The sequence below is a fragment of the Streptomyces sp. NPDC024632 genome (genome assembly GCF_055559175.1).
In genome coordinates this window covers 260,809-318,479 of the sequence record NZ_JBVHLD010000011.1, presented here as the reverse complement: position 1 = coordinate 318,479, position 57,671 = coordinate 260,809, and the positions used below count along the sequence as shown (strand labels likewise).

Genomic DNA, 57,671 nt, shown 5'->3' with positions numbered 1-57,671 from the left:
CGCGGCAGCACCTCGCCGCCCGTGCGGTACGCGAAGCGCACCTCGTCGAAGACGACCTCGCGGCCCGGCAGTTCGCCCGCCCGCTCCGGCAGCGGCACCGCGCGCTCGGGCGCGGGCTCCGGCACGGTCGGCCGCTGGGCCAGCAGCCCGGCGATCTTCTCCAGTGAAGCCGCCGCGGACTGATAGGAGTTGAGGAACATGCCGAGCCGGTCGATCGGGTCGTAGAGTCGCCGCAGATACAGCACGAAGGCGGCGAGCACACCGAGCGCCATCCCGCCGTCCGCCACCCGGTACGCGCCCCACATCACGATCGCGGCGATCGTGACGTTGGCGATCACGCGGGAGCCGACGACGTAACGCGCCATCTCCAGGATCGCGTCGCCGTTGGCCCGCTCATGGCGGTGGTTCAGTTCGAGGAACGCCTCGTCGTTCGGCTCCTCGCGGCGGAACGCCTTCACCGGGCGGATGCCGTTCATCGTCTCGGTGAACTTCACGATGACGGCCGCGATGGCCGTGGACCGCTTGCGGTAGGCGACCATCGAGCGCCGCTGGTACACGCGGATCGCCACGTACAGCGGGGCGTACGACACCAGGGCCGCCAGTCCCAGCTCCCAGTCGAGGAAGATCAGCAGCGCGGTGATGTAGACCGCCGACAGTACGACCTCGATCAGCTCGTCCAGGCCATCGTTGAGCAGTTCGCGGATCGACTCGACGTCCGAGGTGGAGCGGGAGATCAGCCGGCCCGAGGTGTAGCGCTCGTGGAAGTCCAGGCTGAGGGTCTGGGCGTGCCGGAAGATCCGGCCGCGCAGGTCGACCAGCACGTCCTGGCTGACGCGGGCGGCGACCCGGATGAAGAAGCGCTGGAGCGTGCCGGAGGCGATGCCGCAGCCCATGTAGCCGCAGGCGACCGCGATCAGCGCGCCGTGCCTGCCGTCGCGCACCGCCGGGATGGCGTGGTCGATGGCGTACGCCACCAGGAGCGGGCCCGCCTGCACGGCCGCCTGCTGGACCAGCAGCAGGATCGCGGCCAGCCAGACGCGGGCGCGGTGCGGGCCGAGGAGCGAGCGCAGGAGGGTGAACTGGGCGTTCTTCGGGGCGGGCAGGACGTCTTTGGCGAAGGGGTCGTCGGGCGGGAGCGGCGCGGCGGTGGGCTCGTCGAAGTCGTACTCCTCGATGGCGCCGGCTTCTGTCGCGTCCTCTTTCGCCGCCCTCTCTTTCGTCGAGCCCTGTTCTGTCGAGCCCTGTTCTGTCGCGGAGGTCATCGGGCGTCGCTCCTCTCCCGCGCGGCGGAAGCCTCGTCGGCCTCCCCGGTCCGTTCTTCGGCGCCGTGCTGCTCCGGCAGGTCCGGGTGCCCCTCGGCGTCCGGCTCTTCGTCGGCGCCCGACATCAGGTGGCGGTAGACCGCGCTGTCCCGCAGCAGTTCGGCGTGCGTGCCGACGGCCGTGATCCGGCCGTCCTCCAGCAGCGCCACCCGGTCCGCGAGCATCACCGTGGACGGGCGGTGCGCGACGACCAGCGCGGTCGTGTCGGCCAGCACCTCGCGCAGCGCGGCCTCGACCAGCGCCTCGGTGTGCACGTCGAGCGCCGACAGCGGGTCGTCCAGGACCAGGAACTGCGGGCGGCCGACCACCGCGCGGGCCAGCGCGAGCCGTTGCCGCTGCCCGCCGGAAAGGCTCAGTCCCTGCTCGCCGACCTGCGTGTCCAGGCCCTGCGGCAGCCGCTCCACGAAGCCGCACTGCGCGACGGCCAGGGCTCGTACGATGTCCGCCTCGTCGGCGCCCTCAGGGCCCGCGCCCATCGCCACGTTCTCCCGTACGGTCGCGGAGAACAGCGTCGGCTCCTCGAAGGCGACGGCGAGCAGTTCGCGCAGCCGCTTGACCGGCAGGTCGGCGATGTCCGCGCCGTCCAGGGTGATCCGGCCGCCGGTCGCCTGGTGCAGCCGGGGGAGCAGCGCGGTCAGCGTCGTCTTGCCGCTGCCGGTGGCACCGACCAGCGCCATCGTCTCGCCGGGGCCGATGTGCAGGTCGACGCCCTTGAGGAGGTCGGGGCCCGCGTCGGGGGCGTCGGGGTAACGGAAGCGGACGGCGTGCATGCGCAGGCCGTCGCTCGGCCGTCCGGCTCCGGTGCCGTCCGTCGCACTCGCGGCGCTTCCGTCGTTCTCGCTCCCGCTGGTGCTGCCGGTGCTGCCGGTGCTGCCGGTGCTGCCGGTCCTGCCGCTGCTGTCGGGTTCGGGGGTGTCCATCGCCTCGAAGTACCGGTCGGCGGCGGTGGCCGCCTCGTTGCTCATCGCGAGCAGGAAGCCGATCGACTCGACCGGCCAGCGCAGCGCGAGCGCGGTCGACAGGAACGCCACCAGGGTGCCCGCCGACAGCTTGCCGTCCGCGACCTGGAGCACACCGCACACCAGCGCGGCGCCGATCGCCACCTCGGGCAGCGTCATGATCACGGCCCAGATGTCCGAGAGGAGCCGCGCCTTGCGCATCTCGGTACGCCACAGCCCCCGGGTCTGCGCGCGGAAGGCCCGCGCCTGGCTGCGGTGCCGGCCGAACGCCTTGATGATCCGGATGCCCAGCACCGACTCCTCGACCAGCGTGGCCAGATCGCCCGCCTGGTCCTGAGCGCGGCGGGCGGCCAGCGCGTACCGCGTCTCGAAGACGGAACACATGATCATCAGCGGCACGGCGGGCGCCAGCAGCACCAGGCCGAGCAGCCAGGACTGCGCGAACAGGATCGCGAAGCCGATCAGCACGGTGACGGTGTTGACCACCAGGAAGACCAGCGGGAAGGCGAGGAACATCCGCAGGATCTGGAGGTCCATCGTCGCCCGCGAGAGCAACTGCCCCGACGCCCAGCGGTCGTGGAACTCCACCGGCAGCCGCTGGAGATGCCGGTACAGATCCGCCCGCATCGCCGCCTCGACCCCGGCCAGCGGCCGGGCCACCAGCCACCGCCTGATCCCGAACAGCAGCGCCTCCAGCAGCCCGAGCAGCAGGATCAGCCCGCCGCCCAGCCACACCCCGGCCGGATCGTGGTCCGAGACCGGGCCGTCCACCATCCACTTCAGCACCAGCGGAATCAGCAGCGCCACGCACGACGCGCCCGCGCCCACCACCGCGGACACCCCCAACCGCACCCGCACCGCCCGCACATAAGGCCAAAGGCGCAGCAGCGACCGAATCGCTGATCTCGAACGGACGGCGGGCGCGGGGTCAGTGGTCGTGGCAGACATCCCTCCCGACATTAGGCGCGACCACCGACACCGCTCACCCTGTTTTCCGCCGCGCCCACGCCCCTCCGATCTCTTCCCGCCATGAACTTTCCGGTCCTCAAGGAGTTTTGGGCCCCTCCGAGTGGAGAAGGGAACTGATCTACTTTGCCGTCTCATGAAAGTTTCCATGGCAACCCTTGGTCATTCCATTGCCCCTCCATGACTCAAGGCGCGTCAGGATCACCTCTCGGGCAACTCTTGTCCACTTGAACAACATCTGGGGTGGGGACGCGAGATGGGGTTTGTGGGGGGTAGGCGGCAGCATGCGCGCAGAGCGTGGCTGGCCGCAGTGGCACTGTGCGTGCAGCCGCTGGTCGCGATGGCCGGACACGCGGCGGTTGCGGACGGCAGGCCGACGGTGTCGGACTCATCGGTACAGGACTTGTCGCCGGAGGGGGCGGCGTCCAAACAGGCGATGGAATCGGGCAATCCGGTCGAAGTGGTGTCGGAGACGACGCCGACCGAGAAGGTCACGGCTCAGCCGGACGGCACGTTCAGGCTTGACGCGGACACCACGCCGGTCCGCGCTCGCCAGGGGAACGCGTGGGTGCCCCTCGACACCACGCTGGAGGTCCGGTCCGACCACTCGGTCCGCCCGAAGACCGCGGCTGTGGACATGACGTTCTCCGGCGGCGGCACCGGCCCGCTGGCGACCGTCACGGTGGACGGCAAGTCGTACGGCATCACCGCTCCGTGGACGCTCCCGGCGCCGACCCTGGCCGGGGCCACGGCCACTTACGCCTCCGTGCTGCCCGACGTGGACCTCGTGGTCTCCGCGGTCGCGGACGGATTCGCCGAGAACGTGGTCGTCAAGTCGCGCGCCGCCGCGCAGAATCCGCAGTTGGCGGCCCTCCGGTTTCCCGTCACGCTGAGCGGCCTGACGGTGAGAGCGTCGGCGTCGGGCGGCGCGGCACTGGTAGACGACACGGGACGCCCGGTGTTCACGACCGGAACGGCTCTGCAATGGGACAGCGCACCTCCTGTGCAGACGCCCGGGGTGACGCGGCAGGCGTCGCGTGGCGTCGCGTCCACGGGAACAGCCGTGGCAGACGCCACGAACGACCCCGCGCCGGGGTCCAAGACCGCGGTCATGGATGTCTCGATCGACGGGACGGCGATGACCCTGACTCCGGACCAGGGATTCCTGTCCGACAGCGACACTGTCTACCCGGTGGTGCTCGACCCCCAGACGACCGCCAACCACCTGGCCGGATGGACGTCGTTGTGGTCCAACGGAAGCATGGCCTCAACGTCGTTCTGGAACACGACGCACTCGCTCGGAGTGGGCTACGAGGCCTACGTCGACAACAAGAAGGTCAGGTCGCTCTACCAGTTCGACACGCACGGGGTGGCAGGCAAGAACATCCTCGAAGCCACCTTCACCGCCGAAGAAGTGTGGTCGGCCAACTGCACCCCCATGGAAATCCAACTGTGGCGGACGAGCTCGATCTCGTCATCGACGACCTGGAACAAACCGCCCACCTGGTACGCGCAAGTTGACGCCTTCGCCGCGGCCAAGGGCAGCTCGTCCGGCTGCCCCGGCGGCAACCTGGAGTTTGACGCCACCAAGGCGGTAGCCGCCACGGCGGGCCAGTCGCAGGGGACCACCACTCTTGGCCTGCGCGCCAGCGAGATCGATCCCCTCGCGTGGAAGCAGTTCGCGTCGCCCAAGGACACCAAGCCGACGTTGTCGGTCACCTTTGTCTCCGCCCCCACCGAGCCCACGGGCCTGAGGATGGCCGACCCGAGTGTGGGCTGCGCCGACGCAGCACACCCGGCGATCATTCGCACCGCGACGCCGAGGCTGTCGGCGGCTCCGAAGTCGTCGGACGGATCGCAGGCGACGCTGCGACCCAACTTCGTCGTGCAGACCGCGGCCGGTGTCCTGGCCGCCAAGGGAAGTCCTTCGACGTGGACGGCCTCAGGCACCGCGGGCAGTTGGACCGTGCCGACCGTGCCGCCGCTCCAAAACAACTCCACTTACCGCTACCAGGCGCGTTCGGAGTACCAGTACAACTGGCAAGGGCACGCCGGTTCCATGTACTCGCCGTGGACGAAGTACTGCTACTTCAGGATCGACACGACCGCGCCCCCGACGCCGACCATCACCCCCACCGCCCCGAGCGGGATCTATCTCGGGTGCGCGACTCCGTCCGCGCCCAAGGACTGTGCCGAGTACGGAGGCGTCGGGGTAGCCGGCGACTTCCTGATCACGGCGGGAGCGACTGATGTACTGACGTACAGGTACCAGTTGAACAACGGGCGGCTGGTGACGAAGACCTTCGCGACGCCTACCTCGACCTTCGCCGTGCGCCTGACCCCCGATGTGCGCGGAGTGAACACGCTCCAGGTGGAGACCGTCGACGCGGCGGGCAACTTCTCGGGCTCCGGGTCCTACAACTTCAAGGTCGCCGCCGGCGCACCTCCCGTGGACTCCTGGTCCTTCGACGAGGGCACGGGCACGACCGCGGCCGACTCCGCGGGCGGCCACACGGCGACGCTCGGTGGCGGCGCCACCTGGTCGAACCGGGCCCGCCTCGGCACGGCGCTGTTCACCAACGGCTCCACCGCGTACGCCACAGCGCCGAGCACCGGTCTCGACACCTCGCACTCGTTCACCGTGGCCGCCTGGGCCGATCTGGTGACCGGTACGCAGAACTCGGTGTTCGTCTCGCAGACCGGGACGAACGGAACCTCGTTCGCCCTGTACTACTCCGCCTCGTACAAGGCGTGGATCTTCAACCGGTACACCGACGACTCCGCGACACCCACGATCGTGCGGTCGGTGTCCACCGCGACACCGGTTCCCGGCGTGCTGACGCACCTGTTGGGTGTGTACGACGAGCAGGCGAAGACGATCCAGCTCTTCGTCAACGGCGTTCCCCAGGGCAGCCCCGTCTCCTTCACCACACCGTGGAAAGCCACTGGGCCGCTCCAGATCGGTCGCAGCCAGATCGGCAGTGTCTACTCCGACTACGCCTCCAGCCGGATCGACGAGGTCACCTTCTGGAATCGCATCCTGGCCGACGAGGAAGTGGCCGACCTCCAGTCCATGGCTGTCGGACCGACCGACTCCGCACGCCCGGCGCTGGTGGCGGACTGGGAATTGAACGAGACGTCGGGCACGACGGCCGCCGACGCCACCACGTACGCGAACACCGGAACACTGGGTGCGGGTGCCACCTGGCAGTACGACGACGCGATGGGCAATGTGCTGCGGCTCAGCGGCGCCGCCACCTCCAATGTGACGTCGTCCGGCGCGACGGTCGATTCGCAGGGCGACTTCACGATCTCCGCGTGGGCACGGCTGGACACGGATTCGCTGGCGAACACCTCGGTGGCGCACACCGTACGGATCGCCGGACAGTCCGGGACCCTGCGTGATTCCTGGGGCCTGTGGTACGTGCAGGCCGCCGGTCAGACCCAGGGGGCGTGGGCCTTCGGACGTACTTCAGCCGATACGACGACTGCCACGACGACGACAGCGCCTAAGGACATGGTGGCGGCGTCCCTCGTCGATCCGGGTGAGTGGACGATGCTCACCGGCATGTACGACGGGGCTCACCACCAGATGTACCTCTTCGTCAACGGAGTCCCTCAAGGCGTGACCGGAACCGACGAGAACTTGAACTCCATCGGCGACGGAACAGAGTTCACCGGTCCGTGGCAGGCCAAGGGCGATTTCTCCATCGGCAGGGGCCGCAACAGCGACGGCTCCTACGGCGGTGCCGTCACCGGCCTCATCAGCAGGGTTCGCGTGTGGACCGGCGTCACCGCGCCGGCCGACATCATGGCCATGATGTTGCGTGACACCGGCGCTTCGGACCCCGGCCAGTGAACCGCGCGCTGTGCGCGCCACCTCTCCATGCACCATCTCGTACCGATGAGGGAAGCGGAGTTCAGTGATGCGCGGCATTGGGGTGGGGACGGCCAAGAACAGGCATGGGCGTCAGCGGCGGCTATGGGTCGTGGCCGCGGTTGTCGGTGCGGTGACCGCCACCGGACTCGGTACGGCGCCGGCGGTGTGGGCGAACGAACACCACGGGCACCGGACGGTGTCGATACCGGAGTCGAAACCCGGCACCGCCGTGCCCTTCCACGCCTCGACGGCGGCGCGGAAGGATCCGGTGGTCGACGCGGCCAAGACCGCCGCGCGCCGGTCGGCGAAGCCGGTCGTATGGCCCACTGACGCCAACGCCACGGTCCGGCTCAAGCGGACGGCGGTGAAGCCCGGCAGTGCTGAATCCGGCACTGCCACGGTGAAGGTCGCACCGCACTCGGCCGCGACCGCCGCGGGCGTCGACGGAGCCCTGCTGTCCGTCACCCGCCCGTCGGGAGCGGTTGGCGCCCAGGTGTCGCTGGACTACTCCGGCTTCGCCGACGCCTACGGAGGCGACTTCGGCTCCCGCCTGACCCTGGTCGAGCTTCCGCCGTGTGCGCTGACCACGCCGGACAAGGCCGAATGCCGCACACGTACTCCGCTCGCGGCACACAACAGCATCTCCGCGCACACACTGTCCGTCTCGATGCCCGCCGCCTCGTCGTCGAACACGGCGCCGTACTCGTCCACCGTCACCGTGCTGGGCGCGACGGCGACCGCGAAGTCCGGCGCGGGCGCGTACACGGCGACCTCCCTGGCGCCCTCCGGGTCATGGAACGCGGGCGGGTCCAGCGGCGACTTCAGTTGGTCGTACGCGATGCAGGCACCTCCCTCCGCCGGGGGACCCGCACCCAGCGTGGCCCTCACGTACGACTCACAGAGCGTGGACGGGCGACTGCCGTCGACCAACAACCAGCCCTCATGGGTCGGAGAGGGCTTCGACCTGCCGACCTCGTACATCGAGCGCTCCTACGACTCGTGCGACGACGACGGGCAGGCGAAGAAGTACGACGAATGCTGGGCGAACGACAACGCCACGCTCGTCCTCAACGGCAAGTCGACGCCGCTGATCAAGGACAAGACCACCGGGCAGTGGCATCCGAAGCAGGACGACGGGGAACGCGTGGTGCGTTCGACCGGCGCGGTCAACGGCGACAACGACGGCGAGTACTGGACCGTCACCACCACCGACGGAAGCCAGTACGTCTTCGGGATGAACCACCTCCCCGGCTGGTCGACCGGCAAGGCGGAGACCAACTCCGCCTGGACCGTCCCGGTGTACGGCGACGACGCGGGCGAGCCGTGCCATGGGAGTGACTTCGCCTCGAGTTCCTGCACCCAGGCGTGGCGCTGGAACCTGGACTACGTCGTGGACACGCATCACAACGCGATGTCGTACTGGTACACCAAGGAGAACAACGCCTACGGCCAGAACGGCACGACCACCGCGACCGGCACGACCTACGTCCGCGGCGGATACCTGGCCCGTATCGACTACGGCATCACCGACACCACGGTCTTCGGGACCGCTGCCGACCAGGTGGTCTTCTCCACGCGCGAGCGCTGCCTGCCGACCGACACCGAGCCCTGCGGGACGCTGAGCCCGACCACGGCCAAGGACTGGCCGGACGTCCCTTTCGACCAGATCTGCAACCTCGGCACGGTCTGCAAGACCACGCCCTCGCCGACGTTCTTCTCCCGTCGGCGCCTGACCGGCGTCACCACCAAGATCTGGGACGCGAGCCTGACGCCGCCCGCCTACCGTGACGTGGACGCGTGGACGCTCGACCAGTCCTTCGCCGACCCCGGTGACGGCACGGCCGCCAGCCTGTGGCTGAACTCCATCACCAGGACCGGCAAGGACGGCACCGCGGTGGCGATGCCACCGGTCACGTTCGGCGGCATTCAGCTTGCCAACCGGGTCGACACCACGCATGACGACATCGCCGCGCTGATCAAGTGGCGAGTCCGCACCATCACCACCGAGACCGGATCTGTCATCACGGTCAACTACTCCGACCCGCAGTGCGTCGTCGGTTCCAACATGCCGTCCGCTCCGGACAGCAACACGAAACTCTGCTACCCGGTGTGGTGGACGCCGCCGTTGATGGCCAATCCACAGTTGGACTACTTCCACAAATACGTCGTTCAGCAGGTCAACGAATCAGACCCGACCGGTGGCGCACCGCTCAAGGTGACGGACTACACCTACAACGGCGACCCGGCCTGGCACTATGTCAGCGATGACGTGGTGGGACCCGACAAGCGCAAGACCTGGTCGGTCTGGCGCGGGTACGGCAGTGTCACCACCACGACGGGCAACGCCCAGTCGACGCGGAGCAAGACCGTCTCCACTTTCTTCCGGGGCATGGACGGAGACAAGAAGGCCGACGGTACGACCCGCAGCGTCAAGGTGACCGACTCCACCGGGACGCAGGTCACCGACTCCGATCAACTCGCCGGAAGCGTCCGCGAGTCGATCACGTACAACGGTTCCGCCGAGGTCTCCGGCACCATCACCGACCAGTGGATCCACCAGACGGCGACGGACGGAACCCGCACCGCGAACTTCGTGCGGTCTTCCGCCGTGCACAACCGCACCGACCGCAGCAGCGGCAGCCCACGTACAACGACGGTGAACACGACGTACGACCCGGACACCGGCGAAGTCACGCAGGTGAACGACCTGGGCGACGACGCGGTGAGCGGCGACGAACAGTGCACCCGCACGACATACGCCGACAACACCACGGCATGGCTCCGAGCGGCACCCGTCCGCGTCGAGACGGTCGCGGTGAGCTGCGGCACCACTCCCAGCCGGCCCGACGACGTGGTCTCCGACGTACGTACCCTCTACGACAACCTGGCGTACGGCACCGCGCCCACCAAGGGCGACGAGACCTCGACGCAGCGGCTCACGTCGTACAGCGGAAGCACCCCCGCCTACCAGACCGTCTCGACCAGCACCTACGACTCCCAGGGCCGGATCCTGTCGGTCACGGACGCAGGCGGGCACGTCACCGATACCTCGTACACGCCCTCCACCGGCGGCCCGTTGACCGGAACAGTGACGCGGGACGCCAAGTTGTACGAGACCACCACCACGTACGACCCGGCCCGCGCCGTGGCCACCGCCGTCGTCGACCCCAACAAGAAGCGCACTGACTACGCCTACGACGCATTGGGCCGCCTCACGGGGATCTGGCTCCCCACCCGCGTCAAGTCCGCCGGCCAGCAGCCGAATCTCTCCTACACCTATGCCTTGTCGCGGACCGCGGCCAGCTACGTCCGTACCGGCAAGATCCGCAATGACGGCGCGTCGTACGACTACACCTACGCCATCTACGACGCGATGCTGCGGCCGCGTCAGTCGCAGACGCCGGCTCCCGGTGGCGGGCGCGTCATCTCCGAGACCAAGTACGACTCGCGCGGACTGTCCATCGAGAACGACGCCGACTACAACGACGGCACGGACGCTTCCGGGACCCTGGTGAACATCACCTCGGTCGAGCCCGCCCAGACGCTGACCACGTACGACGGAGCCGGCCGCCCCACGGCCGCCGACTTCTACGCCAAGGGCACGAAGAAGTGGACGACCAGCACCGTTTACGGCGGTGACCGCACCACCGTCATACCGCCCAACGGCGGAGTCGTCACGACGACGCTGACGGACACCCTCGGCCGTACGACCGAGACGCGTCAGTACGACAACGGAACGGCCAGCGGTCCGTACACCTGGATCGACTACGGATACGACGCGAAGAGCCGACTGGTCAAGGTCACGGACAACGGCAACAACGTCTGGACGTACGGCTACGACCTGATGGGTCGCCAGGTCACGAGCACCGACCCGGACGCCGGGCTGACCAGGACCGCGTACAACGACCTGGACCAGATGATCGCGACAACCGACAGCCGCGGCAAGACGCTCAGTTACACATACGACGAACTCGGCCGCAAGGCCGGGATGTTCGACTCCGCCGTCGCGAACCAGAGCGCCGACAACCAACTCGCCAGGTGGACGTACGACACGATCCAGAAGGGCCAGCCGTCCGCTTCCACCCGCTTCGCCAAGGACACCGTCACGGGAGCGACCCTCTCGTACACCTCGCAGGTCACTTCGTACGACAGTCTCTACCGACCCACCCTGACCCGTACCGTCATCCCGTCCGCGACCGGTGAGGAGAAGCTGGCCGGCAACTATGTGGCGAGCGCCAGCTACAACCTGGACGGCACCCTCTACAGCACGTCCGACCCGGCGGCGGGTGGCATACCGGCGGAGTCGCTGATCTACGGCTACAACGAACTGGGCATGCCGAAGAACCTCAACGGCGCCAGCGGCTATGTGCAGAACACCCAGTACACCAAGATCAGCCAGATAGCCCAGATCACTCTCGGTCAGGCGTCCAACGGCACGGCCAAGTGGGTCCAGGAATCCAACACGTACGAGGACGGCACCGGCCGTCTCAATCGACAGTTGATCACCGACGACACGCACACCGCACCCGTCGACGACACGTACTACTCCTACGACGCCGCGGGCAACCCGACCGTCGTCGACTCGAGAGGCGACGCGCTCGACGACACCCAGTGCTACCGCTACGACGGCCACGACCGGCTGACCCAGGCGTGGACGGCCACCAGCGGATGCTCGTCCGACCCGGCCACTGGCGCCCTCGGCGGCCCGGCACCGTACTGGCAGTCCTACACCTATGACGTGCTGGGCAACCGCACGCAACTCGTCCAGCACGGCACCACCACCGGTGCCCCCGACACCACGACGACCTACGCCTACGGAGCCGAGGACGGCTCGCAGCCGCACACCCTGACCAGTTCGAAGACGACCGCGACCGGGCAGCCGGACAAGCAGAGCGCCTACGGCTACGACAACGGGGGCCACACCACCAACCGCACGGTGGACGGTGCTTCCGAGTCCCTGACGTGGGACGACGAGGGCCACCTGGCGCGGGCCGACGACTCCAACGGCTCCTCTGTCTCCTATCTGTACGACGCCGACGGCAACCGGCTGCTGTCCAGGGATTCCTCGGGCACCACGCTGTACCTCGGCGACACCGAGGTGAAGCTCGCCAAGGGCACCACCAGCACGACGGGAACCCGCTACTACGACTGGGCCGGCCAGACCGTCGCCGCCCGCGGCAGTGACGGCTCCTTCCAGTGGATGCTGAACGACGCCCACAACACCGCCACCACCCAGATCGACGCCACCACCCAGACCGCCGTCCACCGCCGGACCGACCCCTTCGGCAACCTGCGCGGCGCCGCTCCCAGCGCCTGGTCCGGCGATCACGGCTTCGTCGGCGGCGTCGAGGACGACACCACCGGCCTGACGCACCTCGGCGCGCGTGACTACGACCCCACGACCGGCCGTTTCATCTCACTCGACCCGGTCCTGGAACTCACCGACCCCCAGCAGATCAACGGCTACAGCTACGCCTCCAGTAACCCCGTCACCGGCAGCGACCCCACCGGTCTGATGAACGGCGACGTCGGCGGCGGCGGAGCCTGCGACGACTCGTGCCAGAAGAACCTCGCCGCTGCTGACAAGCAGTACTCGGGGCAGGGCACTGGCAAGACGAAGAAGCACTGTGGCTTCTGGGACGTCAAGTGCGGTGTCAAGAGCGCCGTCCACAAGGTCAAGCACGTGGTGGAACAGCACCCCGTCATCGCCGCGGTCGTGGCGACCGCCGTCGTGGTGGGAGCCGTCGCCTGTGTCGTGGGCACGGGCGGTGCGTGCGCCGGCGTACTTCTCGCCGCTGCCGAAGGGTTCACCGCGGGTGCCGAATTCGGGGTGACGGCCGCCGTGGTAAGCGGCGCGACAAGTGCTGCCGTGGCTGGTGGTGCGACCATCGCGGCAGAAGTGGCGGTAGCCAGCGTGGCTGCCGCGACCGTGGCCAAAACCACTGAGGTGTTCGCGAAGGAGGACGCCGCGGCCTCGGCCGGAGCGGACTCCGCGGCATCCGCGGCCACGAGCAAGGCGGGGTCGGGTTCGGCCTCCGGCGGTACCAGGGCGGCCGACGCGGCGCCGAAGTCCGGTGCGGGGTGCAAGCTCAGCTTCTCCCCTGCCACTCCCGTGCTCTTGGACAGCGGCAAGTCCAAGCCCATCAATGACATCGCCGTGGGCGACAAGGTGAAGACCGCGGATCCGGACAGCGGCAAGAACGACGGCTCGCACGCGGTCACCGCGACCTGGGTCAATCATGACGACGACCTGGTCGATCTCACCGTTCAGGCTCCCGGTGCCAAGCCCGCCACCATCCACACCACCTCCAAGCACCCCTTCTGGGACGACACCACCCACACCTGGGTCCCCGCGGGCCACCTGAAATCCGGCCACGCTCTCAACACCGACCGCAACCAGCACGTCACGGTCCTCGCCGTCCACACCACCCCGGGCGCGGCCAACCGCTACAACCTCACGGTTGCGAACGTCCACACGTACTATGTGCTGGCGGGGGCTACGCCGGTCCTGGTTCACAACTGCGATGGCGATGTCAGTTGGGTCAATGAGAACGCCAACATGAGTTCCGCGGCGCGCGCTTATGATGCTGGGGCGGCGGGCTCCAGGGCTGGTGTAGCTCCGGCGCTTCAGTACTACAAGGCTGGCGGGAATAGCCTGTCCCAGATCAAGTTTGATGGGTTTGACGCGGCCAATGGAGTAATGATCGACCGAAAGGTAAGCGTCACGACCTTCAACAAGACATACCGACAGGCCACGAATCAATCTCTGGCGCTTGAACAGAACGGTTATACGGGTCGGTGGGAGGTCCCCACTGAAGCGGAGGCTGTGCGGGCTCGAAGGGTCCTCGGCAACCTCCTGATCACCAACATTCGAGTGAGGGTCCTACCCTGATGGACGTTAACAAGGTCCTGGTTCGCGCATTCGTAAGCGTCGTCGTCTCGATCGACTTGACGGACGATGATGATATTGATCCGGATGTTGCAACGGATATTCTTGAACCTGCAGCCGCCCTCTTCCGTGATCTCTCGGAAGAGGGGCGTCGGGATGTTACTTCCATGATTCTTGAGTGCGCTGAACTGGAAGAGAACCCGGAGCGTAAGAGGGCAATTCTGGGGCTTCCGGAAGCTATCGGCCTTCTTGATGAAGACTGATCCAGGGGCGCCTTTCCCGGATCAAGGATGAACGTGCGTGAAGTCCTCCCCGGAACGGCCCAGGGAGGACTTCATGGCATTTTGACGGCAGTAGTTGACGGCAACGTCAGCGGACGGCTTCTGCGCAAACGGGCAATTCGTCGCCGTCGTCGGGCCGCGTGGCAGGCTGGACGGGATCGCGCAGGGCGATGCCGAGGAGGTCGATGGCGTCGCGTTGGAGGCGGAGCCGCACGTGGGCGTACACCGTCGCGGTGACGCCGATGTGGGCTTGCCCCACAACTCCTTGATGATGACCAGTTCGACACCCTGCTCCAGGAGGAGGGTGGCCGCCGAGTGCCGGAGATCATGGAAACGAATGCGGCGCAGCCTGGCGCGGCGGAGCAGGGTGGTGAAGTGCCGGGTGAGGGCGGCGCCCTCGATCGGGGAGCCGTCAAACCGGGTGAAGACGTAGCCGCTCGCCTTCCAGCCCGTCCCCGCCGCTTCGCGTTCCTGGCGCTGCCGTTCGCGGTGCTGTTCGAGGTAGCGCAGGCACTCGGTGGGTAGTGCGATCCGCCGCTCCGAGGTCTGAGTCTTGGTAGGCAGGGCGGTCAGACCGCCGGAGTTGGTGCGTTGGAGGGTGCGTCGGATACTGGCGGTTCCGCCGGCCAGATCGAGGTCTTCCCAGCGCAGGCCGAGGAGTTCGCCCTTGCGGAGTCCGGTGCACAGGGCGAGTTCGTACAGGGCGTGGAGCCGGTCGCTGCTGGCTGCGTGGAGGAACTGCCGGGCCTCGCTCGCGGTGAAGGGCTTGAAGCGCCGAGGGCGGGGTGCGGGGGTCTTGACGTTACGGGCGACGTTGCGGGGAAGGTCGTCTTCGCGGACGGCGTGCTCCAGGGCGGACTTGAGGACCGAGTGGACGTAGGTCACGGTCAGCGGGGAGAGCCGCTTGTCGCAGCACTGGCCGATGGCGCAGCAGGAGCGCCGGTCGGTGTCCCGCCCCTGGGTGCAGCACTGGCAGGTGGCGCGGAGGCGGTCGAGGAAGGTGCGGACGTCGCGGGCGGTGACGCGGGCGAGCTTCTTGGCCCCGAGGCCGGGGTTGAGATGGAGGCGGACGCAGGCGGCGTATCGGGTGTGGGTGTTCTCCCGTACCTGGTGGACGGCGACGCCGTTCAGCCAGTACTTCAGGTACCCGCTGAGGGTGATGTCGGCCGCTGCGACGGGCAGGCCGAGGTGCTGGCGGCGATCCTCTCGGTGAGCTTGGCCAGGGCGTCCTTGCGGGTGGTGCCGTAGACGCGGACGCGCTTTCGGGTGTTGCCGGGGGCGAGGACGTATCCGGCGGCTTCCCAACGCCCGTCTTTGCGCTGGTAGACGCTGCCGTCGCCGTTGGCGCGTGCGCGGCGGGAGGGGTTGCTGTCTCGGGGCGTGGTCATCAGGCGGCTTCCTGGTCGAGGCGGGTGCGGATGAAGTCGGTCAGCGCGTGGGTGGGGATGCGGCGGGCGCGGCCGGGGGTGATCGAGGCGAGCTGCCCGGTGCGGAGCAGGTCGTAGACGGTGGAGCGGCCGAGCTGGAGGCGGGCCATGACCTGGGGGACCGTGAGCAGTTCCAGCACCGGCGCCCCCTCTGTGTGGAGGACGGCGAGCGGGCGTGAGGCCATCAAGAGCCCCCTTCGGCCGAGAACTGCCGTTCCAGTTCCTTGCTGTGCCATACGTGGGCGGCGAGGAGTGCGGCGCCGGGGCTGTAGCCCGAGCCGAGGTAGTTCCAGTGGCCGATGACGAGAGTGGTCGTCGGGTCGGGTTCGGGTAGGCCGGCGTGGGCGCGGGCCTGTTCGGTGCGCCACGTGCGGCGGGCGTCGCGCAGCGCGCCGAGGGTGGTGGAGTAGCGGCGGGATTTGGTGGAGAAGTGGCCCCGGAAGCCGAGCATGTGCGCCCATTTCCAGAGCTTGAGTTCGGTGAACTCCGGGCGTTTTCCGAGCTCCCAGCAGGTGCGGATCATCTGCCGGACGTGGCGGGCGACGGCGAGGCGTGGCAGCGGGCGGGCCTGTCCGGTGCCGTCGCAGGCGGTGCACGGGAGCGGGGTTCCGTGGGGCAGGAGGGTGGCGCCGCGTCCCTGGCAGGGGCGGCAGAACAGGGCGTGGTCGAGGGTGCCGGAGGCGTCGGCGGACTTGGCGGCGTACTTGGCCACGTAGGCGGCGACCGCCTGGTCGGTGAGTTCGCTGTCGGTGCCGAAGGCGGCGATCTCGCGTACGTCGAGCTGCTGGCCCCAGGCGAGGTCGCGTTCCCCGACCGCGGAGTCGACGGAGATGCGGGCGCACGGCGCGGCGGTGCGGATGGCATCGGTGAGTACGGCGGCGTTGGCGCACGAGGGCGGGGGGTGGGTGTTGCCGTCGGGGCCCCCTCCTCCGCCAGGCCGACTGGACCGCGGACGACCTCACTGAACATCTCAAGTAGCCATACAGGTCTAGACCACTGACGGCAGTAGTGCCAGCAACAACCACGCACATCGGCGCACGACAAGGGACCCTGACGGACCACCAAGGCCCCGCCCACCTGCCAAAACGCACGTAGAGCAGGGTCGAGTGTCACACGTACTATGTGCTGGCGGCCACGATGCCGGTCCTGGTTCGCAATTGTGGAACGGGTCCCCGGGACGGGGCGGGTCTGGGCCCCGATGAACTCATTTCGAAGGCAGAAGGGCTTCGAGATAAATATGCCGGAGAAATGGCCCAGCTCTCCAATCGCAAGAGGCCGGAAACTGTTACAGGTGGCTATAATACGGACACCGGGCAGCAGTATGCCGCGGCGCATCGTCGAAAGGTGTCTGTGCTGAGACCTGCGTTGTCAATCAACTCGGCGGCGATCCGTCAAAAATTGTATTCACTACTGCCGTAAGGCCTCGGACTGGGGTGCCGATCAATATGTGCGTCTCATGCGTAGGTCAGTTCGGTCGTGATGGGTTCAAGCGGATGCGTCGGAGTCCGGCCCGGTCGAGGAAGGCGCGGAAGCGGCGGGCGAGGTTGGCCGGGTCGTGAGGCCTGCCGGTAGAGGTGGTGAAGACGAGTCCGCTGTCCTGTCCAGGCTGTCCCTACGGTCCCGCGCTCCATGTCCTGCTGCTGTTCGTTCTTCTTGAGAGGCGTCTTCACTGACCACGCGCCAGCCGGAACTGGGCCTGCCCGCTGTCCCGAACGACCATGCTTGCTCCCTGGCTGGGGCCGTTGGCGATGGAGCTAACGGGGCTGATGCCGGTGCGGGGGTGAGCGAGACGCATGTGTCAGCCACGACGGTCGGCACGCCCAGCGTCGTGGCTGACTTTCTGCGGCTGATGCCAGAACCCCACGGGTACGGCACGCACGTGAGGGTCCGTCCCCGTCAGGGCTGACGGGTGCGGGGCGAGCCTCGGCCGGCCGTGCCCGGCAGGGACGGGAGTTCGGTGGTGAGCGCGGTTCGGCGAAGTCCTCGCTCGTCGGTGAGGTTTCTCCGTCCAGGGCGCACTGCATGGTGTACCGGGCTGGCGCCGCGTCCGGTTGGCGGTCGGGTTGGATCGTCCAGGTCTTGTAGCGCAGGACCGAGCGAGGGGTCACCGTCCCTCACCTCCGGTTGGCCGCAAATACCTTCATGCCAGCGCTGATGCCCGTGCGAGGTGTGGGCCCTTGGATCTACGGGGCCGGGCCTCTTCGCGCTGGGAGGCGACACGCCACTTCGCTGTCTGCTGCTCTGAATCTTGGGAATCCTTGGGGATTTTATTACTCCACCATGACCTGACGGCCGCCAAGATCACCCCCTGGACAACTCATGTCCACTTGAACAACATCTGGGGTGGGGACGCGGGATGGGGAAGAACGTGCGGCGGGCTGCGGGGACGCGGACTACGGCGGATGTGCTGTTGCGGTGGGCTTGGGTGCGGCGGCGGTCGGCTGAGGGGGATCGGGCCGATCTCGATGCCGGGATGACGCTGAAGGTCGCCGGGTTCACGAAGACGATCGGCGCGGGCGGGGCGAATACGGGCCGGTCGCGGCAGGGTTGGGTGTTGCTCACCGCGAGCGGACCGCTCGTGTGGGAGGACCGGCGGAGTCGGCAACAGGTGGAGCTCGCAGGGCCGGTGAAGCTTGTGGGGGAGGGGGAACGCGTGCCGGGGGCGTTCAAGTTTCGGCGGTTCAAGTTGACGACCGGAGACGGGTCGTACGACCTGGCCGTGCCCACCGATGACGTGGAGACGGTGCGGTACGCGTTGGGGGCGGCGGTGTGACGCAGGTGCGGGTGCCTCCGTCGGCCGACGGTGCGGCACGAGGGCGGGACCCGCTGAACGGGGTGCGGCCGACCGGGTCGGACGCCGCGTACGTCCAGGCGGGCGTCGAGGGGACGCTGCTCGTGGTCGGTGGCGCGGTGGTCGTCGAACTCGCCCCAGCAGGGCGGCGGTTCCTCGCCGCGCTGATCGACCTCGTTGTGGCCGGGGCGAGCCTGGCGGTACCGCTGATGGGCGGCACCGCGTTGCAGAACGCGGTCGCGCCGGACGGTGGCGGCTACTGGGACCTGCTCGGGCTGTGGCTCGGCGGCTTCGTCTGGCTCACGCTGTACGGCACCGTCTTCGTCGCGCTGTGGGGTGGCACGCCGGGCCTGCTCGTCACCGGCCTGCGGGTCGCCCACGTCTGGCGCGGTCACGAGCGGGCGACGTGGCAGGAGGCTTTCAAGCGGGCCCGGTTCGTGTCGGTCGTGTGCTGGCTGATCCCGGTGATCAATGCGATCACCGTCCTTGTCCGCCTCGCTCACCTCGTCCAGGACCGGCCGTACCACCAGAGCACCTTTGACACCGCCGCGAGCACCGTGGTCGTGCGCCGGTGAGGGAGGACGCTTCCGTGAGGAACGGGTGCGCTCGGCGACGTTGAGCGCCGGAACTGCGCGGGCGCCCCCTCCTGCGTCAGTGCGGCGCGCCTTCCCCGCCCGCCCGGGGGAATGGGGGCAGGGGCGGCCGGATTGCCCCGTTGGGGCGGGTGGTGAGGGGCCGGTCGTGATCCGCCGGACAGGCCCTACGTCGTTGGGACTCGGCGGAGGTTGCGGATGGCGGGGACGGAGAGGAGGAGGGTGCAGACGATGAGGGTGACGACGGCGCCGGTCTGGAGGACGTGGCGGGCGCCGAAGGCGGCGGAGGCGGGGCCGGCGAGGGACTGGCCGACGGGCATCATGGCGATGGAGCCGGCGACCTCGTAGGCGTGGATGCGGTTGAGGATCTCGCCGGGGACCTGGGTCTGGACGCTGGTGGCCCAGTTGACGCCCCAGTAGGCCCAGCAGATGCCGGAGCCGAAGACGCAGGCGGCGATCGCGGGGACCGGGAGGTCGAAGCCGACCGAGGCGGGCATCAGGGCGGTGCCGAAGAGGGCGATGGAGCCCGCGCGCAAGGGGCGGTCCGCGCGTACGCGCATGGCGATCAGCGCGCCGACCGCGGTGCCGCCGCCGAGGGCGGAGTTGACGAGGCCGTAGGCGCCCGCGCCGTGCTCGGGGATGATCTGACCGGCGGCGAGCGGTATGTAGGGGCCGAAGACAAAGATCATGTAGCCCATCCAGATCACGATCACCCCCCACATCCAGGTGCGCGCGCGGAACTCCCGCCAGCCCTCCGCGAGATCGGCCTTGAACGTGCCAGTGCCAGTGCCAGTGCCAGTGCCCGAGCCGGTGCCCGTGCCCGTGCCCGTGCCCGACCCCGACCCCGTCCCGGCACCCGTCTTCGCCGGAAGCGGTCGCAGCCGCAGCGCGATCAGGCACAGCGCGCTGACCAGATACGTCGACGCGTGGACGGCGAAGACGACGCCCGGTGAGGTGAAGCCGATCAGGACACCGGCGACCGCGGGCCCGGCCAGCCCCGCGACGGACTCGGCGGTACGGGTCACACCGTTGGCGCCCTGCACATCGGTGGCGACCCGCACGACCGTGCTGGCCACGCCCGGCTGGAACATGGCCGCCGCTGTGCCGTTGACGACGGCGATCAGCGCCATCTCCCACAGCGTGATGTGGTGGGTGAGGAAGAGCACCGCCGCGGTGGACTGCGTGCCGACGCGTACGAGATCGGCGCCGATCATCAGCCGCCGCGCGTTGAAGCGGTCCGCGAAGACCCCGCCGAAGATCACGAATCCGGCGAAGCACGCGGTGGACGCGGCCATCACCAGGCCGATGTCACCGGCCGAGTAGCCGTACTGGATCAGGCCCGCGGACAGCGCGACCGGCAGCATCGTGTCGCCGAGCATGGCGACGGAGCGGGCCGTGAAGTAGAACCGGAAATTCGCCGACCACAGCCGCTCCTTGCCCGGTAGCGGGGACGTGCGCGGGAGGTCCACCGCGGCGTCGGACAACGGCATGAGATTCGGCTGCGAAAGCGGCTCGGCGGCATCGGCCCCGGCGCGGTCGGGGCTGGGCGCGGAAGAGGTCACCAGGACATAGTGGACTGGACCATTCGGTGTCGTCCACACCGGTCCACACCGGTCCACGCCATCCCCCGCACCGGTCCCCGCACCGGTCAACCCCCCGGTCAACCCACCGGCCCCCGCCACCCCCCACCCCGGCCCCCGCAACCTCGCGGCACCCGCCGCCGCATGCCCGCTCCGGTGACCGAACTCACCCGCTGAGCAGCTCTTCCCGCCCCTCACCGCCGCCGCACGCCCGGTACAGCCGTACGGACCTCTCCGCCACCGCCACCTCGGAACCAGCCGCCGCACGCGCCCCCTCCGGCGCCGCCGTCTGCTCCTCCAGGGCGGTGTCGACGAGCAGTTCGTACGCCGCCGCCCACGGCGCCCCCGGCAGCGTGAAAGCGGCGGGCCGCGACCCCGCGTGCGCGATCAGCAGGAAGCTGTCGTCCACGACCGCCTCCCCCCGCGCGTTCCGCTGCGGAATCTCCTGCCCCGACAGGAACATCCCCAGCGTCGAGCCCGGCGCGAACCAGTCCTCGTCCGTCATCTCCTCGCCGCGCGGCCCGAACCAGGCCAGATCGCGCAGCCCCTCCGGCGCCTGCGCGAGCCCGGAGAAGAAGCCGCCGCGCCGCAGCACCGGATGGGCCCTGCGCAGGGCGATCAGCCGCGCCGCGAGATCGGACAGCGACCGCCAGGCCGGATCGTCCGCCAGCGACCAGTCGATCCAGCTCACCTCGTTGTCCTGGCAGTACGCGTTGTTGTTGCCGCCCTGCGTCCGCCCCATCTCGTCGCCCGCGACCAGCATCGGCACCCCGGTGGACAGCAGCAGTGTGGAGAGCAGGTTGCGGATCTGGCGGCGGCGCAGCGCGCTGATGCCGGGGTCGTCGGTCGGCCCCTCGGCGCCGCAGTTCCACGACCGGTTGCCGTCGGTGCCGTCCCGCCCGTCCTCGCCGTTGGCCTCGTTGTGCTTGCGCTCGTAGCTCACCAGGTCGCGCAGGGTGAAACCGTCGTGCGCGGTGACGAAGTTGACCGAGGCGTACGGCCGCCGCCCGCCCCAGTCGTACAGGTCGCTCGACCCGGACAGCCGGTACGCCAGATCGCGTACGTCCCCGGCCGCGCCCCGCCAGAAGTCCCGTACGGTGTCGCGGAACCGGTCGTTCCACTCCGTCCACAGCGGCGGGAAGGCGCCCACCTGGTAGCCGCCGGAGCCCACGTCCCACGGCTCGGCGATCAGTTTGACCCGGCGCAGCACCGGGTCCTGGGCGATCACCGTGAGGAAGGGGGAGAGCATGTCCACGTCGTGCGTCGAGCGGGCCAGCGCCGCCGCCAGGTCGAACCGGAAGCCGTCCACGCCCATTTCGGTCACCCAGTAGCGCAGGCTGTCGGTGATCAGCCGCAGCACGTGCGGCTGGACGACGCTGAGGGTGTTGCCGCAGCCGGTGTAGTCGGCGTAGCGCCGCGCGTCCTGCTGGAGCCGGTAGTAACCGCGGTTGTCGATACCGCGCAGCGACAGCGTGGGGCCGCCCTCGGCGCCCTCGGCGGTGTGGTTGTAGACCACGTCGAGGATCACCTCGATGCCCGCCGCGTGCAGCGCCCGCACCATCCGCTTGAACTCGCCGACCTGTTCGCCGCGCGTGCCGCTCGCGCTGTACGCGGCGTGCGGCGCGAAGTAGCCGATCGAGTTGTAACCCCAGTAGTTGCGCAGCCCCTTGCGCTCCAGGTGCTCCTCGTGCGCGAAGTGGTGCACCGGCAGCAGCTCGACGGCGGTCACCCCGAGCCGGGTCAGATGGGCGATGGCCGCCGGGTGCGCGAGACCGGCGTACGTACCGCGCAGCTCCGGCGGAATGTCCGGGTGCGCCCGGGTGAAACCGCGCACGTGCAACTCGTAGATCACCGAGTCCGACCAGGGCGTCTTCGGCCGGTGGTCGTCCTCCCAGTCGTCGTCATCGTCGACCACGACGCCCTTGGGGACGTACGGCGCCGAGTCGCGGTTGTCGCGCACGGTGTCGGCGACCTGCCGCTCGGGCCAGTCGCGCACGTGCCCGTACACCTCGGGGACCAGCGTGAAGTCGCCGTCCACCGCCCGCGCGTACGGGTCGAGCAGCAGCTTCGCCGGATTCCAGCGGGCGCCGGTCCACGGGTCCCAGCGACCGCCGACCCGGTAGCCGTACCGCTGGCCCGGCAGCGCGTCCGGTACGAAGCCGTGCCATATCTCATGGGTCAGCTCGGTCAGCGGCGCCCGCGTCTCGGTGCCGTCCGCGTCGAACAGGCACACCTCGACGGACTCCGCCCCGCCCGCCCACAGCGCGAAGTTGGTGCCCGCGCGCCCGCCGGGACCGGCGTGGAAACGCGCGCCGAGCGGCTGCGCCGAGCCGGGCCACACGGTCGCGAGCCGCGGCGCCACCCGCCGGTCCGACGCACCGGACGGCAGCGATACGGAAGCCACCGGCGGATTCCGCGGTACGGCCGGGGCGAGTGCGACAGACGGGTCCCGCGGTACGGCCGGGCCCGGCACCGGCGACGGCGGCGGTACGGTCGCCACCCCCGGATCGCCTGCGGGCAGCGGAAGACCCTCCGGGCGTCCCACGACGCCGTGTTCGCGTGTCTCTGACACGTGTATGCCTCCCGCGGCTCCGAAGGACCGAGCTGTGACCAGGTGCGCTGTGCCGGCAGGGCGGGCCGGGTCCGTACCGTACGCCGGGTGTCCCTCCCCGCGTCGACGGCCGTTTCCCCGCACCCGCTGCTCCATTCATTCCCACCGGGGGGTACGGAGTCACACGGTTGATCGGTGCACGTGCCGGCGGACAGCGCGTTTCCCCGGCGGCGGTCGCCTCGTTGACGGTGCGTGAAGACAGCGGTGAGGCGCGTGCTGCGCGCGGGTGCGGGAGTGGTACTGGGTGCGACGCTGATCGCGGGCTGCGGGGGACCGGGCGGGTCCGGCGGATCCGGCGGGACGGGCGGGGGTGACGACCGGGCGCCGAGCGCCACGTCGACCGACACCTCGACCGCCGTACCGGACGTCTCGCAGGCGGCCATCACCGTATCGCCCGGCGACGGCGCGAAGGACGTACCCGCCAGCGGGACGCTGCGCGTCACCGTCGGCCAGGGCAAGCTCACCGGGGTCACCGCCAAGAGCGCGGACGGCACCCCCGTGCCCGGCACCCTCGCCGCCGACGGCAGCGGCTGGCAGCCCACCGGACGCCTCGCGCTGGCCACCCGCTACACCGTCGACGCCTACGCGGTCGACGAGCAGGGCCGCCCGGCCGCCAAGCACGCCGACTTCACCACCCTCGTGCCGCAGCACACCTTCATCGGCTTCTTCACCCCGGAGAACGGCTCGACCGTCGGCGTCGGCATGATCGTCTCGCTGAGGTTCAACCGCCCGGTCACCGACCGCGCCGCCGTCGAACGCGCCATCACGGTCACGTCCGTACCCGCCGTCACCGTCACCGGCCACTGGTTCGGCGGCCAGCGGCTCGACCTGCGCCCCGCCGACTACTGGAAGGCCGGCACCCGCGTCACCCTCCACCTGCGGCTGCGCGACGTCCAGGGCGCGCCCGGCGTCTACGGCACCCAGTCCAAGGACGTGCGGTTCACCATCGGCCGCGACCAGCGCAGCACCGTGGACGCGGTGGCGCACACCCTGGTCGTCCGGCGCGGCGGCGCGGTCGTGCGCACCCTCCCCGCCTCGACCGGCGCGCCCCAGCACACCACGTACGACGGCGTGATGGTCATCGCCGAGAAGCACGCCGTCACGCGCATGAACGGCCAGACGGTCGGCTTCGGCGGCGAATACGACATCCCGGACGTCCCGCACGCGATGCGGCTGACCAACTCCGGCACCTTCGTGCACGGCAACTACTGGTCGCCCGCCGGGGTCTTCGGCACCACCAACGTCAGCCACGGCTGCATCGGGCTGCGCGACGTCAAGGGCGGCAGCGCCACCAGCCCGGCGGGCTGGTTCTTCGACCACTCCCTGGTCGGCGACCCGATCCGCGTGACCAACTCCCATGACCGCACGGTCGCCGCCGACAACGGGATGGGCGGCTGGAATCTCAGCTGGGCCCAGTGGCAGGCGGGTTCCGCCCTGTAGCGGCGGCCCCGCCCGTCCCGCGCGCGGGCTCGCCAGTCCGCCGCCCCCGTCCCGCATGCGCGGGCTCCCCAGTCCGCCGCCCCGTCCGCGCATGCGGGCTCCCCGTCCGCCGCACCCCCACTACACCCCCGACCGGCCCCGGTCCACAGCCATCTGGGACGGAACGGTGACAATCTCGTGAGCACTCGCGCTTGTTCCGTGTGATTGTCTTGCGCTGACCAGGGGAGTTCAGGTGTTCCGGGCGGTAGGGGAGAGCAAGAGTTGAAGCCGATATTGGCTGCGCCGGGTATCAGGAGAAACGTTCTGGTGCTGGCGCTCGGAGCGTTGCTGCTGATGGTCACCGCGTGCGGTGGCGGCGGTGGCGGCGGCAAGTCCGGCAGTGGGAACGGCTCCACGTCGGCCTCGAACGGCAAGGCGAACGCGTCGGACACGGTCGCCTCGACCGCCGTCGTGACGATCCTGCCGAAGGACGGCTCGACCGAGGTGTCGACCACGGGGACGCTGAAGGTCACGGCGCAGGGCGGCAAGCTCTCGTCGGTCGTCGTGAAGGACGACAAGGGCACGGAGGTGGAGGGCGCGATCTCCGCCGACGGCGCCGGATGGGTGCCGGCCGGGCACCTGGACACGTCCACGCAGTACTCGGTGGACGCGGTCGCCAAGGACGACGCGGGACGTGAGTCCGACAAGCACTCCAGCTTCACCACGGTCACCCCGAAGAACACCTTCGTCGGTTACTACACGCCGGAGGACGGTTCGACCGTCGGCGTCGGCATGGAGGTCTTCCTCAACTTCAACCGGCCGATCACGAACAAGAAGGCCGTCGAGGAAGGCGTCAAGGTCACCGCGAGCCCGTCGGTCCCGGTCGCCGCGCACTGGTACGGCGACCAGCAGCTCTACATCCGCCCGCAGGAGTACTGGGCGGCCGGTACGAAGGTCACGCTGAGCCTCAACCTCAACGGTGTCGAGGGCGCCCCCGGCGTCTACGGCAAGCAGCACAAGGACGTCCACTTCACCGTCGGCCGCCGCCAGGTGAGCATCGTGGACGCGGCCAAGCACACCATGACCGTCTACCGCGACAACAAGGTGCTGCGCACCATCCCGATCTCCTCGGGCGCGCCGGACCACACCACGTACAACGGCAAGATGGTCATCTCCGAGAAGTACGTGACCACCCGGATGAACGGCGACACGGTCGGCTTCGGCGGTGAGTACGACATCAAGGACGTGCCGCACGCCATGCGGCTGACCACCTCGGGCACCTTCATCCACGGCAACTACTGGGCCGCGACCTCGGTCTTCGGCAACAGCAACACCAGCCACGGCTGCGTGGGTCTGCACGACGTGCGCGGCGCGGGTGACGCGAGCACCCCCGCGGCCTGGTTCTACAACCAGTCGATCATCGGTGACGTGGTGCAGGTGCAGAACTCCAAGGACAAGACCGTCCAGTGGTACAACGGCCTCAACGGCTGGAACCTCCCCTGGAGCGAGTGGACGTCCTGACCGGGTTCCGCATCAGGTTCCGCATCAGGTTCCGCATCGGGTTCCGCCCGTGTGAGGCACCGCACGTGAGCCGCGACGGCCCGCCCCTGACCTGGGGCGGGCCGTCCGTCGTACGCTCGCCCGTATGACTGTGACCTTTGAAGTCGACGAAGGCGTCGGCACCGTCCGGCTCGACCGGCCGCCCATGAACGCCCTGGACTCCGGCACGCAGGACCGGCTCAAGGAGGTCGCCGAGGAGGCGGCGCGGCGTCCCGAGGTGCGGGCCGTGGTGGTGTGGGGCGGGGAGAAGGTGTTCGCGGCGGGCGCGGACATCAAGGAGATGCAGGCCATGTCGTACGAGGACATGGTCGACCGCTCGCGGGCGCTCCAGGAGTCCTTCACGGCGGTGGCGCGGATCCCGAAGCCGGTGGTGGCGGCCGTGACCGGTTACGCGCTCGGCGGCGGCTGCGAGCTGGCACTGTGTGCCGACTACCGGATCGCGGGCGAGAACGCGAAGCTCGGACAGCCGGAGATCCTGCTCGGTCTGATCCCGGGCGCGGGCGGCACCCAGCGGCTGTCCCGGCTGGTCGGTCCCTCCCGCGCCAAGGACCTGATCTTCACCGGCCGGATGGTGACGGCGCGGGAGGCGCTGTCGCTGGGTCTGGTGGACGAGGTCGTCCCGGCCGACGAGGTGTACGCGCGGGCGCGGGCCTGGGCGGAGCGGCTGGCGCGCGGTCCCGCGTACGCGCTGCGGGCCGCGAAGGAGGCCGTCGACGCGGGTCTCGAAACGGATCTGGAGACCGGGCTGACGATCGAACGCACCTTGTTCGCGGGGCTGTTCGCCACGGCGGACCGCGAGACGGGGATGCGCAGCTTCGTCGAGGACGGACCGGGGAAGGCCACCTTCCGCTGAGCCCGCGGATGCTGACGCGTGGTCAGCCGGAGACGGCGATCCGACGCACATGCGGCTGAGCGTCGAACGGGTGCTCGGCTGACAGCCCGTCAGAGGTGACGCAGGGTGCGCGGCTCACCTTAAGGCAACCTTATGCCAGCCTTAAGGAATGGGAGGCCGCCACCATCCGCTGTGATGGTTGCATACGTCAACTCCACTGATCAGCAGGGCCGTTGAGGGGTGTTCTGTGCCCAGGGCATATGCCTAGTCACAGGTGTGGGGCGGCGTACTCCGTCGGACGAATTCCCCCGGTTACCCCTCGGAGCGCTGCAATTGCAGCCATCATGAAGTCATGGCGGGCCGGGGAGCATCTGAGCAGCCGCAGCGGGTGGACACCGCCGCGGGTGCGGTTCCCGTTCTCACCGACGACACGGCGGCCAAGGCCCTCGATCTGTACGGCGACCCGTCCGTCCAGGAGGTCCATCTGACCTCCCGTCCCGAATCCGCCTCCACCGCCCGGCGCCTGGCGCTCTCCGTGGTACGGGTCTGGGGCCTCCCGCAGTTCGCCGACACCGTGGAACTGCTCGTCTCCGAACTCGTGGGCAACGCCGTACGGCACACCGGGGCGCGGACGTTCGGGCTGCGGATGCACTGGCGCCGGGGCTGGGTCAGGGTCGAGGTGCGGGACCCCTCGCGGGCGCTGCCCTGCCTGCTGCCGGTCCGCGGCCTGGACGCCAGCGGCCGGGGCCTGTTCCTGGTGGACAAGCTCTCCGACCGCTGGGGTGTCGACCTCCAGCCGCGCGGCAAGACGACGTGGTTCGAACTGCGGGTCCCGGAGCGGTAGTTCGCGCCCGGCGCGGGAGTCGGGGCCGTCGTGCGGGGGCGTCGGGGCCGTACCGCCGTGACCGGCCCGGACATTGTGAAGAGGCCCTTCGCGTCGTGGTAACGACTGCGCAAGGGCCTCTTCGAACCGCCGCGAAGCAAGGGGGGTGTGGTTCGCGGCGTCTGTGGAACGGCCGAGCGCGGGTCGGTGCGGGCCGTTGAGAAGACTCTGGCACGCAGTGCCAGGCATGGTCAAGCGCGCATATGGCTCACATCTGGACAAAAGAGGCATTGCGCCGCGCAAAGCAAGGGTGATGTGCGCCACCCGCCTTGTAAACCATGGATAAGTACGTTCATCTTCTTCTAATGATCGGGACCCTCGGGGATGTGGGGGGCGCGTCCCTGAGGAGGGGTGGGGGTAGCCCCCACACGCAATGGGGGACACACCTGATGGGCCCGCGCGCGGCCGTGCGGAAGAGTCGGTGACACGACGACGGGCGCCCTCAGCGGCCGTCACCGACACAGGAGTTGACCATGGCCGCCAGCACGGCGATCACCGGCCGGGCGGCCATCGCGTCCCCGTCCTCGCGCACCGCGGCCCTCGCCTCCTTCGTGCGGTTCGTGCTGTGCGGCGGCGGAGTCACCGTCCTCGCCAGCGGCGTCCTCCTGCTGATCGGCGACAGCGTCCCCCTCGCCCTGTCCAACGCCGTCGTCACCATCGGCTCCACGGTCCTGGCCACCGAACTCCACGGCCGCTTCACCTTCGGCCGGGGCGGCGCCACCTGGTCCGACCACTGCGCCTGCGCGCTCACCGTCCTGCTGTCGTACCTCTTCACCACCGGGGCGCTGCTCGCCTACGCCTCCGCGTATCCGTCCGGCGACGCCCTCACCCGGCAGGGCGTCTACATCGCGGCCTCCGCCCTCGCCGGCCTCGGCCGCTTCCTGCTCCTGCGGCTCGTCGTCTTCCGGCCGGCCCGCCGCGGTGTCCGGCTCGGCCGCGCGGCGGTCGCCGTCGCGGCCTGACGCCCGACCGGTGACGGCTGCCCGCGGGCTACGCGGTGGCCGCCGCCGTACGGGCGAGGGCGGCGGCCTCGCCGCGGGAGGCGACGCCGAGCTTGGCGAGGATGTTGGCGACGTGGAATTTCACGGTGGACTCGCTGATGTGGAGGGCGAGGGCGATCTCGCGGTTGCGGCGCCCGAGGGCGAGCTCTTCGAGGACCTGCCGTTCCCTCGGATGGAGGGCGTCCAGCGGCCCGGCCGCAGCGGGGGCCGCCGGGAGGTCGGGGGACAGCGGCAGGGTGACGGTGAGGGTGGAGCCCCAGCCGGGCAGGGCGTCGAGGACGAGCCGCCCGCCGAGCGCCGTGAGCCGGTCGGTGAAGCGGTGGACGGCGAGCGCCTCCGGGGCGAGCAGGCCGGGCCCGTCGTCGCGTACCAGCACGCGGAGCGTGTCCTCGTCGAGCTGCCAGCTCACATAGAGCCGCCCCAGGTCGCCCTGCTCCAGCATGGCCAGGACGGCCCCGCGTACCGCCGCCCGCGCGCCGTGGGCCACGTCGGCGGCCAGCGTACGGCGGGAGGCGGGAGGGCGCAGGTCCAGCTCGACGGGGCTGTAGCGCAGCAGCGGGCGCAGCTCGGCGGTGAGGCGGCCGAAGGCGGCGTCCGCGGGCTCCTCGCTCAGCTCCCGGTCCAGGTCGGCGCCCGCGCGCAGGTCGATCAGGGCCGCGACGGCCAGGTCCACGGCGCCGCGCCGCGCGGCGGTGTCGTCCAGCGACGCGGCGCGCAGCGTACCGAGGATCGCCGACAGCACCGAGGAGTGCGCGTCGGTCAGCTCCGCGATGGCCCGCGCCCTGGCCGCGGCGGCGGCCCGCGAACTGGCCGCCTGCGTCGGTCCTGCCTCCGCCATCCGGCGCTCCTGGTTGACGGTGACCAGGTCCCACAGGCCCTGCGCCACCGCCGTGACGTCGGCGTCCAGCGGCTCGGCCGAGGAGCGTACGACGACCAGCAGCGGGCCGGCGCCCGCGCCCGTGTCGGCGGCCTCGGTGGTCTCGGTAGCCTCGGCGGGCTCGGCGAACTCACGCGTGGAGGCGACGGCGAGCACCGGGTGCGGCGCCCCGGCCAGCACCGCCTCGCCCTGCCAGGGCGCGCCCGTCGTCACCCGCCCGGCCAGGCGCGTCAGTTCGGCGCCGGTGATCCGGCCGGTCAGCTCCTCGTCCCCGAAGGCCGCCGTCGGAGTGAACGTGCAGACGGCGCTCCGCCGGGCGACCGCCCGGTGCGGCACCAGGTCGGTCAGCACCTCCGACAGCCGCCGCATGGTGTCGGGCAGCGGTGCGCGGGTGACGACCAGGGCCCGCGCGAGGGCGTCCTGCGGGCGGATTCCGTCATGGCTCGGCATGCCTCCCGAGCGTACGGCGGCGATGATGGGCGCGGACTGTCCTTTCGGCCGGGCGGAACCGTCCGAACGGCGGGCCGGGTCGGCGGCGGCCCGCGGCGATGCTGGGAAGTGCCCTGAATGACCCCGGGGAGTGCCGGGGACACCCGGGGAGTTCCCCGGGACACCCGGGGAATGCCCGGGGACGCCCGGGGAACGCCTAGGAGGTGCCGGCGGAACGCCCGGGGAATGCCGCCGTCGCACCAGGGCGCCGCGTCTCCTCGGGCGCCCGCCAAGGCAATTGCTTCAGGTTTCCGAATGTTCTCGAATATTTCCGAGCCCTCCGAAGGATTGTGAACCCATGACGAAGTCCATCGCCTTCACCGAATACGGCTCCGCGGACGTGCTGCGGGCCGTGGACACCGACGTGCCGGAGCCGGGCCCCGGCCAGGTGCGGATCACGGTGCGCACGGCGGGCGTGAACCCGCTCGACAGCAAGATCCGCGCCGGTTACATGGAGCAGGTCTTCCCCGTGGACTTCCCGCATGTGCCGGGCCTTGAGGCGGCGGGTGTCGTCGAGGCGCTGGGCGAGGGCGTCGAGGGCCTGGCGGTCGGCGACGACGTCTTCGGCCAGACCGCCACCGGCGCCTACGCCGAGCGGGCGCTCGCCGAGGTCGCGAAGGTCGCCCTCAAGCCCGGCACGCTGAGCTGGGAGCAGGCGGCGGCGCTGCCGGTCGCGGCGGAGACCGCGTATCGCGCGCTGGACATGCTCAAGGTGCGGCCCGGCGAGACGCTGCTGATCCATGGCGCGGCGGGCGGCGTCGGCACCGTCGCCGTACAGTTCGCGGTCGCGCGCGGCGTCAAGGTCGTCGGCACGGCGAGCGAGGCCAACCACGAGCACCTGCGGGCGCTCGGCGCGGTCCCGGTCGCCTACGGGGACGGGCTGGTGGAACGGGTGCGGGCCGCCGCGCCCGAGGGGATCGACGCGGCGCTCGACGCGGCCGGGCGGGGCGACGCGCTCCAGGCGTCGGTCGAGCTGACCGGCGGCACCGAGCGGGTGCTGTCCATCGCCGACGCGCCGGGCGCGGGCAAGCTCGGCGTCCGCTTCACCTCGGGGGCCGAGGGGTACTACGGCGAGCCCGCCTTCGCGGAGGCGCTGGCGCTGTTCGCCGCGGACAAGCTGACCATCGCCGTCCACGAGGTGTTCCCGCTGGAGGCGGCGGCCGACGCGCAGCGCGCGAGCGAGGCCGGGCACCTGACCGGCAAGATCGTGCTCAAGGTGTCCGAGGGCGTCTGACGCGCGGACCCGGGGACGCGGCGTGACGGCGGGCGGTACGGGCGGGTCCCGTACCGCCCGCAGCCGTACCGCCCGCCGCCGTGTGGCCCGCGATCCCTGTGGGGTCCCCGGCCTTTGTGGGGTCCCCGGCCCCTGTGAGGTGTCCGGCCCTTGTGAGGTCCCCGATTCCTGTTAAGTTAGGGCACCCTAACCTTAATGATCAGAGGGAGTCAGGGTGAGCAGCGAGGTCTTCAGGGACGCCTGGGGCATCCCCCACCTCCGCGCGGACAGCGCCCGCGAACTCGCCTTCGCTCAAGGCCGGAACGCCGCCGTCGACCGGGCCTGGCAGCTGGAGACCGAACGGCACCGCGCGGAGGGCGGCACCGCCGCGTTCCTCGGCGCCGACGCCGTCGAGTGGGACCGCTTCGCCCGCCGCGCTCTGCTCGCCGACACCGCCCGCCGCTGCCACGCCCGGCTCGACCGGGACACCGCGCGCTGGGTCGCCGCCTACGTGGACGGCGTCAACGCCGGGCTGCCCCAAGGCGCGGCGCAGGCACCGGAGTTCGCCGCCACCGGCCTCGCACCCGGCCGCTGGCAGCCCTGGACGCCGCTGGCCGTCTGGCTCTCCACCCACATCCTCTTCGCGGGCTTCCCCGCCAAACTCTGGCGGTACGAGGCGGCCCGGCGGCTCGGCCCGGACGCCGTCGCGGCCTTCGCCACCGACGGGCCCGGCACCGCGGGCAGCAACGGCTGGCTGATCACCGGGGACCGCACCGCCACGGGCGCGGCGCTCCTCGCGGGCGACCCGCACCGCTTCATCGAGGCACCGGGCGTCTACCAGCAGATCCGCCTGGCCTGCCCGGAGTTCGACGTCGTCGGCCTCGCCGTCCCCGGCGTCCCGGGCCTCGCCCACTTCGGCCACACCGGCCGGGTCGCCTGGGCCATCACCAACGCCATGGCCGACTACCAGGACCTCTACCGCGAACACCTGCGCCGCGCCCCCGACGCCTCCGTCCGGGCCCTCGGCCCCGACGGCTGGGAGCCCGCCGCTTCCCGTACCGAGACCGTCGCCGTCGCGGACGCCGACCCCGTCCGCGTCGAGATCGTCGAGACCGCACGCGGCCCGGTGATCATCGGCGGCCCCGACGCGCCGGGGAACCCCGACGCGCCCGAGGGCCCCGACGCGCCCGAGACCCCCGCCGCGTCGGGCGGCGGCGCGTCGGACGGCCGCGCGGACACCATCTGGAACGCCGTCAGCCTGCGCTGTCCCGCCCGCGCCGGAGCCGAACTCGGCTTCTCCGCACTGCCGTCGCTGCTGCGCGCCACCACCGTCGGCGACGTCGACCGGGCGCTGGACGGCTGGGTCGAGCCGGTCAACGTCGTGCAGGCCGCCGACACCGAGGGCGGCCTCCTGCACCGGACGGCGGGCCGGGTGCCCGTACGGCATCCGGACAACTCCCTGTACGCCGTGCCCGCGTGGCGGAAGGAGCACGCGTGGACCGGCGCCTACGCGCCCCTGCCGCGCGCCGACGTCCGCGACGGCCTCGCGGTGATGGCCAACGCGCGCGAACTGGCCGCCCCGCTCGGCACGGAATTCGCCGCGCCGCACCGCGCGCGCCGCATCCGCCGCCTCCTGGCATCCGCCGACGACTGGACGGCGGACGGCATGGGGGCGATCCACACCGACGTCCATCTCGGCTCCGCCCGCGCCCTGTTGGACCACGTGGCCGACCTCCAGGGCCCTGACACGCCGCCGCTGAGCCCCGCGGCCTCCGCTCTCGGCGCGCGGCTCCTGCGCTGGGACCGGCGGATGGCGGCCGAGAGCACTGACGCCGCGTCATACGCCGTACTGCGGGCGGCGGTCGTCCGCGGTCTCGCCGCGCATCCCGCGCTCGCCCCGCTGGCCGACCTCGTCCATCCGCCGTCGTATCCCGCGACGTTCACGCCGTGGCTGGCACTGGTGCCCCGGGTGGCGTTCGCGCTGGAGACGCTGCTGGGCGGCGGGCTCATACCCGCGCGGGACCGGGCCGCGATCGTACGGGCCGCGCTGGAGGAGACGGCGGGGGCCGGTGCGGGGGAGGCGGGCGCGGGGGAGCGGACCTGGGGGGAACTGCACCGGCTCGCGCCCTGGCAGGCGCTGCCGCCCGACGCGTACGGGCACGCGCCCGAGGTGTGGCCGGGGCTGGCGGGGGACCACGACTGTGTGCTGTCCACGTCCAGCGTCCCCGGCATCACCCACCACAGCCTGCGCGGGCCCGCCGCCCGCTACGTATGGGATCTGGCCGACCGTGAGAACAGCCGGTGGGTCGTGCCCTTCGGAGCGAGCGGAGTGCCCGGCGGCCCGCACCACCGCGACCAGCTTCCGTACTGGCTGCGCGGCGACCTCGTCCCCGTGGTCACCGACTGGACCCGACTCACCAGGGAGACCTCTGTGCCCGAAGCCCCGGAAGCCCCCGAAGCCCCGAAAGCACCCGAAGCCACCGAAGCGCCTGCCGCTGGCCCCGCTGGAGCCGCCGCCTTTCACGGGCCGCCCGCCGGCTTCGGGACCGTCCGCTTCGTGCCTGTCGACCCCGACCGGGACATCGACCTCATCCACGCGTGGGTCACCCAGGAGCGGGGCCGGTTCTGGGGCATGGGCGACGCGACCCGCGACCAGGTGCGCGAGATCTACGCCTTCCTGGACTCGCTCGACACCCACCACGCCTATCTGGTCCGCCGCGACGACCGCCCCGTGGCCCTCTTCCAGACCTACCAGCCGGAGGCCGACCCCATCGGCGACTTCTACGAGCGGCTGCCCGGCGACGTCGGCGTCCACGTCTTCGTCGGCCCCATCGACCCCGGCGCCGAACGCGAACCCGACTACACGCGGCACCTGTTGACCGCCCTCCTCGCCCACGTCTTCGCCGACCCCGCCTGCCGCCGTATCGTCGCGGAACCCGACGCCCGCAACACCCGCGCGATCGACCGTCTCCTCAGCACCGGCTTCACCCTCGGCCCCCGCGTCGAACTCCCGGACAAACCCGCTCAGTTCGTCTTCCTCACACGCGACTTGACCACTGGTTGACCAAAAGAAAGCCGATACCGCGACCGGGAACCCTTCAGGTAGCGTGAAACGTCTCTACTGATGATCAGCTGTTGATCACCGGTTCACCACCCGTGAACACCACCCGCTGAACACCACGCGCCGACGGGGGAATTGACGCATGGGTCGTCCGAGCGACTGGCACATACTCGACATGGATCGCGATCCGGTTCCGGGTGACGCGTCGCGGGTGAAGACGTTGTCGCGGCAGTTGCACGAGTTCGCGGACGATGTGGGCGGCGCGCTGCGGCTGGTGAAGGGGATGCAGTCGGAGGACGCGATCCTGGCGTGGGCGGGGCTGTCGGCGGACGCGTTCCGGGAGGAGTTCGGGTCGACGCCGAAGAATCTCGACAAGCTGCATACGTCGTACCGGATCGCGGCGGAGGCGCTGGAGTCGTACTGGCCGGATCTGGAGCACGCGCAGTACCAGGCGGACCGCGCCCTGGCCGACGGGCGCACGGCGCATGCCCGGCTGGTCTCCGCGCAGAGCGGTCTGAACGGTGCGCAGGACTGGGTGCACACGGCCACGTCGACCGCCGACTCGTACGATCCGGCGAAGAACCACGGCGCGACCGTCCCGCCGCCCGATTCGGACCAGGTCCGCCAGGCCACCCGCGACCTGGCCGCCGCCAAGGCCCGTCGGGCCGACGCCCAGCAGGCCGTCTCCTCCGCGCAGTCGGCGCTCGACGCGGCGAAGCGGCTGGCGGAGCAGGCGCGGGGTATGCGGGAGGACGCGGCGCGCCGCACGGTGGCCAGGCTGCACGAGGCGTCGGACGCGGGGATCAGGAACCGGCACTGGTGGGAGAAGGCGGTCCACTGGGTCGCCGACCACTGGGACGAGATCATCACGGTCTGCAAGTGGATCGTGGCGGTCCTCGGCATCGTCGTGATGATCATCGGCGGCCCGCTCGCCTGGCTCGTCGTCGCCGCGGCGCTGCTCGTCCTTGCCGACACCGTCACCAAATACATCCAGGGCAAGGCCACTTTGTGGGACGTGCTCTTCGCCGTCCTGGACTGCGTCCCCATGACCAAGGGCCTGACCTCCCTCGGCAAGCTCGCCGAGCTCTACAAGGCGGGCGGCCTGCTCAAGATCGGTGCCCACGCGCTGGGTTCGGCCAAGGGCGCGCTCAAGAACATGGCATCGCTGATCCGGGACGGCGGCGAGGGTCTCCGGGCGATCACGGTCGCCTTCAAGGGCGGCGACCGGCTGCCCGGCGGCACCATTCCCTTCCGCGATCTGTCACCGAAGGCCAAGCAGTTGGTGAAGGCGCTGGAGGACGGCCACATCCAGATCCGCCCCGCCGAGGTGAATGTCACCCACCTCGCGGAACTCCAGAAATTCGCGGGTGTGGAACACGCCATCGTCCAGGGCCCCGGCGGCGAACTGCGGCTTTTCCGGGGCACGGAGATCGGCAGTTCCATTCCGAAGGACCTGCGCGGCCGGGGCTACAAGTTCACCGTCCACACCCACCCCGAGGACCGCATACCGGGGCCGCCGACCGATATCGAACGGGCCCAGGGAATGCGGAACAGTATGCAGTTCGACCTCGACAACAAGGCGAGCAGGCACGTGGAAGCCGTGGTCAGCCGCGACGGCAATGTCACGTTCTTCGACCACAACGGAATTATCGACGTGCCACAGGGGCAATATCCGCCGGGCGGTCCCATGAATGACCGCGGGTACGTGGTGAGAGTGCCTCATGTATAGTCGGCGTGAATCACCTTCAGCGACGGCATTGAGTGTGAGTACGGAGGATTCGGGCGCGATGAACGGACCCAACGCCTGCCAGTTCTGCGGACGTTATGTCCTCCAGGTGCCGGGCTGGACCACGTTCGTGAAGAGCTACCGAATGCTGCTGGCGCCCTGGGACCCCCAAGAGGTGTTCCTGGAAGGCTCCTTCCACCACTCGTGCCTGCGCACCTCCCCGTACCGGCGGGAGTTCCGCGCGGACGCGCTGCGGCAGCTCACCCAGGGCGACCACGACGTGGAGGTTGAGTTCGAGGGGCGGACCCGGCAGCAGCGCCGCCCCGGAATGGCCTTCACCGAGCAGGTGTTCTTCGGCGCGTCCGGCGAGCTGTTCCGCCATGCCAACGTCGACAGCTGGGTGTTCGTCGAGAAGGACGGCCCCTGGCATTTCCTCTCCGCCGACGACGTGCGGACGCTCGCCGCAGGGAGTCCGCTGCGGAAGTCCTCGGAAGCCGGTACGACACGGCTGCCGAGCGACCCCGGCGAATCCGTCGCCGAATGGACGCTGCCGGAGCTGCTCGACTTCCTCGAAGTCCGCGACCTCTACCAGGAAGTGCTCGACCGGCTCGAACCCGAATACACCTTCTGGGAGTTCAACGCCATCGCGCCGAAATACTTCCTCGACTACTCGGTGGACTGCGTCCAGCCGCTCCCCGCCGAACTGGCCGCATTCTGCGCCACCTACACGTACCGCGCCCGCAGCCTGGACTGGCAGGACGGCGACGCATGAGCGAGGACCGGCTGGCGATACCGCTCGACCTGCTGGAGGACTTCGCCACGATGCTCGGGTCGATCACCAAGCGGCTCGACGACACGAAGGCGACCCTGCGGGCCTTCGAGGACGACATGGGCGACGGCAGCGTCGCCGGCGCGCTCGACCACTTCCAGTCCAACTGGAAGGACGGCAGGGGCGACATCCACAAGCAGCTCACCGGTCTGGAGAAGATGGCGACCACCGTGGTCAGCGAGATCCGCAAGGTGGACACCGACCTGGCCAAGCAGCTCGCCGACTCCACCGAGAGCGCCCCCGGCCCGCAGCAGGGGCCCGCCCCGCACGGCACGAAGGAATAGCCGGTCATGAACGAGAGCACGCCGGAAGCCCCCGCCGCCCCGCCGGTCGGCGTCTCCCTGTCCGTACCCGAGTCGTGGTGGGAGTTCGACGTACGGCCTGAGGGCCGCGAGGAGACCGTCCGCGCGCTGATCGACGCGCGCGTCCGGGCCGTCCCCGAACTGGCCCCGTACCGCAAGGACCTGGTCGCGCTGCTGCGCCGGATGGCCCGTGACGCCCATGACGCGGGGGCGCTCTACTGCGGCTGCATGGCCGAGAACTTCGAGGGCGTCCCGCTGACCGCGATGGTCACCGTCACCGTCGTGAGCGCCACCGGCTCCCAGGGCTCCACGCTGAGCACCGACCCGCGCGTCATCGCCGAGACGCTCAGGACGATCACGCCCCGCCGCGAAGGCGACGCCTGGCGGCGGGTCACCACCGTCGAGATCCCCGAAGTCGGCCTGTGCGCCCGCACGGTGGGCGTCGAGGACGTCCCCGTCGAGCAGGGCGACACCCGCACGGTCCGGATGGCGCTCACCCAGACCTACATCCCCGTTCCCGGCCGCCCCGCCGAGATCGTCCTCGTCTCCGGCGCCAGCCCCGTCCTCGACCTCGCCGAAGCGTTCCACGACATCTTCGACGCGGTGACGAGCACCTTCCGCTTCGCGACGGCGTAGGACACGCGGCGGTACGGGGCGAGGGCGGGCGGGCCCGGCAGGGGGTCCGCCCGCCCTGGTACGCGGGGGAGGCGTGCAGCTCTCCTGGAGGTGCGGGCTTCGGGCGGTGTCAGCTTCCGAAGACCTGGAAGTCCCAGAGGGAGTAGCCGTAGGCCGTGGCGCGTTGGGTGCCGTACACGCGGATGTAGCGGCCGGTGCAGTTGACGTTGAGGGTCTGGAGGCCGCCGGTGCCCGCTGTGGTGCTGTAGCAACTGGTCCAGTTGGTGCCGTCGTTGGAGACCTGTATCTGGAACGCCTTGGCGTAGGCGGCCTCCCAGTTGAGCTTGACCTGGTTGACGGCGTGCGAGGCGCCGAGGTCGACGCGCAGCCACTGCGGGTCGCTGAAGGCGCTGGACCAGCGGGTGGTGGTGCTGTTGTCGACGGCGGCCGAGGCGGGGGTGCCCGCGTTCTCCGTGGAGGAGGCCGTCGCGGGCTTGTTCAGCGCCAGGTTGGTGCCGTTGGACGGCGGAGTGGTGCTGCCCGGGCCCTTGTTGTAGACGGCCACGTAGTCGATGTTCATCTGGCCGCCGCTGACGGTCGCCGCGTTGGGGCCGCCGCCGAAGGCGTCGGGGAAGCCGCCGCCCATCGCGAGGTCGTAGATGATGAAGAACGGGTGGTCCACCGCGTTGGCCCAGGTCGTGGCGTCGACCTGATTGGCGTTGACGGTGAAGTAGTTGGCGCCGTCCAGGTACCAGCGGATCTGCTCGGGCGAGACCGAGCGGTCGATCTGCACGGCGTAGGTGTGGTAGCCGGTCTGGCAGCCGGAGCAGGCGCGTTCACCGCTGCCGATGCCGGTGGACTCGTTGCACGGACCGCCGGGGTTGACGCCGCAGTGCAGAGTGCCGAACACCGAACTGCGGGAGTTGATGTCCTCCATGATGTCGACCTCGCCGGAGGTCGGCCACGTGGTGCCGGTGCGCAGCGTCGAGCCGAGCATCCAGAACGCGGGCCAGTAGCCGGCGCCGTTGGCGGTCGTCAGATTCGGCTGCTGGATCGACGACTGCATCATCACGACGCCGCCGGGAGGCGCCCCGAAGGACGACGACTGCGTCTCGATCCGGCCCGAGGTCCAGCCCGCGCGCGGGTCGCTGCCCGAGTGGAGGGCGCGCAGCACGAGATGGCCGTTGCCGTCCTGGAAGACATTGGACGTGCTGTTGGTCATCGTCTCGATCTCACCGGTGCCGAAGCTGCTGCCGGGGCCGGTGTCGTACTTCCAGTTGCCGCCGTCGACCCCGGTGCCCGAGGCGCCGTTGAAGTCGTCGCTCCAGGTGGTGGTGAAACCGGCCGGAGGGGCGGGTACGGCGGCGGGTGCGACGGCCGGGGCCGCCGCGGGGGTGGCCGCGCCGCCCGGGCTCGCCACCGCCGTCAGGCCGGCCAGGGCCAGCGCGCCGACGGCCAGTGCCGCGAGGCCGATCCGGGTGCGGGAGCGGCGCCCGCGGTGCGACGCGGCGCCGGCCGTACCGGCCCGGTCCTGAGGGTCGTGCCCGTGGTCCTGCTCTGGTGCGTGTCCGGTGGACATGCGAGATCTCCTGTCCCGACGAAGCGTTGTGGGGGGTGCGCCCATGTGCGGAGTACGGCGTGATCGCCGCGTACGGCGGGGCCGTTGAGCGCGGCGTGACCGCTGGGTGCGGCGGGACCGCGCGGTACGGCGTAACCGTTTCCGGCGGCTCAGGGCGCGTGCGGGAGCGCTGACTGCGAGAGGCTGCCGTGTGGCATCGCGCTGCCTTCCGGCATGGCGTGCATGAGGACTCCTGACCGGGTGGGGGGCCGTGTACAGGGTGGGGCACGCTCGTGAGAGCGCTCTCTCGAACAGGTAATGGTCTATAACTTCGCCATGCGCGCGTCAAGGCGTGGGGCAGGAAAGCCGGGCAGCGCGAAGGGGCGGACCCCGCCGGGCCCGCCCCTCACATGTGCCTCACGCGTCACTCAGCCGTACGACGACCTGCGACGACGTGACGCCGTACGAATGACGACCTGCTACGGCTTGATCTTGACGACCTGCGGGTCGTGGTCGCTCGTCTGGTTGGCGAACTCCGCGTTGATGTGCACCACGTCGTAGTCGACGTGCTTCAGGCTGGGGCTGACCAGGATGTGGTCCAGGACCTGGGAGTTGCCCTCGTACACGTAGGAGTAACGCTCGTCCTTGGGCAGGGTGTTGACCAGGTCGGTGAGGACCGTGCCGTTGCCGGTGAGGGCCTGGGCGGCGGGCGAGAACTGGTAGTCGTTCAGGTCGCCGAGGACCACGACGTTGGCGTTGCGGTCGGCCTTCTCGAGCTGCTGCACGAAGTCGTGCTCCAGGATCGCCTGGCGGTTGCGCTGCACCTCCGAGCTGCGGACCGGCGGCTGGAAGCGGCTGTCGATGCCCTGGTCGCCGCCCTTGCTGTTGAAGTGGTTCGCGATCACGAACAACTTCTCGCCGCGGAAGGTGAATTCGCCCACCAGCGGCTTGCGGCTGCTGTTCCACGCCGGGTCGGTGGGCGCGATGCGGCCGGGGGAGACGGTCAGCGCGGTCTTGGAGCCGGTGCCGGTGATGCCCACCGCGGTGGTGGAGTCGCCGCCGGGACGGTCGACGAAGCTGACACGGTCGGGGTTGAACAGGAACACCGAGCGGATGTTGCCGCCGGGCTCGCCGCCGTCCTTGTCGTTGACCGGGTCGATCGAGCGCCACTGGTAACTCGGGCCGCCCGCCGCCTTGATGGCGTCGGTCAGCTTGGTCAGCGTCTTGTCCGCGGCGACCGTGCCGTCGTCGGTGGCGCCGTTGTTGTCCTGGATCTCCTCCAGCGCCACGATGTCGGGCGAACGGAGGTTGGTGACCAGGCCCTTGGCGAGCGCGTCGAACTTCGACTGCGGGTTGCCGGGCGCCAGGTTCTCCACGTTGTACGTGGCGATGGTCGCCTGGTCCGACTTGGCCTTGTCGGTCACCTCGGGCTTGAGGCCACCGCTCTTGACCGTGCCGATCGTGCGCGCCTGGACGGCGAAGGTGCCCGCGTACTGGTTGTAGTCCAGCGGACCCGCCGTCGTACCGCGCAGCGTGTCGCCGACGTTCGCCACCGGGAACGCCTGCGTGGCGGTCGGGATGAGCGACTGCACCATCAGGCGGCCGGAGTTGGGCTGGTCGTAGCCCGTGTAGAGGGTGCCGCCGCGCTTGGTCTTGTTCTGGTCCGCCTTGACCGTCACCCACAACTCGGAGTACGGGTCGGTGGCGCCGACGACGCGGCTGTCACCGATCTGCACGTTCATGCCCTCGAGCGAGGCGAAGAGGTCGAGCGCGTACTCGTCGGGACGCAGCGGCAGGTTCTCGATCGTGCCGCCGCCGACGGCCGGGACGAACGCGTCGGGGACGCTCTTCTTGTCCAGGACGACGGGCGCGGGGAGCGCGTTGCCGTGCGAGACCACCGTGGCGGTGGCCTTGGTCAGCTCGGTCACCGGCTGGCCGCCGGCGGAGGTGCCGCCCGGGTAGTAGTCGGAGACGGTGCCCGCGAGCGAGACGCTGTCGCCGACCGCGACGGTCGGGGTGACCGAGCCGGTGAAGACGTAGATGCCCTCGCTGGTACGGGGGTTGGCGTCCGGCGTCGGGTCCTGCACCCAGTAGCCCTGCGAGGAGCCGAAGGAGCGGACGCCGATGACGATGCCGGTCACGCCGGTGACCGCCTTGCCCGCGAGCGGGGAGAGCCGGGTGTCGCCCTGGATGTCGTGGATCTTCGCCTCGACGCCGGTCGGGGGCGAGGTGGGCGGCGTGGTCGGCGGGGTGGTGGGGGGCGTCGTCGGGCCGCCGCCGTCACCTGCGGCGCCCGGGGTGGGCGCGCCCGCGGTGAAGTCCGCCGCGTTATCGTCGGTGTCCGTCAGGGCGGGGCGCGCCACCGAGTCGGTGTTGCTCGCCCCGGCCGCCGGGCCGTTGCCCTCGAACACCGCGGCCGTGCCGTAGCCGACCAGGTCGCGGATGGTGCCGTCGGCGGCGCAGTCCGCCTTCGTCACGCAGGTCAGCGGGTCGGTGCCGTGCACAAGGGCGACCGTTCCCGTCGTACCGGACATGTTGATGGCGCCGACCACGTTCGGCGACGGCAGCGCCGTCGTCCCGCCGGTGCCCGCGGCCTCCTGCACCAGATACCGCGCGCCCGCGCCGAGCGACCCGGTCAGCGGCGTCACCTGCCACTTGGACGTCGGCGTCGGCGCGCCCGGCAGGTACTGCACGCTGTACCCGCTCAGGTCCAGCGGAGCGCTGCCCGAGTTGGCCAGCTCGATGAAGTCGTTCGTATACGTGGCACCGGAGTTGCCGCCGCCGCCGTACACCTCGGACACCATCACATCGGCGGACGGCGTCGCGAAGGCGGTGTGCACGCCGACCGCGGCCAGCACCACAGCGCCGGCTATCCCGATCGTGACCAGCCGCTTGCGGTTCCCGGCAGTACCGGGTCTGTCAGGGCGGGGCTCTGCCCCAGAGATGTGCGACACCGGTGAGGGTCTCCTTCGTGCGGTGCGTTGAACGCGATGAATACGTCGTGTTTCCACGTCTCATGACGGCACATCACCATGAGCCGGAATGAGCGATCCGGCTCAAGATACGCGCGTAGACCCCGCCGTAGAAGGAGCCGAGAGGTTAAATCTGCGTAGTTCCCGACGACGCTTTCCCGTACCGCCGATCAGTCCCCCCGCCCAGTGCTACCGCCAGGACCGCGGCTGCGCCGACGGGCGAGAGTCGCCGCGTGCCGCTTTCCGGCCTCTTCGGCGAGGACGGCGCGCAGCTTCTCGCGCCCGCGCCCGCGGGTCTTCACCGCGTGGCAGTTCGGGCACAGGGCGACCATGTTGGCCGGGTGGTCGCGTCCGCCGAGCTGGAGGTCGACGACGTGGTCGATCTCCACTATGGCCGCGCCGCTCGGTGTCGTGTCCGCGGGCTGGCCCGTGCAGCCGGGGTTCTCGCAGAGTCCGCGGCAGCGCTCGAGGACGGCCTGACGCGCCGCGCGCGACCGGACGTAGCGCTCGGTGGTGGTGCTCACGCGGCCGGTCCCGCGCCGCTTCTCGTGGTGCTCGGCGGCGCGGCAGAGCCGGTCGTAACCGGCGGCGAGGACAACGGGGTCGGGGGTGAAGCGTTCCGCCCCCTCGGCGACCTGGCCGTCCCGGTATGGCTGACGGTCCTCATGCGGCCCGGTTCCGTACCGTTCGGTCTCGTGGGTCTCGTCGGGCACGTCGACTTCGTCGTCATCGAGCCCGACCTCGCGCAGGAGCGGGCCGGGGTCGACGTCCTGGTAGTACGTGTCCACCAGCGTGTCGACGACGACGGCCCGCGCCTCGCCCGACCGGCGCAGCAGGTCGTACACGGCCTCGGTCAGACCGCCCGACGGCTGCTGCTCGGCGAACCAGCGCGCCAGCGTCGCATCACCGTGCGCGGGCGGTACGGCGCCCGAGTGGCCGGACAGCTCCCACAGCCCCGCGCGGTACAGCGCCGCCACCGGGTAGTCGGCCCGTGCCCGCTCGCCCCGCGTCCCGCGCCGTTCGAGCAGCCCGCCCAGTTCCTCCTCGACGCGGCTCCACGGCAGCACCCGCGCGCGCCCCCGCCCCGCCCGCCCGAGCGCCCAGAGCAGCGTCATGGGCTGGTACAGCAGCGGGGCCCCTTGCGCCTTGTTCACCTTCAACCGCCCTATGCGGCGGACGAGTTCGCCGTACGCGCCCAGCAGGACGGCGTTGTCGTCGGACCCGGACCCGGCCCCGCTCGCGGCCCCGACTTCGGCCCCGACTTCGAGTTCGGCCTCGGCCTCGGCCTCGGCCTCGGCTTGGGTTTCGACCACCGTGTAGCCGAGCGCGCGGAGCACGCCGACGGCGGCGGCCAGCCCGCCGGAGAAGTCGGCCGGGGCGAGGGGCTGCCGGCCGGGGAGGTAGCCGTGGGCCACGCCCACGATCGCCTTGGAGTCGTACCGCTTTCCGTCGTGCAGGAGGAAGTAACGCAGCGCGGGGCGGAAGCCGTACGTCCGCAGGAACGCGTCGCGGCCGAGCCGGTCGAACTCCTCGATTGCCCGGCTGATCTCCGTACGGGTGACGTCGCTCGGTGCCATGGCGGAAGGGTAAGGGGTGCGAACGCCACGGGCGGGCCCGGCGGGGTCAGGGGCGGGGCCCGGGTCAGGCGATGGTGACGGTGATGCCGGCTTCTTCGAAGGCGGCGGCGGTTTCCGGAGGGATGGCCTCGTCGGTGATCAGGGTGTCGATGGTTTCGAGGCCGCAGACGCGGGCGAAGGCGCGGCGGCCGATTTTGGAGGAGTCGGCGGCGATGACGACGCGTTGGGCGCGTTCGGCGAGGAGGCGGTTGATGCTGGCCTCGTCCTCGTGGTGGGCGTAGACGCCCTGGGCGGGGTCGAGGGCGTCGATGCCGAGGACGGCGATGTCGAGGATGATCTCCTGGAGGACGCCGCGGGCGAGGGGGCCGGTGAGTTCGTAGGACTGGGGGCGGGCGACGCCGCCGGTGACGACGATCTTGATCTGGGGCCGGATGACGAGCTCGTTGGCGATGTTGAGGGCGTTGGTGACGACGGTGAGGGCGGGCTGGCGGGTGCCGTCCGCGGTGACGTCGCCGCGCAGGGCCAGCGCGCGGGCGACCTCGGTGGTGGTCGTGCCGCCGGTGAGGCCGACGACGTCGCCGAGGGCGACGAGGGAGGCGGCCGTCCTGCCGATGCGCTGCTTCTGGGAGGCGTGCCTGGCCGTCTTGTAGCGCAGCGGCAACTCGTACGAGACGCCGTGCGCGACGGCCCCGCCGCGGGTGCGGGTGAGCATCTGCTGCTCGGCGAGCTGGTCCAGGTCGCGGCGGATGGTGGCGGTGGAGACGTCGAGCGTGGTCGCGACCTCCTCCACCTCCACGCGGCCGTGCTCGGCCAGCAGATCCAGCAGTGCGGTCCACCGGGCGTCCCTGGACACAGGCGTTCTCCTCCGTGACGTGATCGTCCTCGGCTTGATCGTGCGTGGGTTGGCCGGTTCGGCTTGACCGTGCGCGGCTGATCGGGCTCGGCTCGACCGGTTCGGCGTGATCGTGCGCGCACCAGCGTGGCACACGCGCGCGGACCCCACGGCCGTGCGGACTGCGCGCACCAGAAATGCTTGAAAGTGTTCGATTGTGCGGAGTAAGGTGCAAATACAAGCATCCTCGCGCAAGCACCGTCGGGAGAACCCATGCCTCTTGCAGCCGCCCGCGCGCTGATCACCGCCGCAGCGGTCGAGCACCGCGCCATCGCGGCCTTCGACGCGATCACCCTCGAACACGTACAAGCCGTCGTCGAAGGCGCGGAGTCGGTCGGCTCCCCGGTGATCATCCAGGTCAGCGAGAGCGTGGTGCAGTACTACGACGGGCGCCTGCTGCCGCTCGCCCGCGCCGCCGCGGAGACCGCGCGGGCCGCCGCCGTACCGGTCGCGCTGCATCTGGACCGGGTGCGCAGGACGGCGCTCCTCGCCCAGGCCGCGCACTGCGGCTTCAGCTCGATCATGTACGACGCGGCGCGCCTGCCGTACGCGGAGAACGTGGCGGTGACGCGCGATGCCGCGCAGTGGGCGCACGAGCAGAATCTGTGGATCGAGGCGGACGCGGCGGCCGTCCCCGCGGGCGCGGCGACCGGTCCCGAGCCGGGCGGCGACCCGGCCGCGGCCCGCGCCTTCGTCGCCGCGACGGGAGTCGACGCCCTGACCGTCCCGCTCGGCGCGCGCCCGGACCGCCGACTGCTGGCCCGGCTGCGTACCGCCCTCGACGTCCCCCTCGTCCTGCGCGACACGGCGGGCGCCACCGCCGGTGAACTCGGCCTCGCCGCCGCCGAGGGGATCAGCAAGGTCACCGTCGGAACCGGGCTCGACATCGCCATGACCGGCGCCGTCCGCGCCCGCCTCGCCGTGGACGACATCACCGACCCCCGCGTCTATCTCCGCGAGGGGCGGCGCGCCATGACCGCGACCGTCGCCGGGTTCATCCGGGCGCTGGACAGCCGCCTTCCGGCGGGGGCGTAAGGGGGCATGAGGCTTCCGGCGGGGCGTGAGGCTGCGGGAGGGGGCGTGAGGAGGGCGTGAGGCTTCCGGGCGGGGGCGTGCGTGACGCTCCGGGCGGTCTGGGGCGCTGGGAGCGGCGGCGGGAACCGTTACGGCAGCAGCCGCAGTCCGGCGACGAGGACACCGGCCAGGCGCCGCGCGTCGTACCCCGGATCGCTGTCCGCCCCGATGCAGAGATTCCCGACCCCCCGCATGAGCACCCGCGCCTCGACGTCCGAGCGGATCTCGCCGGTGGCGACGGCGGCGTCGAGCAGCCGGGTGCACACGGGCACGAGCCGGTCGAGGAAGTACGCGTGCAGCGCGTCGAACCCGGCCTCGTCGGAGTGCAGCACGCCCGCCAGCCCGTGCTTGGTGACCAGGAAGTCCACGAAGAGGTCGATCCACTGCCCGAGGGCGGCGTACGGGGACGGGTCGGCCGCCAGCAGCGCGGGACCGGCCTCGGCGCAGGCGTCGACCTGGTGCCGGTAGACGGCGATGATGAGGTCGGCGCGGGTCGGGAAGTGCCGGTAGATCGTGCCGGTGCCGACGCCCGCCTCGGCGGCGATGTCCCGTACCGGCGCCTCGACGCCTGACGTCACGAAGACGGCCGCCGCCGCGTCGAGCAGGGCCTCCTTGTTGCGCCGGGCGTCCGCCCGCTTGGGCCGGGGAGCCGCGCCCGCGCCGCCTGCCGCGCCGCTCCTGCCGTCCGCACCGCCCCCCACGCCCGCGCCGCCCCGCGCGCCCGCGCCGCCCCCCACGCCCGCGCCGCCTTCTCCGTCGTTCACCGCACCGTCCTCCGTCCCGTGACCCCGGCAGTCGCGCTTGCTATCCGGAACGTCGTTCCGTATCGTCGTTTGTGGCGGAACAATGTTCCGTTTATCTCATGATGCCAGAGCACGGAGGAATCCACTCATGCAGTACCGCACTTTGGGCCGTACCGGCGTGCAGGTCAGCACCCTCGCGCTGGGCGCGATGAACTTCGGCGCGATCGGCCGCACCACGCAGGACGAGGCGACCGCCATCGTGGACGCCGCCCTCGAAGCCGGGATCAACGTCATCGACACCGCCGACATGTACGGGCACGGCGACTCGGAGGAGATGGTCGGCAAGGCCATCTCCGGGCGCCGCGACGACATCGTGCTGGCCACCAAGGCGACCATGCCGATGGACGACGAGCGCAACCACCGGGGCAGCTCGCGCCGTTGGCTGGTCACCGAACTGGACAACAGCCTGCGCCGCCTCGGCGTCGACCACGTGGACCTCTACCAGATGCACCGCTGGGACCCGCGCACCAGCGACGAGGAGACGCTGTCGGCCCTCACCGACCTCCAACGCGCGGGAAAGATCCGCTACTTCGGCTCCTCGACCTTCCCCGCGTACCGCATCGTGCAGGCACAATGGGCCGCCCGCGAGCAGCACCTGGCCCGCTACGTCACCGAGCAGCCCAGTTACTCGATCCTCCAGCGCGGCATCGAGACCCATGTCCTGCCGGTGACCGAGGAGTACGGGCTCGGCGTGCTCGCCTGGAGCCCGCTGGCCTCCGGCTGGCTGTCGGGCGCGGTCCGCGAGGGCCGCGACATCACCACCAACCGCTCCGTCCACCTCCCGGAGCGCTTCGACCTGACCGTCCCGTCCAACCGGGCCAGGCTCGACGCCGTCGAGCGGATCGCCAGCGTCGCCGACGACGCCGGCCTGACGATGATCCAGCTCGCGCTCGGCTTCGTCACCGCGCACCCCGCCGTGACCAGCGCGATCATCGGCCCCCGCACCCTGGACCACCTGCACTCGCAGCTCGCCGCCGCCGACACCGTGCTCTCCGCCGACGTCCTGGACTCCCTCGACGCCATCGTCCCGCCCGGCACCGACCTCGCCCCCCAGGAGAAGTTCGACACCCCGCCCGCCCTCCTCGACCCCTCCCTCCGCCGCCGCTGACTCAGCGGGCCGCGGCGGGAACGCGCACCGTATCGCGGGGGCCAGACCCGTGCGGCGGGGGTATCGACGGTCGTCGACGTGTGCGCGGTGCTCTTTGTCACGGGGCCGGCTGCGGCCGGTCCCCGTACTCCTCGCCGGCGCGGTTCATGCCCGCCGCGTGTCTCACGCGGCGGCGCTGTCGAGGGCGCGCAGTCGGCTGCCGAGGTTCTCGAACTCCCTTCTGCGGTCTGCGCGGTTCCTCTGGCCGCCGGAGACGTACGGTGCCGCGACGGCCATCAGCTCCGCGGCCTGCTCGGCCCACCTGGCGCGGTCCGCCCTATCGTCCGGTAGCGCGTACTCCGCCGAGGTCAGGAAGCAGTTCGCCAGGCTCAGCGCCATGACGAACCCGGTCGCCCGCTCGCCCGCGTACTCCAGCAGTCGGTCCACCTCGTCGGTGTTGGCCCGGATCTCCGCGGCGTACGTCCGGGCGGCCGCCAGGTGCTCGCGCGAGCGCTGCGGGTCGTCAAGGTCCCGGGCCAGCGAGACGTGCCCGCGCATCGCTACCTGGAGGACGTTGCGCAGGGAGGTGAATGCGGTGCCCAACTCGTTCATCCGGCGGCGGACCGGGATCACCTCGTTGTCGTACAGCTCCAGGCCCTCTTCGCGCATCTCGACGTTCGAGCCCGCCCCGACGAGGAAGGCGCAGTAGTTGTGCAGCCGCACGTAGTAGCGCGGGCTGCCGTTCTCGAAGAAGCAGGTGAGCAGTTCGATGCAGTCGTCCCAGAGCGGGATGAGCTCTCTCGTGATCTGCTCCGCGTCGGGAAGCCCGGTGACGTGAGCCTCATACTGCGCCTTGCGCAACTGGTTCACGCCGACCAGCAGGTCGTCGAGGCGGGTGGCGAGGTATCCGCCGTCCACGCTGCCCCCGCTGACCCGGCCCATCAGCGTCTTCGCCAGAGCGACGCCCTCGCGCAGCCACCCCGCCCGCCGGGTGACGATCTGCGGGTGTGACGGGTCCTCGTCCTGCGCGGCGGGGAACTGCACGAGATCGGCCAGCGCGTGCAGCCGCTCCAGCAGGAACTCGGGGGAGTCCGCGCCGAACAGTTCGCGGACCCGGTCGGCGAACTGTTCCAGCATGCGGGCCCGTACGTGCCGGGTCGACTCGTCCCGGTCCTCGAAGAGCGCCAGCGTCGCCGTCACCAGGCCCTGTCGCACGGTCAGGGCGGCCTTGACGTCGAGATCGGGACCGGACGGGGTCTCCTCGACCACGGACTGGAGCAAGCTGAGCTTGTCCGCCATCCGGGCGGGGGTCTCCTGTGGTGGCAGCTCGACGTGGGGGAGCACCGCCTGCGCGAAGCGCCGCACCCGTACCTCGGTGTGCAGATGGAGCTCAGCCCTCCGGCTCTTCTTGTTGTCCACGATGCGCACCGCGGCGTCGTCCGTGACCGCGGAGAGGTCGAAGAGCGTGGCCTGCGCCATGCCCACGACGGTGCGGCGCAAGCGGTCGCGGGCGCTCCCGCCCGGCAGCGGCTCGTTCATGCCGACCTCGTTCGACTCCCTGGGGCGCAGGCGCGCGCACAGGACCGTCGCCAACTTCTCCACGAGGTCCAGACCGAGCGGCGCGTGATCGGCGTCGTACCGCGCCCGGATCGGACCGTACTCGTGGGAGGCGAGGCTCCGCACGCCCTCGCTCCGGACCGGGGCGTCCAGGGCGCCCAACGCGTGCTGCACGCCCTGCGCCTGGAGCGCGGCGACAAGCAGGATCGGCTCCGAGCGGAAGACTTCGAGCAGGCTGTACGCGAAGGCGCCGATGAGCAGGTGCGGGTCCTCGACGGGAATCTCGTCGAGCGCCCGACCGAGGGCTTCGGTGACCGGCGCCAGCAGCACATTGGTGCCGATGAGGACGAACGCGGCCTTGGTGTCGGGGCCGTAGCGCGACGCCGTGGCGTTGGCGATCGGAGTGTGCCCCGCCTTGGTCACCTCGCTGTCCGGCAGTCCGCGGTCGGTGTGGTCCCCCAGTTCGGACGGCTTCGCGGGGCGCGGGGCGCCGCGCATGATCTCGGCGAGCGTCACCTGCGCGTAGTCGCAGCACCAGGAATGCATGCCGCCCGGGGCGCCGTCCCAGGCGACTCCGAAGAGCGGTCCCACCTTGCGGGCGAGCCGGGCCGGCATCTGCCGGCCCCGGCTCTCCGGGATGGGGGGGATCTGGGCTTTGAGGATCACTGGCCGTCTCTCCTCTAATCGCAGGTCAGTGCACGTCACGAGAGTACTGGCTTGTAGCGATCTGTAAACCCCAGATAACTTTTGCTCTTGAAGTAGAGAATATTCACAAACAGAGTTGACTCTGGTTAGACAAGAAGAGACGCTTCATGTCGATGGACTTGCGAGGGTGCACAGGGCGTCCCTCCCGTCCGTCGCACCGCTTCGCGGTGCCTGCCAAGCCCACGGGAGGCCCCAGATGTCCCCTCGCCTCAACGGCCGTACCAAGCCCGCACCCCTGCCCAAGCCCCGGCGCTATGCGATCCACCTGCGCCTGGTGGACCGGCACCATGCCAACCGGGACGCGAAGGCCGGACTGCCCGCGCTCGGCGAGAGCGGCGTCGGCGGCACCCCGACGCCCGAGTTCCTCGGTCGCGGAGCCGCCGCTGGTCAGCAGGCCGAATGGATCCTCTGCCTCAGGGAGACCGCCGAGGACCGGGGCCGGGCGCTGGTCCTCCGGGCCCGCGTACAGGAGGCCGAACGGCTCGCCGCCGAGGCCGAAGCAGCCGTCGCCGAGTCGGCCGGCCCCCTGAGCGAGGAAGAGCAGAACCGGCGGCGCGGCGGCGAGCACAAGACCGCCGAGGCGGTGGTGCGCGCCCGCCGGGCGCGCGAATGGTCGCGCCGGCTCGCCGACCTGCGCTCCGCCGCCGAACAGGCCGCCGGGCGTGCTGCCGCACTGACCGTCGAACTGCACACGGTCGAGGCCCGTATCGCGGTGCGGCGGGAAGCCGCCGCGGCACGCGCGGTCTACCTGCACGAGCAGGCCATGCGCCGTGTCATGGCCTACGACCGGCAGTTGGTCCGGCGACACGCGGACGGTGCCCGGATCAACGGTGAGGCCAAGTACGGCGGTCCCGAGCTGCCCGCCTGGGTTGCGGGCCACCGTCCCGAACTCGGCTGAATTCCGCCGGACTCGTGAACGGCCGTTCCCGGACGGCCCAACCACCGACGGACCCGTGAACACCCGCCCCGAGAGGACCCTCCGTGGACCTTCCCTTTCTCCGCCGTAAGACCAAGCGCCCGCCCGAACAGCCCGAGCCGACGTTTTCGACCGTGGTCGACGGCGACCCGAGCTGGACCATTCCGGCGCTCTACCGGATGGCGCCACCGGCCGATCTCGGCACCGCCGAGGAGACCGTGCGCCAACTCGTCGGCGAACTCGCCCCCAACGCCATCGACGCCGGTACGGGCACCGCGCTGGACAACCTCATCGACGCCTGGACGGTCCAGTGGGTCACCCGGCTCGAATCCGAGCACAAGCTCCGCGAGGCGGTCTGCGACCACCTGATCGGCGTGGCCGCCGAGGAGCTCTCGGACGCGCAGACGGCACTCGACCACGCCAAGGACGACCTCAGCCGGGCCGAGAGCGACCTGAGCGCGTTCCGTGCCCGTCTCTCCCCGCCCGCCACTGTGAGCGTGTCGCCCGCCGGGCCTGCCGAGGCCGCGTCGCCCGCTGAACCCACCCCGCCCCCGCAAGGAGGACCGACCCCATGAGCAGAACCGTCCCGCCCGGTCACATGCCGTTCGCCGACCCTGATCTGGTCGTCGGCAGAACCAGGCACTACTACCCCTACCTCGCGCTGGTGCTGGCGGTGGGGGCAGACGGGATCGCCTTCTACCAAGTCGTCGGCCTGTTGGTGAACGAGGCCGGGTGGATGATCATTCCGCTTGTCCTCGGGTTCACCGGCCTGGCGCTGGCTGTGAGCCACCAGGTGGGTGTACTCGCCCGCAGGTTCGTGGAGCGGTCCACGCCGGCCGTGGGTGCTCTCGCGGTGGTGCTGACGATGGTCTGGCTGTTCATGGGCGCCGTGTGCTTCTTCGTCCGTGCCACCAACACGCCCGCCACGTCGGGGGGCAGCGGGCTCGAGACCCTCGGTCTCCCGAGCACCGCGGGGGCGCCCGCCGACGACTTGACCGGCAGCGCCAATCTCGGCACGGCCCTGCTGTTCCTCGGCCTCTACCTGGCCGGCGGCCTGCTGGCGGCGGTCACGGCGTACCTCGCCCACAATCCGCTGGCCACGGCGTACCGAATGGCCCTGGCACACCGTGCGGCCGCCCGGCAGGAGGTGCAGCGGCTGACGCCACGCCATGTCCGTGCCGTCCACCGCCACCAGCAGGAGCTGGCCGAGCGCGAGCGCGACCACCGGCGCTGGGAGGTGGCTACCGGGCAATGCCTCGGCTGGGCCGACGACCTGAAGCACTACGCCCGGTTCCTGATGGCCGTGCACATCGCTGACCCGGCGGCCACCGACGGACTCACCGACTCAGGGGACCGGCTCGTCCCCGGCGGTTGGAAGGGCCCCGACCTGCGCGCCGCCGATCGGGCCGACGGACCGGGGGAGTCCGACGAGCCCGATGCGGAGAACGGCCAAGGGGCGGCGGCGTGAGCCCGCAGCCGCGCCCGTTCCCGATGCGGCCGCCCGCTCCCCGGCCCGAGTTCTGCCCCCACTGCGCTCGTCGTCTGCTGCCGTGTCCGGACTGCTCGAACTGCCGTCTGGGCCTGCGCTGCCCGTCGTGCGGCCGGCACTGGACCAGCCCCTGACGTCCGCGCAGCGTCCCGCCACTTCCCGCTCGTCATCCGGTCGCCCGGACGCCTCCGGGCGGCCGGGCTCATTGAACCTGGCCCCGCGCCGTCGATCGATTCGAACTCCTGGAGCACACACCATGGCATCACCGAGATTACGATCCCTTCTCCGCGGACTCACCGCTCTCTGCCTGCTGGGTGCCGTGGCGCTTGCGGCATCCGGCTGCGGTCACCCGGCCAAGAACAGCGCGTCGGAGCAGCGGGAGCAGGCCGCCGCGTGCGCCACCGGCCGAGGCCGCGTCGCCCTCGTCCTCGGCGCCCGAGCCAACACACCCGCGCCCCGGCTGACACCCGCCGCGCTCTCACTGGTGGATACCGCGATCGACGGGGGTCAGCTGATCTCCGTGGTCGGAGTGGACGGCGCACCCGACGTGGAATTCCGCGGGGCCTTCGAGGACACGGGCAAGAACGGTTCCCGCAGCGCCAAAGACCACGACACATTCGTGAAGTCGCTGACGAACACGATCCACCGCATGAAAGCCGGTCGTCCCGAGGCCGACCTGCTCGCGGCGCTGGCCGAGGCCGCGGGGAACGTCGGTCCGGGCGGCACGGTCGTGGTGGCCGACTCCGGGCTTCAGACTGTCGCGCCACTGGACTTCCGCCGTGACGGCGTGCTGGACGCCCAGGCCACCGATGTCGCCGACTTCCTGAAGCGGCAGGGCTCGCTCCCGCAGCTCACCGGTATCTCCGTCCTCTTCAGCGGCGTCGGCGACACGGCGCCGCCGCAGGCCAGACTGCCGCTCCCGGAGCACAAGAACCTCGTCGCCATATGGAAGGCGATCGCCGTCGAGGCGGGGGCCGAGTGCGTCGCGGCCGACCCCGTGCCGGCGACGGGTGCCGCCGTACCGCACACCCCCGCCGTGTCCGTCGTCACGGTGCGTCCCCTGGAAACGTATCCGCCCTCCTGCGGGAACCACGTGCTGCGGAACAGCGGCAGTGTCGGATTCCTGCCCGACACGTCGGTACTGCGCGACCGGCCTGCTGCCGCCGCCGCCCTGAGGGAACTCGCCGACTGGGCCGTGGCCCACCACGCGAAGATCCGGCTCATCGGTACGACGGCGTCCGCGGGAACGGCCGATGGCCGTAGGCGACTGTCCCTCGACCGCGCAACAGCGGTCCGCGACGTCCTCGTCTCGCTCGGTGTGCCCGCCCACGACATCACGCTGCGGGGAGTCGGCACGCGGTGGCCGGGCCACGTCCAAGACCTCGACAGCGAAGGCCGGTTGCTGCCCGGCCCCGCCGAACGCAACCGCTCCGTCGTCCTGGACCTCGTCTGCTGAACCGTCCGGGCGCGCGCTCGGACATGACCGCCCGTCCGGGCGCGCGCTCGTCGGCAGCCGACCGCCCCACCCCGCGGCCCGCCGATCGCCACGTGCCGCGCGGCCGACCCGCAAGTCCCGACCGTCCCACCCTTCAGAGAGGACTCGACATGCCGGATATGAGAGCAGTCGTGGACCGCGTGATGCGACGCTGTGAAGCGTCCTGGTCGTCCGACATCGAACGCCGGGTCGGCGCGGTCCGCGCCGACCCGCGGAGCTGGCTGTCCGCCGCCGACGGACTGCTGCTGTCCTCCTGGTCGAGCGGCGGCCGCGACGCGGCGGTGGCCGCCGCGGCGCTGCTGGAGTTCGCGCTGGACACCGGCGCGCGGGACGATCCCGGGCGGCCTGCGTGGGTGTTGCACCTGTGGCTGGCCGAGCGCACCCTGTCGTTCCGCTTCGGCGACTACCGGTTGTCGCGCGACGTTCAGCACCATCTCGGCGCGCAGAAGCAGGGGCGTACGGCCGACGACCCGGTAAGGGTCGCCGCCACCTACCCCGAACTGCCGCTGCCCCGGCACTTCCAGCCGGTCCTGCCCATCGAGTCGGCGGCGGCCCGGCTGGCGGACTCGCTCCCGCGGGACGACATCGCACGCTGCTGCCTGTTGGTACGGATCGCCCAGTCCGCGTGCTTCCGGTACGAGTCCGGCGACGAGTCGGCGCTCCCCGAGATGTGGCGGCTCGCCCGAGCCGCCCACGACGCCGTCACGCCCGACCACCTGGAGGCGGAACTGGTCGGGCGCACGGCCGCACACGCCGCCGTCGTCAGATTCCGTGCGGACCCGAAGGACCGCGCCTCGGCCGCCTTCGCGGTCACCGCCGGCCGACTGGCGCTGGCGGGCGTGGAGCACGCGCGGGTCCACGGCGCCGACTATCGGCCCCACGAGGCCGCCCCGGTGCACCTCTTGCTGGCGATAGCCCTGATGTCCGTACTGACCTACGAACTCGACCTCAAGACGGCCGACGAGGCCATCGCGCACATGGAGGCGTTCCGGGCCGACGGCCCACCGGACGACGGCGGCGTCTACGCGGTCAACATGGCGTCCTTGCTGGCCGCGCGCGCCGTCCTCAGCGGATCCCGGCGGGACGTCGCCAGGTCGGACGAGCTGTGGGCGATGTTGCAGCGGGACCTGCGGCCGGGCGACCCGCTGCTTCCGCATATCGCCCAGAAGCGCGCCGCGACCGCCGAGATGGTGCGGCTGATGGGAATGCTCCCGTTCAAGTCGGGAGGTCTTCTCCGCCTCGTGCGGCCGTGGATGGGTCCACTCCTGACCTTTCCCCCGCTGCCGCCGATCCGGTTGTACGAACCGCCACGCAGCCCCGGTTACCGGTCACCGGGCGCAGGACCGGAGGAGATGGCCTCCTTCGGCGGTGCTCCGGACCCGAAGGCGCGAACACCCCGCGGGCCGGACCGCGAACGCGCACCGGGCGGCGACGGGGGACCCGCGTCCTCCACCTCACCGCACTGGCCGCCCTGCCCGGCGCCCGCGCCCGGCCTCGTCTGCGACCCTTCTCTGGAGTCCGACCTGACGGGTCTGCCACCAGACGCGGAAGCGGTCCTCCGCAGTCTCGTCGGGGTCGACACGTCTCCGTCGGACCCGCGCCGACTGGCGCTCGCCGAGAAGCAGTTGCTCGCCAGGCTGGCCGAACCAGGACTCAGTGCCGGCCGCCGGGGATGGACGGCCGCGGCCCTGCTCCAGGTGTGGGCCGCGAAGTACCTCATCAGTAGGGACGCCGCGGACCTGGAGCGGGCTGTGCGGGCCGGCGACGACGTACTCGCCACCCTCCCGGCCACCAGCTCCCGCTATATCGAACTGCTGTGCGCGGTCGAGGAGCACCGGCAGGCGTACGGTTCGCTCCGCGGCGACGCCGCGACGATGCTCCGGGCCTGCGACGGCCTGCGGTGGGCCGTGGACCACGTCCGCCCCGAGTCACCGCAGTGGGTCGCCTGCGCGATGTTCTACGCCAAGGCCCTCGCCGGGGTCTCGATGCTCCGCCGCGACCCGGACATGTCGAAGGAGGCGGTCGGGCTGGTGCGGAAGGTGGCCCGCACGTTGGAGGCGCTCCCGGACGCCCCCGGCCACTGGGGCAGCATGGCGGAGCAGCGTGAACGCCTGCGGCCGACGCTGCGTACGATCACCGACCTGGTGGTGATGGCCGACCACGACCTCCGCGGAGACCTGATCGGGGTCGAGGAAGCCGAGGTGCGGTGGCAGCCTGAGGCAGAGGCCAAGCTGCCCCCAGCGGTGAGATTCGAGAACGCGCGCGTCGCGCTCGGCCGCCGGGTGGAGCTCGGGGACTGGGCACGGGCCGCGGACGCCGCGGCCGTCGCGCTGGAGATGCTGCCGCTGCTCACCTCGCGGGCGCTGCACCGCGACGATCGCCAGCGCGCCGTGCACACTGCCCTCCAAGGGCCGTCCCCGGACAGTTCGACGGGCACCAGCCTGACCCGAACCGGGTGCGCGGTGGCGCTCGCAGCCGGCCGGACCGAACAGGCGGCCGCGCTGCTGGAACAGGGCCGTGCCGTCCTCATGAGCCAGGACCTGGAGGCGCGCGGCGACGTGTCCGACCTCGCAGAGGCTCATCCACGGCTCGCCGCGCGCTTCACCGACCTCGCCGGGCGGATGCGGGAGGCCGATGACATCGCGTCGCGGGACGAGACCTCGGGCGTACGGGCGCAGCACCGGGCGGCCGAGCAGTGGCGGCTGCTCCTCGGTGACATCCGGTCCCACCTCGGCTTCGGCAGTTTCCTGCTGCCGCCGACCGCGATGCAGATGCAGGCGGAGGCGGTGCAGGGGCCCATCGTGCTGATCAACATCGACCGGCTGCGATGTGACGCGCTGGTGGTCACGTCCCGGGGCATCAGGACCGTGACACTCGACGTGACCGAAGGACTGCTGGCCCACACGGCCCGGGACTTCCTTGCCGCGGTCGCCGTGGATCTGGACAGCCCGAAGGACGTGCGCGCCGCGGCGGCCGAGACCATCTTCCGGACCCTTGAGTGGCTGTGGGACAAGGTCGCGGAACCGGTGCTGCGGGCGGCCGGCCTCACCGAGCCGATCCCGGACGGGACGCCGAGACACGCTGTCCCTCGGCTGTGGTGGTCCGCCTCCGGCCCGCTGGCGCATCTGCCGCTGCACGCCGCCGGCTACCAGCGCAAGGCGGACCTGGGGGAGCGCCGTTCCGTGCTCGACCGGGTCGCCTCCTCCTACACGCCCAGCATCAGGGCGCTGCGGCACGCCCGACTGGAACGTCGCCCCGCGGCGCAGGGCGCCCCCCGGCACCTCGCGGTGGGCCGCGCCACCGGTACGGACGGCGGCTCCGGGGCGGGGGGGGGGGGGGGGGGGGGTGGGGGGGGGGGGGGGGGGGGGGTTGGGGGGGGGGGGGGGGGGGGCGAGAGAGGGGGGGGGGGGGGGGTTTTCTCCTCCATCTTTTCCCCCGGC

General features: G+C 70.9%; 36 protein-coding genes and 2 pseudogenes (1 of these 38 running past the window's edge). 23 read left to right on the top strand and 15 right to left on the bottom strand.

From position 1 onward, the window contains the following. Together ACZ37P_RS24220 and ACZ37P_RS24215 are read right to left on the bottom strand one after the other, a co-directional pair. On the bottom strand, positions 1–1,262 hold the 5' portion of the coding sequence (locus ACZ37P_RS24220; RefSeq protein WP_467348562.1) for an ABC transporter ATP-binding protein. Its footprint begins 670 nt before the window's first position; only the first 1,262 of its 1,932 coding nucleotides appear in the window; its start codon is at positions 1,260–1,262; the stop codon falls past the left edge of the window. Further along, entirely contained in the window at positions 1,259–3,229 is a 1,971-nt protein-coding gene (locus ACZ37P_RS24215; protein ID WP_467348560.1) for an ABC transporter ATP-binding protein, read from the bottom strand. Before ACZ37P_RS24215 ends, ACZ37P_RS24220 begins: the two co-directional genes overlap by 4 nt. 454 nt (positions 3,230–3,683) lie before the next feature. Here ACZ37P_RS24215 and ACZ37P_RS24210 point away from each other — a divergent pair, with 454 nt between their 5' ends. The 3 genes from ACZ37P_RS24210 to ACZ37P_RS24200 all read left to right on the top strand — a co-directional run bounded on the left by ACZ37P_RS24210 (position 3,684) and on the right by ACZ37P_RS24200 (position 14,279). Then, complete coding sequence (locus ACZ37P_RS24210) at positions 3,684–7,106, top strand: LamG domain-containing protein (protein WP_402710958.1); 3,423 nt, start codon at positions 3,684–3,686, stop codon at positions 7,104–7,106. A gap of 130 nt (positions 7,107–7,236) precedes the next feature. After that, positions 7,237–14,019, top strand: a complete 6,783-nt coding sequence (locus tag ACZ37P_RS24205) for a polymorphic toxin-type HINT domain-containing protein (protein WP_467348558.1) — start codon at positions 7,237–7,239, stop codon at positions 14,017–14,019. Beyond that, positions 14,019–14,279 carry a hypothetical protein gene (locus tag ACZ37P_RS24200; protein WP_467348557.1) on the top strand — a complete coding sequence of 87 codons (261 nt, stop codon included), beginning with the start codon at positions 14,019–14,021 and terminating at the stop codon, positions 14,277–14,279. The genes ACZ37P_RS24205 and ACZ37P_RS24200 overlap by 1 nt, the downstream gene beginning before the upstream one ends. Positions 14,280–14,385: 106 nt before the next feature. Here ACZ37P_RS24200 and ACZ37P_RS24195 read toward each other — a convergent pair. The 4 genes and pseudogenes from ACZ37P_RS24195 to ACZ37P_RS24180 all read right to left on the bottom strand — a co-directional run bounded on the left by ACZ37P_RS24195 (position 14,386) and on the right by ACZ37P_RS24180 (position 17,832). Then, positions 14,386–15,685: pseudogene (locus tag ACZ37P_RS24195) on the bottom strand (tyrosine-type recombinase/integrase). Then, positions 15,685–15,909: a helix-turn-helix domain-containing protein gene (locus ACZ37P_RS24190; RefSeq protein ID WP_467348556.1), complete on the bottom strand. Its 225-nt coding sequence runs from the start codon at positions 15,907–15,909 to the stop codon at positions 15,685–15,687. Before ACZ37P_RS24190 ends, ACZ37P_RS24195 begins: the two are co-directional and overlap by 1 nt. Then, positions 15,909–16,586: pseudogene (locus tag ACZ37P_RS24185) on the bottom strand (replication initiator); the annotation flags it as partial. The gene ACZ37P_RS24190 and the pseudogene ACZ37P_RS24185, both read right to left, overlap by 1 nt. Positions 16,587–17,478: 892 nt before the next feature. After that, positions 17,479–17,832, bottom strand: a complete 354-nt coding sequence (locus tag ACZ37P_RS24180; RefSeq protein ID WP_467348554.1) for a DUF7848 domain-containing protein — start codon at positions 17,830–17,832, stop codon at positions 17,479–17,481. A gap of 365 nt (positions 17,833–18,197) precedes the next feature. On the opposite strand from ACZ37P_RS24180, the gene ACZ37P_RS24175 reads away from it, so the two are divergent. Together ACZ37P_RS24175 and ACZ37P_RS24170 are read left to right on the top strand one after the other, a co-directional pair. Beyond that, complete coding sequence (locus ACZ37P_RS24175) at positions 18,198–18,497, top strand: hypothetical protein (protein ID WP_355349278.1); 300 nt, start codon at positions 18,198–18,200, stop codon at positions 18,495–18,497. A gap of 62 nt (positions 18,498–18,559) precedes the next feature. Then, positions 18,560–19,090 carry an RDD family protein gene (locus ACZ37P_RS24170; protein WP_467348553.1) on the top strand — a complete coding sequence of 177 codons (531 nt, stop codon included), beginning with the start codon at positions 18,560–18,562 and terminating at the stop codon, positions 19,088–19,090. A 185-nt stretch (positions 19,091–19,275) separates the two neighbouring features. Here ACZ37P_RS24170 and ACZ37P_RS24165 read toward each other — a convergent pair whose 3' ends face one another. Together ACZ37P_RS24165 and glgX are read right to left on the bottom strand one after the other, a co-directional pair. Next, the gene (locus ACZ37P_RS24165; RefSeq protein WP_467348580.1) at positions 19,276–20,487 is read right to left on the bottom strand and encodes an MFS transporter; all 1,212 of its coding nucleotides are present in this window, start codon (positions 20,485–20,487) and stop codon (positions 19,276–19,278) included. A 367-nt stretch (positions 20,488–20,854) separates the two neighbouring features. Beyond that, positions 20,855–23,092, bottom strand: a complete 2,238-nt coding sequence (gene glgX / locus ACZ37P_RS24160; RefSeq protein ID WP_467348551.1) for a glycogen debranching protein GlgX — start codon at positions 23,090–23,092, stop codon at positions 20,855–20,857. Positions 23,093–23,491: 399 nt separating this feature from the next. Here glgX and ACZ37P_RS24155 point away from each other — a divergent pair, with 399 nt between their 5' ends. The 5 genes from ACZ37P_RS24155 (at position 23,492) to ACZ37P_RS24135 (ending at position 28,955) form a co-directional block, all read left to right on the top strand. After that, the gene (locus ACZ37P_RS24155; protein ID WP_391161515.1) at positions 23,492–24,739 is read left to right on the top strand and encodes a L,D-transpeptidase; all 1,248 of its coding nucleotides are present in this window, start codon (positions 23,492–23,494) and stop codon (positions 24,737–24,739) included. Between the two features lie 333 nt (positions 24,740–25,072). Beyond that, positions 25,073–26,239 (top strand): L,D-transpeptidase, encoded by a 1,167-nt coding sequence (locus tag ACZ37P_RS24150; RefSeq protein WP_355349352.1) that lies wholly within the window; start codon positions 25,073–25,075, stop codon positions 26,237–26,239. Positions 26,240–26,363: 124 nt separating this feature from the next. Next, positions 26,364–27,131 (top strand): enoyl-CoA hydratase/isomerase family protein, encoded by a 768-nt coding sequence (locus tag ACZ37P_RS24145; RefSeq protein WP_391044672.1) that lies wholly within the window; start codon positions 26,364–26,366, stop codon positions 27,129–27,131. A 331-nt stretch (positions 27,132–27,462) separates the two neighbouring features. Then, complete coding sequence (locus ACZ37P_RS24140) at positions 27,463–27,954, top strand: ATP-binding protein (RefSeq protein ID WP_355349293.1); 492 nt, start codon at positions 27,463–27,465, stop codon at positions 27,952–27,954. 512 nt (positions 27,955–28,466) lie between these two features. Further along, entirely contained in the window at positions 28,467–28,955 is a 489-nt protein-coding gene (locus ACZ37P_RS24135; RefSeq protein WP_467348549.1) for a hypothetical protein, read from the top strand. A gap of 28 nt (positions 28,956–28,983) precedes the next feature. Here ACZ37P_RS24135 and ACZ37P_RS24130 read toward each other — a convergent pair whose 3' ends face one another. Further along, the gene (locus ACZ37P_RS24130) at positions 28,984–30,321 is read right to left on the bottom strand and encodes a helix-turn-helix transcriptional regulator (protein WP_467348547.1); all 1,338 of its coding nucleotides are present in this window, start codon (positions 30,319–30,321) and stop codon (positions 28,984–28,986) included. A 337-nt stretch (positions 30,322–30,658) separates the two neighbouring features. On the opposite strand from ACZ37P_RS24130, the gene ACZ37P_RS24125 reads away from it, so the two are divergent. The 6 genes from ACZ37P_RS24125 (at position 30,659) to ACZ37P_RS24100 (ending at position 38,127) form a co-directional block, all read left to right on the top strand. Next, complete coding sequence (locus ACZ37P_RS24125) at positions 30,659–31,594, top strand: NADP-dependent oxidoreductase (protein ID WP_391044678.1); 936 nt, start codon at positions 30,659–30,661, stop codon at positions 31,592–31,594. Positions 31,595–31,808: 214 nt separating this feature from the next. Continuing rightward, positions 31,809–34,637, top strand: a complete 2,829-nt coding sequence (locus tag ACZ37P_RS24120) for a GNAT family N-acetyltransferase (protein ID WP_467348545.1) — start codon at positions 31,809–31,811, stop codon at positions 34,635–34,637. A 139-nt stretch (positions 34,638–34,776) separates the two neighbouring features. Then, a complete protein-coding gene (locus ACZ37P_RS24115; RefSeq protein ID WP_391044683.1) occupies positions 34,777–36,363 on the top strand; it encodes a putative T7SS-secreted protein in 1,587 nt (528 codons plus the stop codon). Between the two features lie 58 nt (positions 36,364–36,421). Then, entirely contained in the window at positions 36,422–37,132 is a 711-nt protein-coding gene (locus ACZ37P_RS24110; RefSeq protein ID WP_467348543.1) for a hypothetical protein, read from the top strand. Beyond that, a complete protein-coding gene (locus ACZ37P_RS24105) occupies positions 37,129–37,473 on the top strand; it encodes a hypothetical protein (RefSeq protein ID WP_391122829.1) in 345 nt (114 codons plus the stop codon). Before ACZ37P_RS24110 ends, ACZ37P_RS24105 begins: the two co-directional genes overlap by 4 nt. 6 nt (positions 37,474–37,479) lie before the next feature. Beyond that, positions 37,480–38,127, top strand: a complete 648-nt coding sequence (locus ACZ37P_RS24100) for a hypothetical protein (protein ID WP_391044687.1) — start codon at positions 37,480–37,482, stop codon at positions 38,125–38,127. A 109-nt stretch (positions 38,128–38,236) separates the two neighbouring features. On the opposite strand, the gene ACZ37P_RS24095 is transcribed toward ACZ37P_RS24100, so the two are convergent. From ACZ37P_RS24095 to ACZ37P_RS24080, 4 genes are all read right to left on the bottom strand, one after another. After that, positions 38,237–39,685, bottom strand: coding sequence for a discoidin domain-containing protein (locus ACZ37P_RS24095; protein ID WP_355349321.1), 1,449 nt, complete (start codon positions 39,683–39,685; stop codon positions 38,237–38,239). A gap of 458 nt (positions 39,686–40,143) precedes the next feature. Beyond that, positions 40,144–42,552, bottom strand: coding sequence for an endonuclease/exonuclease/phosphatase family protein (locus ACZ37P_RS24090; protein ID WP_467348579.1), 2,409 nt, complete (start codon positions 42,550–42,552; stop codon positions 40,144–40,146). Between the two features lie 254 nt (positions 42,553–42,806). Continuing rightward, complete coding sequence (locus tag ACZ37P_RS24085) at positions 42,807–44,213, bottom strand: phosphorothioated DNA-binding restriction endonuclease family protein (RefSeq protein WP_467348541.1); 1,407 nt, start codon at positions 44,211–44,213, stop codon at positions 42,807–42,809. 64 nt (positions 44,214–44,277) lie between these two features. Further along, positions 44,278–45,066, bottom strand: coding sequence for a DeoR/GlpR family DNA-binding transcription regulator (locus ACZ37P_RS24080; protein ID WP_188283080.1), 789 nt, complete (start codon positions 45,064–45,066; stop codon positions 44,278–44,280). Positions 45,067–45,318: 252 nt separating this feature from the next. Between ACZ37P_RS24080 and ACZ37P_RS24075 the strand changes: the two genes are divergently transcribed. After that, positions 45,319–46,140 carry a class II fructose-bisphosphate aldolase gene (locus tag ACZ37P_RS24075; RefSeq protein WP_391044698.1) on the top strand — a complete coding sequence of 274 codons (822 nt, stop codon included), beginning with the start codon at positions 45,319–45,321 and terminating at the stop codon, positions 46,138–46,140. Positions 46,141–46,268: 128 nt separating this feature from the next. On the opposite strand, the gene ACZ37P_RS24070 is transcribed toward ACZ37P_RS24075, so the two are convergent. Further along, the gene (locus ACZ37P_RS24070) at positions 46,269–46,880 is read right to left on the bottom strand and encodes a TetR/AcrR family transcriptional regulator (protein WP_467348577.1); all 612 of its coding nucleotides are present in this window, start codon (positions 46,878–46,880) and stop codon (positions 46,269–46,271) included. 190 nt (positions 46,881–47,070) lie between these two features. Between ACZ37P_RS24070 and ACZ37P_RS24065 the strand changes: the two genes are divergently transcribed. Continuing rightward, positions 47,071–48,090, top strand: a complete 1,020-nt coding sequence (locus ACZ37P_RS24065) for an aldo/keto reductase (RefSeq protein WP_467348539.1) — start codon at positions 47,071–47,073, stop codon at positions 48,088–48,090. A 162-nt stretch (positions 48,091–48,252) separates the two neighbouring features. Here the strand turns inward: ACZ37P_RS24065 and ACZ37P_RS24060 are convergent, their stop codons facing one another. After that, on the bottom strand, positions 48,253–50,292 hold the full coding sequence (locus ACZ37P_RS24060) for a hypothetical protein (protein WP_467348538.1): 2,040 nt from the start codon (positions 50,290–50,292) through the stop codon (positions 48,253–48,255). 235 nt (positions 50,293–50,527) lie between these two features. On the opposite strand from ACZ37P_RS24060, the gene ACZ37P_RS24055 reads away from it, so the two are divergent. From ACZ37P_RS24055 to ACZ37P_RS24035, 5 genes are all read left to right on the top strand, one after another. Next, positions 50,528–51,229, top strand: coding sequence for a hypothetical protein (locus tag ACZ37P_RS24055; RefSeq protein ID WP_402710943.1), 702 nt, complete (start codon positions 50,528–50,530; stop codon positions 51,227–51,229). An 83-nt stretch (positions 51,230–51,312) separates the two neighbouring features. Then, positions 51,313–51,822 carry a hypothetical protein gene (locus ACZ37P_RS24050; protein ID WP_391044707.1) on the top strand — a complete coding sequence of 170 codons (510 nt, stop codon included), beginning with the start codon at positions 51,313–51,315 and terminating at the stop codon, positions 51,820–51,822. Beyond that, entirely contained in the window at positions 51,819–52,715 is an 897-nt protein-coding gene (locus ACZ37P_RS24045) for a hypothetical protein (RefSeq protein WP_391044710.1), read from the top strand. Before ACZ37P_RS24050 ends, ACZ37P_RS24045 begins: the two co-directional genes overlap by 4 nt. 340 nt (positions 52,716–53,055) lie before the next feature. Continuing rightward, complete coding sequence (locus tag ACZ37P_RS24040) at positions 53,056–54,192, top strand: OmpA family protein (RefSeq protein WP_401306229.1); 1,137 nt, start codon at positions 53,056–53,058, stop codon at positions 54,190–54,192. Positions 54,193–54,374: 182 nt separating this feature from the next. Beyond that, on the top strand, positions 54,375–57,671 hold a 3,297-nt coding region (locus ACZ37P_RS24035), incomplete at its 3' end, for a CHAT domain-containing protein (RefSeq protein ID WP_467348536.1).

What these genes read in the sequence shown, in the direction of transcription:
- ACZ37P_RS24085 (WP_467348541.1), bottom strand. Translation starts at nt 44,213, where the DNA reads ATGGCACCGAGCGACGTCACCCGTACGGAGATCAGCCGGGCAATCGAG.
- ACZ37P_RS24140 (WP_355349293.1), top strand. Translation starts at nt 27,463, where the DNA reads ATGGCGGGCCGGGGAGCATCTGAGCAGCCGCAGCGGGTGGACACCGCC.
- ACZ37P_RS24055 (WP_402710943.1), top strand. Translation starts at nt 50,528, where the DNA reads ATGTCCCCTCGCCTCAACGGCCGTACCAAGCCCGCACCCCTGCCCAAG.
- ACZ37P_RS24165 (WP_467348580.1), bottom strand. Translation starts at nt 20,487, where the DNA reads ATGCTCGGCGACACGATGCTGCCGGTCGCGCTGTCCGCGGGCCTGATC.
- ACZ37P_RS24110 (WP_467348543.1), top strand. Translation starts at nt 36,422, where the DNA reads ATGAACGGACCCAACGCCTGCCAGTTCTGCGGACGTTATGTCCTCCAG.
- ACZ37P_RS24200 (WP_467348557.1), top strand. Translation starts at nt 14,019, where the DNA reads ATGGACGTTAACAAGGTCCTGGTTCGCGCATTCGTAAGCGTCGTCGTC.
- ACZ37P_RS24135 (WP_467348549.1), top strand. Translation starts at nt 28,467, where the DNA reads ATGGCCGCCAGCACGGCGATCACCGGCCGGGCGGCCATCGCGTCCCCG.
- ACZ37P_RS24065 (WP_467348539.1), top strand. Translation starts at nt 47,071, where the DNA reads ATGCAGTACCGCACTTTGGGCCGTACCGGCGTGCAGGTCAGCACCCTC.
- ACZ37P_RS24045 (WP_391044710.1), top strand. Translation starts at nt 51,819, where the DNA reads ATGAGCAGAACCGTCCCGCCCGGTCACATGCCGTTCGCCGACCCTGAT.
- ACZ37P_RS24190 (WP_467348556.1), bottom strand. Translation starts at nt 15,909, where the DNA reads ATGGCCTCACGCCCGCTCGCCGTCCTCCACACAGAGGGGGCGCCGGTG.
- ACZ37P_RS24125 (WP_391044678.1), top strand. Translation starts at nt 30,659, where the DNA reads ATGACGAAGTCCATCGCCTTCACCGAATACGGCTCCGCGGACGTGCTG.
- ACZ37P_RS24215 (WP_467348560.1), bottom strand. Translation starts at nt 3,229, where the DNA reads ATGTCTGCCACGACCACTGACCCCGCGCCCGCCGTCCGTTCGAGATCA.
- ACZ37P_RS24145 (WP_391044672.1), top strand. Translation starts at nt 26,364, where the DNA reads ATGACTGTGACCTTTGAAGTCGACGAAGGCGTCGGCACCGTCCGGCTC.
- ACZ37P_RS24095 (WP_355349321.1), bottom strand. Translation starts at nt 39,685, where the DNA reads ATGTCCACCGGACACGCACCAGAGCAGGACCACGGGCACGACCCTCAG.
- ACZ37P_RS24115 (WP_391044683.1), top strand. Translation starts at nt 34,777, where the DNA reads ATGGGTCGTCCGAGCGACTGGCACATACTCGACATGGATCGCGATCCG.
- ACZ37P_RS24075 (WP_391044698.1), top strand. Translation starts at nt 45,319, where the DNA reads ATGCCTCTTGCAGCCGCCCGCGCGCTGATCACCGCCGCAGCGGTCGAG.
- ACZ37P_RS24175 (WP_355349278.1), top strand. Translation starts at nt 18,198, where the DNA reads ATGACGCTGAAGGTCGCCGGGTTCACGAAGACGATCGGCGCGGGCGGG.
- ACZ37P_RS24150 (WP_355349352.1), top strand. Translation starts at nt 25,073, where the DNA reads ATGGTCACCGCGTGCGGTGGCGGCGGTGGCGGCGGCAAGTCCGGCAGT.
- ACZ37P_RS24100 (WP_391044687.1), top strand. Translation starts at nt 37,480, where the DNA reads ATGAACGAGAGCACGCCGGAAGCCCCCGCCGCCCCGCCGGTCGGCGTC.
- ACZ37P_RS24210 (WP_402710958.1), top strand. Translation starts at nt 3,684, where the DNA reads ATGGAATCGGGCAATCCGGTCGAAGTGGTGTCGGAGACGACGCCGACC.
- ACZ37P_RS24130 (WP_467348547.1), bottom strand. Translation starts at nt 30,321, where the DNA reads ATGCCGAGCCATGACGGAATCCGCCCGCAGGACGCCCTCGCGCGGGCC.
- ACZ37P_RS24105 (WP_391122829.1), top strand. Translation starts at nt 37,129, where the DNA reads ATGAGCGAGGACCGGCTGGCGATACCGCTCGACCTGCTGGAGGACTTC.